Below are 48298 nucleotides of genomic sequence, written 5' to 3'. Positions count from 1 at the left end.
TAATCCAGTAAGGTCACGGGTAGAACACCCGTTGATAGGCTCTAAGTGGAAGCCCAGTAATGGGTGAAGCTGAGGAGTACTAACAGACCGAGGGCTTGACCTCTTCCATTGGTCTAACTAAAACAAAAATCTTCTTTTATTCGCTATGCAGCCTTCAGGGTTCCTGTCCTCGTACACACCCAACAAGTTTCCTGGTGCCTATGGCGCAATGGAACCACTCCGAACCCATCCCGAACTCGGTCGTGAAACATCGCTGCGGCAAAGATAGTTGAGGGGTTGCCCTCCGCAAAAATAGCTCGGCGCCAGGTTATTAATTAAAAAACCACGAATTCCTCCTTCGCTTTATTGAAGGAGGAATTCGTGGTTTTGTATGATTTTGTGCTAGCTCTATTCCTATTTAGGGAAGTTCTGTAAACACAAACACATTGGGAGGCATCTATGGCTAGTGCAGGGTTAAACAAGTGGATAGTTAGTGGAAACCCGGCTGCAAATGTTCAAGTTGAAAACGGTTGATCTTCGAAATGGTGAGAAGGCTAAGGTGGCTCAAGGAACAGTATATGTTCGTAAAGCTCGTAATCGCGAAGAATCGTTTACTGTATCTTCGAGTATCTGGGAACGTTCTGCCGCATGGCGTAAACTTCCTTATCTCAAGAAAGGATCTCTAATCATCTGTACCGGAAGTGTTTAACCAAGTCCTTTCATTTCTAGCAATGGTAATTCCCACGTGCAGGTCTAGAAATGACTGTGTTGGATATTGATCTTGATATTGTTCGTGATAGTGAAACTGACTATCACGGCTTACCAGATTCACGAGCGGAAGTCACTGAGTAGAGAATTTATAGTTCTACAAATAAACCTGAGGTTGAAACGCTTAACTTGCAACCTCAGGTTTATAGGTTAACTGCAACCTAAACTCTATAGCGTTAAAGATTGAGGGTCAGTTTCAATTAGTTTTGCTAAGTCTTGGAGGAACGCTGCTGCGTGAGCACCATAAATGATTCGATGGTCACAGGTAATGTTCACTTGCATTCGTTGTCGCACACCTAGTAGCCCATCTTTGGTGGCAACAACTTGCGGATGTGATGCTCCGATCGCTAAGATAGCGCCTTGTCCGGGCGGCAGTATTGCATCGAATCGATCAACTCCAAACATTCCCAAGTTTGAAAGCGTAAAGCTGCCGGAGGTGTATTCATCAGGCTGTAATTGCTTTGTCCTGGAGCGATTAACTAGGTCTTTCCAAGCACGTGATAGGGAATAGATATCAACTTGATCTGCATTCTTCAACACGGGGGTGATTAAACCGCCATCATCCATAGCAACGGCTACTGAAACGTTAATGTCAGGTTTGTATTGAGTGCCCTGTTCAGTATAGCTAGCGTTCAGTAATGGATGTTTTAGCAGTGTGACTGCGACTGCTTTTGCTAGCAGTGCAGTCATAGTTACACCCTTTGATTTGATCTGCTTGTAGATTTTATCTAGGCTATCGGTAGTGATTGTATAACCCACTCGATAGGTTGGAACCTGAAGGCTCGCAACCATGTTTCGCACTACTGCGTTTTGTAGAGTATTTAGCGGTACAACTTGACCTGGTGCAGTGGGAATCGCAGAAATAGCAGGAGTTGCAGATTTTGCAGAAGTGGGGGATACAGGGGTAGTCGTTTGGACTACTGGTGCAATAACTGAAGGTGTGGGTACAGCAGTTGGCTGGCTCGTTTTTCCAACTGCTGCTTCAACGTCCTCTGCTACGATTCGACCATGAGGACCACTGCCTTTGAGAATATCTAGATCAACTTTTAATTCTTTAGCTAGTTTGCGGGCACGAGGAGATGCAACAATTCGACCGTTACCAGCTTTAGAAGAGCCGTTTTGTTCAGTTTCAGGCTGAACCGCGATCGCCACTGGTGCCGCTTGTTCTGTTTGATCTTGAGTAGATGCTGATGTCGGGCTGCTTTTGGTTTTACCAGAAACTTGTTGTTTGGCAGTTTCAATTTCAGCTTCTGTTTCAGCTATTAGGGCGATCGCCTCTCCTACAGGAGCAACTTCACCTGCAGGCACAACAATTGTTGCAAGATAGCCTTCATAGAAGGACTCTACATCCATGTCTGCTTTATCAGACTCAACAACAACTACGGTTTCGCCCTTTTCAATCTTGTCTCCAGGTGATTTGATCCAGGAGACAATTTTGCCTTCTGTCATAGTGGAACTAAGGGCGGGCATGAAAACTTCGTGAATCATGAGTAGCTTTGCGACAATTAAAACAACATGGATAGCAGAATCGAATTGTATCGTGATCTGGGTCGTTCAAGGATCAGAAATTAGGATGCGAGTAGGCTATGCATCGCCTCGAATTTCTTGGACAACTCCATCGCGTAAAAGTATCTCTACGCGCATTTTGTCGAACAGATTGTCTCCAATTTCTACACGGAAAAAGCCTTCGACTTGGAGCTGCAACACTTCCTTGTCCAGTTCTGCAAGCTGTACTTGTTGAAGTTGTTGAAGGATTCGATTTTTCTGTTCTAAAAGCTCGCTCTTCTTTTGGTTAACTTGTACTTGAATGTTGCCAATTTGTTGAGCGATCGCTGGATCGGCGGGCTGAGAGGTTTGCTTTTGTAGCTCAGCCGTCATGCGCTGTCCCTGGTTCTCTAACTGTTGCAGTTGACCGTCTAACTGGTTAATTTGGGCCTGTAGCTGTTGCTGCATTCCCTCCTTCCACAAAGGAGTGACAAGGGCTTTTACGTTTACAACTCGTTTTAAGAGCAGATGGGATTTAGAAACATCCATGAGTTTTAGGTCAAGGAAACAATTTGAGGATTAGAGACAAAAATTATGTGAGCGAAGCCATGCTGTTCTTGAGCAGCACAACCAGTACAGTTTAGACAAACATCCCGTCAATCATATCGCGATAGCGTTCCATCACAACGGGTCTACGGATTTTGAGAGTTTGAGTCATGGTGCCATTTTCGATAGAGAAAGGCTCTAAGACAAGCCGGAATGGTCCGATGCGATCGTCGGGACGATATCCAGGTCGATTTTTGACCTCACGAGTTAACTCTTGCCGATACAAGTCCTGGACTTGTTTTCTTTCAAGGCTGATTTGAGTCGCAGCTAGAGATGCAGTGTTTTCCTGATCAGGAAGCTGAAGCTGTAGGTTTTGAGTGGCTGCCCATTTTTCTAGCGTTTCTAGATTAGGAACAATCAAGGCACCTAGCGATCGCTGATCTTGCCCGACCAGCATAATTTGGTCAATGTAGGGACTCCGTAAGCAAGCGTCTTCAATAGGCTGCGGCTCGATATTTTCGCCGTTTGTCAAAACGATTGTGTCTTTGGCTCGCCCTGTAATTACCAGATCATCCTCAGCCGTGACTAAACCTAGATCGCCCGTATCGAACCAACCTTCTGAGTCGATCGCCTTGGCTGTTGCCTGAGGATTTTTGTAATAGCCTCGCATTACTTGAGCACCTCGAATCAAAACAACGCCCTGTTGTCCAGCAGGAAGAGGTTGACGGGTTTCTAAATCAACGATGCGGGTTTCAGTTTGAGGAATTGGCTGACCGTCAGCACCTCTAATATTGCGCCAGGGACGACGAACATGGGTAATAGGAGCAGTCTCTGTTAGACCATAGCCGCCTAAAATCTGAATCCCGACAATTTCAAAGAAGTTCTCCAGGTGCATTGCGATCGAACCGCCACCACTCACAACAAACTTAATTTCGCCCCCTATGCCTGCCCGAACCTGTTGGTAGACGAGCTTGTCTCCTAAGCGATGCAATGATGCCAGGAAAGGTAGTTTTAGCCCTGCCCCAAACCGCTCTGCGGCAGAGGGATTCAGGTTTTCTAAGTCTAATTTCTGAACAATTCGGCGGTTATCTATGTAGCGTTGACTAATTTCTAAGAAGAAGTTGATAAGCCGCTGTTTGCTTGCAGGCTGCTCTCGAAACTGCTTCTGCACTCCTTCGTAAATCGATTCCCAGAGGCGAGGCACACCGACCATGTAGTGGGGGTGAAATTCTTTGAGGTCTCGCTTGACTTGACGAATGTTGGTATAGATCTGGGTGCAGCCAAAGGAGAAAATGAAATATTCAAAGGAGCGTTCGTAGCAGTGCCAAATCGGGAGAATGCTGAGGACACGTTCTCCAGGTTGAGGCTGGGCTACGGCTCCTGCATTTGTGACTTGGGACAGCAAATTGCCCTGGGTCAGCATCACTCCTTTAGGAGTTCCAGAAGTCCCAGAGGTATACATTAGGGTAGCTAGCGTGTCCCGATTCGTGCTGACTGCCTGAAGCGAGTGCTTGGCTCCTAACTCTAGAACTTGGGAAAAAGTTAGAGTTTTGAGGCGATCGCCCTCCTCCACAGCCTCATCAGATAGCACAATTGCTAGTCGAATCTGGTCGGGGTTGAGATCAGAGTAGAGTTTTTTAAGGGTAGCCTGGTCTTGAACTGCGATCGCCACACTATCGCTATCAGCAAGAATAAACAGTAGTTCCTCTCGATCTGCCTGAGCACTACGCACTACGTTGACAATGCCAGCCGTCATCATTCCCTGATCAGTGATTAGCCAACGAGGGCTATTGTCTGAGAACAGGGCAACGTGTTCCCCTTCCCGCAACCCCAGTGCCTGCAATCCGGCTGCAAACTGCTGAATCTGCTGCCACAGCTCTGCGTAGGTAATGCTTACCTCTGGTTTCACATGAGGATCATGAAGTGCAACCAGGCTAGACACCTCTTTCCGTTGAGCGGCGATCGCCCAAATTTCGGGAATTGACTGAGCCGCACTAAAGTCATTAGGGCGACTTTCGGAGATGCCAGCACCAGACGGTGTAGCGGTATTTAGAGCGGATGTAGAACCGGAGTTGGTGGGGCGATTCATCATGACTAGCTCCGTAAAGTGCCGTTAAAGTTGCGATTTTTCTAAACTACCCTACTTCTTGCAGCGCTAGAATAGTCAATTGGGAAGGACAGAACCCTATCCGTCTGTCTTGCAACTTCTCCATTTCGCAGATTGGGTCACGAACGCAGCCTGCCAACGAGGAGGGTTGCTCCTGAGAGTCGCTGTCCGAATAATCGGCTATGAAATGCTGATAGGTAGCGGAATTAGAATAGGATAGCAAAGCGTGTTATTAGGAGAATTTATATGCCTAAAGCAGTTTGGAATGGTGTCGTTTTAGCAGAAAGCGACAAATGCGAAGTAGTCGAGGGAAATCAGTACTTTCCTCCTGACTCGATCAATTCAGAATATTTTAAGCCTAGCAACACGCATACTACCTGTCCCTGGAAAGGGCTTGCAAGCTACTACAACATTGAGGTGAATGGGCAAATCAATAAGGATGCTGCATGGTACTACCCCAGTGCTAAAGATGCTGCAAAGAATATTGAAGGCTACGTAGCATTTTGGCGCGGTGTGCAGGTCGAAGCCTAACCCCAAATTAGTCCTTAAGTTGGTGTTGTAAAGCTGGCTTTTGGGTATCTTGATGTCTAACTTGCTGCGTGTGATGCTATCCAGCAAACTGAAATTCCCGGATAAAAAGTGTTACTGTCAAAAATTTGTGACCGGACTAACAGATCCCAGGTCTGAATCCAGGAATAGGTAGATCGTGGTTTGATAGAATTCTGCTGAACATCTCCGTGAGGGTAATGAAAGTATATAGTCCACCCGCCCAGTCACCTCCTATGATTCTGGATTCGTTACCCAACCCTCCTGTGTTGGATGAGGTTTGTCCTCGTCGGGCGCGGTTGCAAATTGATCTTATTATCCTGGCGATCGAAGCGCTAGACCTTGGTGGTTCTGAGGCTCTACTCATGGCTGCTAAAGAGCTTGAACTACAGGGAATTGTAAAAAATCGTGTTTCTCTGTGGCGACTACGCAGCACCAACCCACTAAGGCGCAATAGCCAGCGCCGTCCGCTTACGCTAACAGAAGCAAAAGCATTAGTTCTGATTGCTTGTCATTTGTCACGACGGCTAACCGTTCTAATTCGTCAGTTGCTTTTGGCTTATCAGCAGTTGCAAGAAAAACAGCTCTCTCTAGATCACCATTTCCGCCTGTCTGAATATCTGGAGCGATTTAGGGCGCATTTTCGCTCTCGAATGAACCCCAAACGGGCAGGTGTAATGGCATACAGTACCGATGAAAAGCTGAACGAACTCGCAATGAAGCTTTTGAGCCAACTTCTATTTTGCACAGGAACGGGTGGTACACAGCGGCTCTGGAGCAGCTTGTTTGATGGAGATGTGGCATGACGATTCAGCGTCAATATAGTTTACCGAACTGTAAGCTGGTCCTTGAAGGATGGCCAGATGAGGCGATCGCTAGCAGCACAACGGGTCGTCCACTAGTTTCTAAGTTGGTCAGTGCTGAGTGCCATTTTACTCACCTTGAGAAACCCCTTACAGGGGGTAGAGAATTCTTTGAGAGTCTAATCACAGCCGTTAGTAATTATGCTCAAGAATTTTTAAGTGGGGTGCCTCATCCTTCTCATGCAACGGGCAAGCCAAACCTGGTACATCTTCAGCGGATCAACCAGAATCAACACCGGCTAACGATTCAGGCTGAATCGAGAAATGGTAGTCAGGCTCAGAGTTCTGCGACTCCGATCCAGCTTGATTTGGTAACCGTTCAACTTTTTGATCTGGTTGAAGCGATTGATCAGTTTTTTGCGGATAGCCAAACACTACCGGATTTATCGCTTAATCTAACTCCTGTTTCTAAACGATATGTTGCATCGCAGGAACCGATAACAAAACGAGCAATGCCAGCTGCTTTGGGAGTTTCTGGGCTGGCAGTTGCAGCGATCGCCCTCTTCTTTGTGCCTGTGCCGCAAAGAGGACCAGTAGAGTCAGAGACAACGACAGAACAGTCTACAGAAGTTTCTCCGGCTGCGAATGCCAGTGTTGAAGAAGCAACCGAGTCACCCCCAACTGCAACAACTGCTTCACCAGAACCTGTAGTGGCTGATGACGCATCTGAACTTTCTGATTCTGAGCTGTCTGATTCTGGAGCAGAGCCACCTGATGATGTTTCTGAAACAACAGAAGTTGGAGAATCTTTAGCTGCTGCAGATTTAGAAGCACTGCTAGATGCTGCTCCTGAGATTTCTGACCCAGATCGGCTCGATGAAATGACCTTGCAGTTGCGAGATCAGCTTGATGCAGCCTGGACTGATCGAGATGCTGGACTGGATGAAGAACTCATTTATCGGGTTGGTGTTGCCGAGAATGGCGATATTCTCGGAGTAAAGCAAGTCAACGAAGCCGCTATCACCTACTTTGACCTAACTCCTCTTGCAGATCTGCGATACAACCCAATTGATGCAGATGCGCCAAACCAGGAACCCATTGGTCAGTTTCGAGTTGTGTTTAGACCTGACGGAGTCATTGAGGTCAGTCCCTGGAATGGACGACCTGCTGCCAATGCATCACCTCTAGAGAGCCTTGTTTCTCTGTTGATATAAATACATAAAGGGCGCAAGATTTTTGCGCCCTCAAAGATTCTCCAGTTTCTATCGATGTGCCTGAGGTCCCGCCCAGATGTTGTTTGCCACTCGTCCAAAAGTGACGGGCTGGTCTTCGATGGCGGCGGTGGTGCTTCCGCTAAAATCTACTGCCCATAGCATGGTTTGGGTGTCACCCAGGTTGCCTGCTTGAAAAAGAACCCGCCCAGGATGCGTCTGACTCCAGCCCAATAAAACAGCATTTGTGTACTGAACGCGAGTGGGAGCAACGGTGTAAGTGCGGTTTTGCTGCCGATCCCAAACGACAGCATAGTCGGAAGCAATATCAGAGCCAAACAACGACTCAAACTCTCTTGCCAGGATGCGATCGCCCGTCTCAGACCAGGCAACTGGAATCAAGATGGCAATCCCCCCCGCCTCAACTTCTACAGGAGTGAGATTTCCGTTTCCAAAGGGGTTATCTGCTAGGGGAGAAGATGCAGTAATCGTCTGCAAATCACCCGTCCTCAAATTCTCCAGAAACAAAACACTGCTAACTCGACTCTTAGTGAATTGAGGAGAAACCTGCATTTGAATGCGACTATAAGCCGCATATTCACCATCCGGAGAAATAAGCGACTGGCTGCGGTAATAACGCAGGATTGAAGTATTTGACCGACTTATTTCAGCCAGAGTTGCTAAAACCCAATTCCAGGGAACTGGATAGGGACTATTGAGTGGGTCAAGTTGTACTGACGGCTCCGCCATAGGACTTTCAGAGACAGAATTTTCAGGAACAATAGGGGAAGCTGGCGACTCAGCAGCCGGAACAGCTTCAGGACTAGCTAAGACGGAGCGGGAGCCTAATAGAAACACCAATAACAAGACGGTAGCCAATTGAGATGATGTTCGGGGGAACAACCATCCTAAGCAGAGTTTGATTTGGCGCATTAAGTTAAGTCTCTGGGCGACGGATTTGTGGTGAGATGCGACACCCGAACCAACATAAGGCTGTTCTCGTTCTATCTTTCCTTGATCTATGTATAGCAACTGTAAGGCTCGTGAATGCATGAATTCTCTAAACTCTTCAACAGATGTAATGTTGCTAATGTCAGTCTGTAGGCAGGTAGGTAACTAGTAGGAATCGTGCGATTTTGACCGCAAAGCCGGGAAAATTAACGCTCAGCTTTTGGACTTGTCCAAAGTTGAGGTAGCATCACAACAGGGAAATCTGTGCATGAGGTCGAAATATGACTAGATCCTCAACGGTTCAAGCAACGGAACGCCAATCTCCTCAGCGATCGCCCGGTGGGGGCAGGTCTTTCCTGGTGTTAATTTTTCGGCTGCTGCTGCTAACAGTGGGCGGCAGTTTTGCAGGACTGTTGGGCATAGCGGTTGCTCAGGTTCACCCCGCGCAAATCCAAGAAACGCCCATTCTCGAAAAAGTACTTCAGCGATCTGAAGCGTTAATCAGGGATATTCGAAGTTAATCTTTAGGATTTTCGGAATAAAGCAGTCTCAAACTCTGTTTTCCTGGCACCCATACTGTTGATCCCGGCTCATGCGAATTATTTTTTTTGGTACTCCTCAGTTTGCGGTGCCCAGTTTGGAGCGATTGCTGTCCCAGCCTGAATTTGAGTTGCTTGCGGTGGTGACTCAGCCTGACAAACGACGAGGACGTGGCAATGACCTCATTCCTTCTCCGATCAAAGCGTTAGCAGTTGAGCATCAGCTTCCAGTCTGGCAACCGCGCAGCGTCAAGCGAGATGCCGAAACTCTGGAGAAGTTGCGAACAAGTCAGGCAGATGCTTTTGTCGTTGTGGCCTATGGACAGATTCTTTCGCAAGAAATTTTGGACATGCCTCGGTTAGGCTGCATCAACGCACACGGTTCGCTGTTGCCTAGATATCGAGGCGCGGCTCCAATTCAGTGGAGTCTTTATCATGGCGAGACAGAGACGGGGATCACAACCATGCTGATGGATGTGGGCATGGATACTGGAGCAATGCTACTCAAAACGACTACACCAATTGGCTTGTTAGACACGGCTATAGATTTAGCAAAAACTCTATCGGCAGTGTCGGCTGACTTGCTAGTAGAGACACTGGTTGGACTAGAGCAGCGATCGCTTCAATCTATTCCTCAAGACACTGCTCAGGCTACCTATGCGCCGTTAATTCAAAAGCAGGACTATCAGCTAGATTGGTCACGTCCGGCGATCGCCCTGCACAATCAAGTTCGAGGATTCTTCCCAAACTGCGTTGCGACCTTTCGAGGAACAGTACTAAAAGTTACAGCTACCGTGCCACTGGTAGCAACGTATCACGCGTTGCTTCCGGCTGAGTTGCACGATATAAAACCCGAATGGGAAAGTCTGCTAGAGCAAGCCTCCCAGCAACACGATTCTCTTACTCCTGGAACTGTTGTGGGGTTGCTGAAGAATCAGGGAGCTTTGATTCAGACAGGGGAAGGATTGCTGCTCCTGCGCGAAGTGCAGATGGCAGGTAGGCGATCGCAGTCCGGATGGGACTTCATTAACGGCTCCCGCTTGCAAATCGGCGAAAAGCTAGGAAATGGTTAGTTACTGGTCATTCGCGCAACGACCAGTAACTCGTGAATCAAAAACCTCAATCACTCAAACCCCGTCCCTGAACCTGAGTAAGCAAAGTTGCATCCGGTATGTCGCCTTCGGTGTAATAGCCTGCTGCTTTTTTGGCCTCAATTTCTACTTTGGCATCAGCCGGAATCAGTTCTTCGGGAATGGGCACCCGCTCGATGATCTCGATGCCAGAATTGACGATCGCCCGGTATTTCATGTCACTCATGGAGATAAAGCGATCAATTCGGGTAATTCCGAGCCAATGCAGCACATCAGGCATGAGTTCTTGAAAGCGCATGTCTTGCACACCTGCAACACATTCGGTGCGGGCGAAGTAAGCATCGGCGCGATCGCCCCCTTCCTGACGTTTTCGGGCATTGTAGACCAAAAACTTGGTCACTTCACCCAAGGCTCTACCTTCCTTGCGAAAATAGACGATTATTCCAGCTCCGCCTGCTTGAGCCGTTTGAATGCAAGCCTCAATTCCATGTACCAAATAGGGTCGGCAGGTACAAATATCAGATCCAAATACATCTGACCCATTGCATTCATCATGTACCCGCACGGTCAGCGGCTTTTGCGGATCAGTAATTGCGTCCAGATCTCCCACCATGTAGACGGTAATGCCACCAATCGGAGGTAAGAAAACCAGCAAGTCCGGACGAGTTACCAGTTCTGGAAACATTCCACCTGTTTGCTCAAACAAGGTTTTACGCAAAACCCCTTCATCGACTTTGAGCCGTTTGGCAATTCCGGGTAGATACCAGACTGGCTCAAGGGCTGCCTTTGTGACAACTAAATCGCCACCTGTCTTCATAATTTTGCCATCTACCTGCAAGCGCCCCTTAGCAACCGCTTCTTGCAGTTCCGGCATATTGATGTGAGCTTTGGTGATGGCGATCGTTGGGCGAATATCGTAGCCCTGCTCGTAAAAAGGCTGAAACACTTCGCCTACAGAAGCGCCAAACGGGTCTAGAGCAACAATTTTGTCTGGATCAGCCCAACTAGGATGGGGTCCAATCCGCACTGTCGGAGAGGTATCAGTTAGATCAGCCCGATGACCAGATTGCAGCACGCCACTCGCGACTGCCAAGGCCCGATAGAGGGCATAAGAACCAGAGTGAGTCCCAATTACATTACGATGGGCAGAATTGGTTAAGGTCGCCACAACTGGTCCTCGTTTCAAGGGGTCTGCGTCTCCCCAAGAGATAGCTGTGGGTTTAGGACCAAATCGATTGGGGTGAGAGGTTAAAACGATGTGACTGGGTTTTGAAACGGCTGATTGTTCTGACATAGATCTCCTAAATGCTGCCCTGATAAGAATTTGCTGCTAAGAAATTGCGGTTCAAGAAATTTCAAGAACTGCTTCTGTGAACTTGTCGCTAAACCTCTCAGTTGCTTGCTAAAGCATTTCAAGTAGATCAGCTAGATCTGGTTTTAGGGCCGAGAGTTTTTTACTAGAAAAACTTCAGTGTCAAGAACAGGTGAAATCTACTTGGAGGTGCGCTGTACAGCGAATGAGGTGTGGTGCGGTCTAGCTGTGCGATTTACAGGAGAAAAATGCAACCTCCCAGTTAATTTTGAACTGCCCATACAAGTCAAAATCAAGGTCTTGAGCGGTTTCTAATTTTTGTCGTGTACTCAACTCGCAGAATAATTGCTGATCAAATTCCTGTGGAAGGTAGTATTCTAGCAGCCGTAGCTAAAGCTGGGAATGGCTTTGCTTATAGATTTCGATCGCTACAACAGCCAGTCTTTACGGTAAAAAGTGGCATTAAGAGCGAAGATTTTTGATTTCTCAATGAGCCTGGCTGAAACGGTTTGCTAACAGAGAAATGATGAATTCCTGAAATATTGCTGCTGATTGCGGGTGTTGCTGCCGCATTTTCTCTAGTGCTTGAGCAGAGAGGCGATGAGAATGTAAATCTGCTCACCCTTCTCCCTCAACAATTCTGCTTAGTGAGGGGGGCAACACTGCTGTGGTAATTTGCGCCTGAGAGCGAGTGTTTTGCCACGCCAATTTGGCTATAGCCCGTACCTGCAGCAAATCCACTCACGGGATGAAGAATAAAGCGAATCAACCCGCCTCCCGCAGCGCTCCTAACAACAGCAGAGATGCACCCGTGAGTGAAGAGGTTATGGCGATCGCGCCATTAGCATCACGCCTATCTAAACTAGTCTGCGAATTATGAGCGGTAGATGAAGAATGCAGTGAATTAGAGAAGCTTTGTGGAAAAGGCTTTTATCATAAGTTCTTACGAAATATTGCAGTTAAACTTCCACAGATACCAGAAGAGTTTAAACCTCAAAAGCCGCGATAAATAACCACTCATCGGGGCTGTTCATGGACATTCGCCTATTTCACGCTTGTTCTGCTCAAACTCAAAATAGCCAAGTGTTGCTGTCTAGAATTCAGGTGTTTTCGGGAATACTTGATTTTCTTCAAATCTTTAAAGACTTAACTCAGAGCCTAAAGATTCCCTGAAGCCAAGCTCCAGAAGTTCCCTTAGAAACTAATCATAGTTATGGTTTCTACTAGCAACATCAACAGTGTCTCAAGAATTTTTCTGAGATTTTACTGAATACGCGACTGTATAACTAATGCCTTAATGTCGGTGATACCCTCGCAACATCTCAGAGTCTACTTTCAGTTGCCCCAAAAGAAGACTGCTGAGCCGAGAGCCTCGTCAGTTTAATCTAGAGCCTACTAGAGCCTACATTTATGCGGATTCTAATCTACTCCTACAACTATCATCCTGAACCTATCGGTATTGCTCCTCTTATGACCGAGCTAGCCGAAGGGTTAGCAGCGAGGGGACATGAAGTCCGAGTTATCACAGGAATGCCCAATTATCCTGAGCGCCAAATCTACAAGGAATATCGGGGCAAGTGGTATCTCACGGAGAAAAAGAATGGGGTTACAATTCAGCGTAGTTATGTCTGGGTACGCCCTCAACCTGGTCTGGTAACGCGAGTCATGCTGGATGGCAGCTTCGTTCTTACCAGCATGATTCAGGCGTTCAGAGGTTGGCGACCCGACGTTATTTTGCTGACCGTTCCACCTTTGCCAGTCAGCGTTCCCGCTGCCTTGCTGGCTTGGTTTCACTCTTGCCCTGTCGTTCTTAATTTGCAAGACATTCTCCCCGAAGCGGCAGTGCATGTGGGTCTGCTAACCAATAAGGTTGCAATTCGCGTATTCGAAGCTCTAGAAAAGTTTGCTTACCGAACGGCTCATACGATTAGCGTTATCACGGACGGATTTACAGAGAACCTGGTTGGTAAAGGTGTACCTGCCGAAAAAATCACCTGCATTCCTAACTGGGTGGACGTTAATTTTATTCAACCTTTACCGAAGGAAAATAACCCCTTCCGGATAGCTCACCAGCTTGAGGGCAAATTTGTTGCTCTTTATTCTGGCAACATCGCTCTGACTCAAGGACTAGAGACAGTCATAGATGCAGCTAATCGGTTGAAACATATTCCCGAAATCGTCTTTGTCATTGTGGGGGAAGAAAAGGCTCTAAAGCAGTTGCAGAAATATTGCGAGTCGAAAGAAACAACCAATGTCAAACTGCTGCCTTTTCAACCGCGTAAGAAATTGCCAGAAATGCTAGCCGCAGCAGATGTAGGGTTAATTGTGCAAAAGCGGAATGTGATTTCGTTCAATATGCCCTCCAAAACTCAGGTCATATTGGCAAGCGGACGTCCAATTGTGGCTTCTGTGCCGCTAACCGGAACAGCAGCAAGATCCGTAGAGCAAAGTGGGGGCGGCGTTGTGGTAGCGCCTCAGCAACCTCAGCTTTTAGCTGATGCCGTTCTGGAGCTATATCAGAATCCACAGAAGGCAGAGCAGTTAGGGCAACAGGGTAGGCAGTACGCAATGGAGAATTATGAGTTTGAGCAGGCGTTAAGCCGCTACGAAGCTCTGTTTGCTCAAGTTGTGGCTCATCCGGCTGGAAATTCTGATGTGATCAAAGCGCTACCAGCTTTTGGTGTAAAGAAACCTGTCGTCGATGCTTAAAGACTGCAAGCTGCAAACCTGTTCGTGAGGATGATTATAATCATCCTCAATTACACAGCATACAGGAGTAACGCAGCGCGCTACTCCTGTATGCTGTGCTCTGTATTCCACTCAAGCAAGAACCGCTATATTTAAGCTGAAATCAAGGATTAAAGGATTAGGGGAATATAGGCGTTCTCCCTGATCCTTATGGCTGTTAACCTTTTTCCTCTACTTCACCCTTTTTTGGAATCACCTCTACATCAGGTAACCCATCCAGGTGTTCGACAGGAACTTCTACTGCGGTTTCTGGAACTAAAATTGTGAGCCCAGCGGGAATGCATTCGACTTCAACCGGAGTACTACCCACCAGTTCACCGTCCAGCACAACTTTTTGGGGAGGATCTGTGGTGATTTTGATTTTTCTAGCTCGTAGGTAGCCAATATCGGGGCGTTCCGCTGGATGCTCGTTAAGTGCAGACTGAAGCAGGTGATAGCTAGCGGCGATCGCCCCAGCCACATTCTGGGGAGCCACAACCGTCAAATCTAATAGTCCGTCATCTACGATAAGTCCAGCAGGACCTTGAGCCAAAATTGAGGTCGGTGGTGCAGCATTTGCTACCGTAACAGATGCAGCTGAAACACGAATCACTTTATCTTCGGTTTCAATTTCTGCATCAAACTTACTTAGGTCACGAAGCTGCTGTAGTCCTGCCAACACATATGCCAGCATACCAAACCGATTTTTTGCTTCACGGTTAGCACGTTCGACGGCTTCAGCCTCAAACCCAATGCCAACCAGTAAAACCATTGGTTTACCATTGCAGTAGGCAGCATCTACAGTTCGAGTAAAGCCTCCCAAAATGGTTTGGCATGCTGCTTCGATGGTGTTTGGAATGTCTAGAGCCGTTGCAAAAGCATTAGCTGTTCCACGTGAGATTACCCCAAAAGGAATCTTGGTGCCGACTAGTGCTGCTGCTGCTGCTGATAGCGTTCCATCACCGCCAGAGGCAATGATCATTTCTGCACCTCGCTCTACCGCTTCAGCAGCAAGCTGATCGGCATCAACATCCTCTGTTGTTTTGCGAATATCTAGATCAATTTCTGGCTCTAGAATCGCCAAAATTTTAGCCAGATCTTGATCTGGATTGCCCTGACCTGCAACAGGATTAAAAATTAGACATGCGGAACGAGACATACGACCTTCCTAAGCAAGGTACGACAGTTGTGCTTGAACAAGATTGACCCCAATGGACCTGTCGTTACAGCAACGGATTACTGTACGAGAGGACTACCGTGATGATGCACGAGATACCATTGCTGAGACATGCGCTCAAAAATATTAGTTGCCGTTGATTGCGCTTCAAGCCTTTTGCCTCGAACAATTTGAAGCAAGCTTTCAGTCAGCACAACGTAGGCAAGATTGCCGCTGATTTCAATAGTGATGACGTCCGTTTCAATCTCGAAGTAGCTTGTGTTTTTGAAAATTTGCTCCCAGGAAACGCTAATTTGATCCCAGCTTTTCAAGACCCCTCTTCCGGGATGAATGCAGAGACTACCTAAACCTTTTGACCAAACGCGGCTCATGGCTTCGATGTCCTTTTTTTCAAAAGCACGATAGAAAGCCTGATTTACAGCTAGCACAGCTTGTGTGTCGCTCATTAAAGGCCGCAGTTTAACTGGGAATCCGTTCAGTGTACTGCAAGAAAGTCTTGAGTTCTGTCCATCCAAGAGTAGAGAGCGAGGAAGAAGCGATCGCCCTTTTCTCACTCTCTGGCTAGATTTGTGGATTTATTCTTAAAAACTGATCGTTGACTAGAGTGCAGTTAGCGATCGCTCCACTGCCTGCAATGCCTGACTGACTTCAGCGGCGCTGACAATCAGCGGCGGCACAAATCGAACAACCTTTGGACCTGCCGGAACTAGCAACAATCCTTCAGCCATTGCAGCTTTCACAACGTCCGCTGAGGTTAAATCGATGTCTGATCTCAAGACCAGACCGTTGATCAAGCCCCAACCTCGGACCTCAGCGATCGCTTGCGGATAAGCTTGAGCGAGTGCACTCAGTCCCTGACGCAATTGCTTACCTCGCTCCTGCACATTTTCTAGCAAGTTTTCTTGCTCTAGGGTTTGGCAAACTGCGCGAGCTACGGCACAAGCAAATGGATTGCCGCCAAATGTGCTGGCATGATCACCCGGTTGGAAGACATCACAGAAGGACTTGCACAGCACAGCGCCGATTGGGATGCCACCACCTAAGCCTTTTGCCGAGGTGAAAATGTCAGGTTCAATTCCTAAATGTTCGTAACTCCAGTAGTGGCCAGTGCGGCCCATACCCACCTGGACTTCATCGAGAATTAGCAAAATGCCTTTTTCATCGCAAATCTGTCGCACCCGTTGGAAATAAGCTAGATCGCCAGGTCGAACGCCACCTTCACCTTGCAGCCCCTCCAGCATGATTGCAGCAACCTGCCGTTCTCTGCTGTCAAGTTGGGCGATCGCTTCTTCTAATGCCCGAATATCGTTGTAGGGGACATAGTAGAAACCTGGAACGAGCGGATTGAAATTCTTTTGATATTTTGGCTGCCCGGTAGCGGTGACGGTCGCCAGGGTGCGTCCATGAAAACTAGCGTGGGCGGTCAAAACAGTCGGATTGTCAATTCCTAGAACCGTGTGGGCATATTTGCGGGCGAGTTTGATTGCACCCTCATTTGCCTCTGCTCCAGAGTTGCAGAAAAAGGCGCGATCGGCGCAGGAGTGCTGCACTAGCCACTTCGCTAACTCACCCTGTTCTGGAATGTAGTAAAGATTGGAAACATGATGCAGCTTCTGAATCTGCTGCGTCACGGCTTCAACCAACACTGGGTGAGCGTGACCCAAGGTGCAGGTAGCAATGCCAGCGACAAAATCCAGATATTCTCGCCCATCAGCATCCCAAACGCGGCAGCCTGCACCTCGCTCTAAGGTAAGGGGAAAGCGCCCATAAGTTGACATGACATATTCGTCAAACTCGGCTGGGCTGGGGCTAGCGACAGCGACGGGAGATGAAACGAGGGTTTCTGCTGGACTCATCGGCTTTTCCTCTGCTGGGCAAACAATTCAAACAATGGTAACAACTGAGTTAGAAACACAACCTGGAAATACAAGGTTGGCTAAATCAAGAGTTTAGATTTAGGGCTAAGTCTGATTGTAAGTTACTTGTTTCTGCTGTAGAGTTAGCTGCGATCGCCATGAAACCTTTCAAAGCACTGATGTAGCGTCTTTAGGGCACTCTCCTGCTGATTGTGAAAATTCAATGACATTCAACGATATTTAAAGTCTTGTCGAAATCATGGCTTCACAGATACTTCTGCAAGAGCAAACTCAGCTTTTCTTTTGTAGCAGATGGGGCTTTGTCGAGTGGCGTGATGATGGCATATTTCAGCGCAGAATGGGCATCTGAGGAAGGGGGGTTTTGACTAAGGCGACGCACCGTTTCTTGAATCACACGCTGAGCGTTAACTGCATTTTTCATCAAGTTGCCGATGACCATTTCTACAGTCACGCTGTCGTGATCGGGGTGCCAGCAGTCGTAATCAGTTACTAGAGCCAAGGTTGCATAGGCGATTTCTGCTTCTCTGGCTAGCTTTGCTTCTGGCAAATTGGTCATGCCAATCACTGTTGCGCCCCAGCTGCGATAGAGATTGGATTCTGCTTTGGTTGAAAAAGCCGGCCCTTCCATGCAGACATAGGTGCCGCCGCGATGCAGCACAACGTCAGGGAAATTGAGGCTGGCGATCGCCTCTGACAGAACTTTCGCCAAGTTTTGACAAATTGGGTCACCAAAGGCAATGTGTGCCACAATCCCTTCACCAAAGAAGGTGGAAATTCGATTTTTGGTGCGATCGATAAATTGGTCGGGCACAACCATGTCCAGCGGCTTGGCTTCTTCCTTGAGAGAACCGACTGCCGAAGCGGAAATTAAGTATTCCACTCCCAGGCTTTTCATTGCATAGATATTTGCCCGAAAGGGTAGCTCTGAAGGGGAAAGGTGGTGATTGCGTCCGTGACGAGCCAAAAAAGCAACTCGCGTTCCATCTAGCGTCCCTAAGATCAAAGCATCAGACGGCGCACCAAAGGGCGTATCAATCTGCACTTCCTCGATGTCTCGCAGTGCCTCCATCTTGTAAAGACCGCTGCCACCCATGATCCCAATCTTTACGTCAGCCATAATTGCTTTTTTGCCCTTTGCTGCAATGCCAAGCCATTCTACCGGGAAAAGCTGCTAGTGTTCTGCCCTTAATAGCCAGAACCCGCTGTAGGTCATACCAGAATCATCGGGTTGAACTAGCAAAAAGTGCAGTCCTTGAGCCGTTTGCTGCCGCTGTTGAAAGGTTTGAGCGGCAGAAATTACGTCCTGATCATCAAAAGTAGTGACTACCCAGCGATCGACCAGTCCTGCTTCTAGAATTAGCCCATTGGGCTCGCCTGGAATGTAGTTGAGTGAGACTGGGCGAGTTTCTTGCAGCCACCGTGCTAGACGCATTGACTGTCTGCCGCCATCGATTACCACACCGGGTACCGAAACCGTGGAGGCAAGCTGTAAGTTGACTGGCAGAAGCGCTTCGGGCATTTGCAGGATGGGAATGGGTCTGTTTTTGAAGCTGGATTCCAGGTCAGAGGCGGCGATCGCCGCAAATCGCCACTGCTCTCCCCACAGATTTTCGGGCAGCGGCACGGGTGGCGGTTGTTCTAGTTTGACAGGCTCGTAGGGCTGTCCAGTGTAACCTTCCAGCTTGTGGTAGTCCTCAGCTCGCTGTTGAAGTAACTGTTTTAGAGCAGAAGTGCGGCGGGTTGGTTCTACAGCGATTTCTAAGGCTTGGCAAGCGGCTGCAATTAAGCTGACTGACTGAGGACGAAATACCTGAATCTGCTGAGGTAGGTCTTTGGAACCGCCTGCCATTTGCAATAGCTGATTTGCGATCCAGGTAGAATTTGCTTCTGACTGCGGACAAAATGCTTGAGCCGAAAAAGTTTGCTCAGGGTTACAGACCACTAGTTCCCACAGCGGCTGTTTTGCCTCATTCTGCAATGGACGACGATAAAAATCAGCTTGCCAAACCGTCATTTTGTCTGGCTCTCCTAACGCTTATTTATTTCCAATCTTTCTCTGCTTGTTCCAGCACATACGCTGAAACGTCTTCGATTTCTTCGAGGGTGAGGCGATCGCCATAAGCTGCCATCGGGCGCTTGCCGTTGGTGACAATTTGGGCGATCGCTTCCAGTGAATCCATCTGATTGCGCCGCAGCGCTTTCAACTTCAGGTTTTTGCCGCGCCGGATGATGTTGCCACCGTTAATGTGACAGCCTGCACAATGCGCTTCAAAAATTTGGGCACCGTTGGCAGTGTCGGCTGCCCAAACCGGAAGAGTAAGGGCAGTCCAGATCATCAGCATCAGGGCAATCGCCGTGACGAGTCGTTTCATTCGGCTTTGGGTTTAGGTTTGTAGGTTGAAGCAACGTGCAGCTCTTTGAGTTGCTTTTCGTCCACCCCAGAGGGAGCGTTGGTTAAGAGGCAACGGGCCTGCTGAGTTTTGGGGAAAGCGATCGCATCTCGAATCGACTCTTCGCCTGCCAACAGCATCACCAGTCGATCTAGCCCGTAAGCAATTCCTCCATGTGGCGGAGTGCCATATTCAAACGCTTCTAGCAAGAAACCAAACTTGCTGTATGCCTCTTCAGGCGACAATCCAATTGTTTCAAACACCTGTCGCTGCAAGTCGGGCTGATAAATCCGCAGGCTACCGCCGCCGACTTCAAAGCCGTTATAAACCAAGTCATATGCCTGGGCACGGGCAGTTTTCAGGTCGTGAGCATCGTCAGGATGGGGTGCGGTGAAGGGATGGTGCAGTGCTTCCAGCCGTTTTTCGTCGGCATTCCACTCAAACATGGGGAAGTCTGTCACCCAGAGCAGATTGATTTTGTCGGGGTCGACCAGCTTTAGTTCGCGCGCTACGACCTGACGCAGGCGATCGAGCGTTTTGTTCACCGTTGCGGTATCCCCTGCACCAAATAACAGCAGGTAACCAGGTGCGGCTCCAGTGCGGCTCAAAAGTTCTTGCTTTTGTGCGTCAGTGAGGTTGTCTTTGATAGCGCCGATTGTGTCAATCTCGCCGTCTTCACGTACTCGGATATAGGCAAGTCCCTTGGCTCCAGCTTCACTGGCTTCTTTGAACAAATCGCCACCGGGTTTGATTCGCACGTTAGAGATCACGGCATTTCCATTAGGAATCGGCAGAACTTTGACAATTCCGCCACCGCTAACGGCTGCTGAAAATACCTTAAAGCCAGAATCCTTAACCAGATCAGAAACATCTACCAGTTCTAGATCGTAGCGAGTGTCAGGTTTATCGCAGCCGTAGCGATTCATCGCCTCAGCATAGGTAAGGCGGGGAAACGGGCGCGGTAGGTCGATGTTTTTGACGGCTTTGAAAATGTGGCAGACCAGTTTTTCATTTAAGTCAAGAATTTCCTCCTGTGACATGAAGCTCATCTCCATGTCCAGCTGAGTGAATTCGGGCTGACGATCTGCTCTCAGGTCTTCATCACGAAAGCAGCGGGCGATCTGATAGTAGCGATCGCACCCTGACACCATCAGGATTTGCTTAAACAACTGCGGCGACTGCGGCAGCGCAAACCAATCTCCTGGATTGACCCGACTCGGCAACAGAAAATCTCGTGCGCCTTCTGGGGTGGAGCGTGTCAGCATCGGGGTTTCAACTTCGATGAAACCCTCTTGATCTTCCAAGTAACGGCGAATCGCTTTGACAACCTGGTGGCGCAGCTGCAGGTTTCGCGTCATGCGATCGCGCCGCAAATCGAGATAGCGATACTTCAACCGCAATTCTTCTCGCACCGGTTCCGTATCAGAGGTAGAAACCTGAAACGGCAACTGTTTTCGCACTGCATTCAGCAGTTCAATCTGGTCAGCGTATACCTCGACTTCGCCCGTAGGAATGCGAGGATTTAGCGACTCATCAGGACGGCGAGTAACGCGCCCTGTAATTTTGACCACATATTCATTTCGCAGATCGCCTGCGGTTTCGTAAGAAGCAGGCGTGCGTTCGGGATCGCTAACGATTTGAGCAATGCCGGTGCGATCGCGTAAATCTAAAAAAATTACTCCGCCATGATCGCGGCGACGGTCTACCCAACCAAATAGAGTAACCGTCTCTCCAATATGTTCAGGTCGGAGTTGACCGCAGTAATGGGTTCGCATGGCTATGAGTTGAAACTGAAAGGCCTAAGTAAAAACCCTTCCATTATCTAGCATTCGTTGCGATCCCGATCAGAAAAATCGGAGTCCTGTTTTTTCACTCCGGGAGGGACGCAGTCCCTCACATCTTTTGAAAAGAACTTCTCAACAGAATTTTTTCTAAATTTCTGTTCGCGAGGCGATGTCGGATGAAGGGCGAACGTTCGTTCGCCCCCATAGTTTAGGAAATTTTCTTGACTAACGCTTTTGGTCTGAATGCATCAACATGTTCCAGGCATCCCTGGCTGCATCAACCAACTGCACTCCTAACGATTCGATCTCAGAAACAATTACGCTCCAATTCATCTCTGCCTGTCGTTGAACTAATTCAACAGACTTTTCAACTTGCACCGGGTCAACCAGTGGCTTGTTTTGCTCTACTGCTTCTCTAGCTTGTCGAACTGCCGTCAGGTAAGAGTCAAGCGTGACATCCCTCGCCTCCTGCACTGATAACTGAGCACGCCTTTTGATCGCTTCAATCAAAGCCATCGTTTCACGCTGAGCCTCTTCCGGCTTGTTTGGCATTTCCTGCTTTACTAAGGCCTCCGTCTCAGGACTAATTTGCACAACCGCAGTTGTTTCAGGAGTCGTTGTAATTGCAGTAATTTCAGGGGTTTTAGTCTCAGAGTTCATCTGCCTCTCTCCTTTAGTCACATCAGTTCTGGGCAAACTTCATCTCAAGAGTGATGACGGCTGCACTTTCAAACTAACTTGCGACAGAATTGGCAGCATCGGGCTAAAGTAAGAACCTACAGACCTCAGTCCGGTTTACCAGATTGATGAGCGGTTGCTGTAGTCAGGCGGCGAGTGTTGTGAGAAATTATGGGTAGAGCCACTATAGGCAGAAACTCATAGAGGAAAAAGTTTAGAGCGTTGACTATTGACAACGACAATTCATCCATAGCTCTTCAAAGTTTTTCTCGTAGAGAACTGCGAGAATTGGTGCGATCGCAACTTCAGGCTCTTTTGGAGCAAGAAAACCTGATAGGGGCCAAAGCACTACTCGTACCCGTTCAACCTGCGGACATTGCTGAAGCGATTGAAGGTCTGCCCGAACCGATGCAGGCGATCGCTTTTCGCCTACTTTCCAAAAGTGAGGCGATCGAAGTCTACGAATACTTAGATTCCACCGTCCAGCAAACGCTAATCGAAGAATTTAAGCGGCAAGACGTACTCGATATCGTCGATAAAATGTCGCCCGATGATCGAGTGCGCCTGTTTGATGAATTGCCCGCCAAAGTTGTCACTCGCATTCTGGAACAACTCAGCCTAGAAGAACGACGCGCTACAGCCTTGCTATTAGGCTACGAATCGGGCACTGCCGGACGGATCATGACCCCAGAGTACGTCTCCCTTAAAGAAGGATGGACGGTCGCTCAAGCACTCGAACGTATCCGCAATCTAGCTAACGTGAGTGAAACCATTTACTACCTCTACGTTACTGATGCTGCTCGTCGTTTGATCGGTACCCTTTCCCTCCGTGCGTTGGTAACGGCTCAGCCAGACCAAAAAATTGGCGATGTTCTGACTCGCGAAATCGTCTACGTTCAGACCGATACTGATCAAGAAGAAGCCGCTCGAATCATTCAACGCTATGACTTCCTCGCAGTGCCCGTTGTCGATGCAGAACAGCGCCTTGTTGGAATCATTACCGTAGACGACGTGCTCGACATCCTGGAAGAGGAAACAACGGAAGATATCTATACCCTAGGTGGCGTGCAGTCCGGCGATGACAGCTATTTCCAAACAAATCTGCTAACTGTAGCCCGCAGGCGGGTTGTTTGGCTGTTTGTGCTACTGATTACTAATACTGCGACCAGTGCTGTAATTCGCAGCCAGCAAGAAATTTTGCAGCAGGTTGTGGCACTAGCAGCATTTATTCCTCTCCTAATCGGCACGGGTGGAAACGTCGGAGCGCAATCTTCCACGGTCGTGATTCGAGGCTTAAACACAGATGAGATTCAGGGGAAAAAAGCCCTGCAGGTGATTCGTCGAGAGGCGATCGCGGGGGCCTTCCTGGGTTTGATGTTGGGACTGGTCGTGCTGATCTGGGCTTATGTGCTTCAAGGCAGTTGGGTTGTGGCGATCGCCGTTGGAGTTAGCCTAGTTGCTATCTCAATTTTGGCTTCAGTTGCAGGATCAACCCTACCATTTCTCTTTCAAACTATTGGTCTTGATCCTGCACTAATGTCTGCTCCATTTATTACAACAGCCGTAGACGTACTGGGAGTTCTGATTTATCTAAACCTGGCGCGGCTAATCCTGCAGATTCAATAGCGTTAGATTCAGAATAGTCCAAAAGCTTTTTCCCACCCAAGGATAAGAAAGTAGGTAAAATCTAGTCCTGCTCGTCCACTTAGCTCATTGTCAAACCAGAAAGCCGTGTTAGTCGCACTCCTAATTCTCATTCTTGGCTTGACCCCCTCCCTGTTCTCAATCTGGGTAATGCGTCGCGTAGACACTCAAGCCCAAGAGAGACTTCGGTTAGCCCTTCCCTCAACCACCAATCGTGGTCTACCCAATTTCCATCTTGCCCCCGATCAGCACTACGTTGAAGGAATTGGTTACATCATTGGCGACATCACCTGCCAATTTAATGCCCGCTCCAGCTACATCCGCTGCGCTGTAAATCCAATCGGACCTTGCCAGGATTGTTTACACTATCGCCCCCAGGAATGGCACTGTTGAAAGGTTTGAGAGCGTACCCTTCCTTTAGCTTCTTTCCTCTTCTTCACACTTGGTTCTAAATCAAAGTTGGGTTGATAACCCTTTGATGTAACACAAGTCCTACCCACACCATACTGAATTCTCAGTTACCGTGCTAATACCTGTATCCGAAAACTAATCGCTACTGAATTAGACACTGAAGTTAGTTTCGCTATTAGCAAAGCAACCTATTTGTAACAAAAAGATTTACGAAAAGCATAGTGTCAAAAAAAGACACCTAACCTCAAATCATCGATCAGTACAAGTTCAAGTCAAGTGTAAAATGTAGCGACGAACGCTCTCTTGAGTCTGCATTAAAGAGACTAGAATCAAACGTATTTAACGTTTACTCCTGTATCATACTGGTCTGAACCAGGATATCTTTTTACCCGTAGTTTAAAAATGCCCTACCCATATACTCACCACGATTCAGGCACCTTGTGGAGTCTGGAGATATCCCGGTGCAGAGATATCTGATGTTACTAAACTTATTGAGAAGCAAGCATGGGTGGCAAATGGTACTTTCTAGGTAGTTAGATATCTAACTAAAAGCTGGTTTAAAGTCTCTGTAAAGACATTAGAGAGTTCTTACAGAGATTTCATGAATGCCCTGGTCTGAAAAGTAGAAAATAGTTTTAGTAAGCGCTTATTGCTAATTCGACGATACAGATCTACTTGTGTTAGGGAACGGTGAAGCTATCGCTGACTTATTATAAAAGCTTTAACAGTCCATTAATTTGAATTCAGCTAATTAGCGGATCTGATCATCTTCAAGGGAATGCTACTTTAAGTCTAAGCAACAAACACACAAGCCCTGCATAGCAAGAAATCCCTATCTTTAAGCAGTAAGTCTTTAAGGGCAGGTCAATTGCAAAAGCAAAATTGATGAAACTTTTGTTGAACCAGATCTGAAAACCACCCTCTTAATCGCAGCACAATAGGTGCTGTTTCTCAGATGAAATCTAGTTCTTTAGAGTATCAGCCTGTTAATTCTGAAGTTGGTGTCTACGATTGTGAAATTCGCCTCAAATTTAGGCTGATTGAGGAGAAGGGCGTTCTGCGCGATCGCGAAGAGCTTCTAGAAATGTTGCTAGATGCATTCACCTGTGGGGCTGATGATTATCTGGAACCAGTTCAGATTCATGTTGAGGCAAAAGAGCTGCCTGAGGTGGAAGCATCTCCCCAAATGCGCCGTCAGCTTATTCGTTTACGCAATTCTAGTGATTTAGCCTAGTCAACCTTTCGTATTGCTACATAGAACCTGTTCCGCTTGTGTTTTATTACTCTATTGGCATAGATGGGTTGACTGGTACAATCTGGGATCAGTCCTTTCGGGGTTAGATTTGCATGAAACCAGCCGAGTCTGTACCGCCAGAAATTGTGCAGCAAGTTGCTGAGTACTTCGGTGTATTGAGTGAACCGATGCGTCTGAAACTCTTGAACTCGCTGCGAGATGGTGAAAAGTGTGTTCAAGACTTGGTTGAGGCAACCGCAACCAGTCAGGCCAATGTTTCTAAACACTTGAAGGTCATGCTGCAAGCTGGCATTCTCAGCCGCCGCAGCGTTGGCACCTCAGCCTACTACAGTGTGGAAGACGATCTGATCTTTGAATTGTGCAGCTTGGTGTGCGATCGCCTTGCCACCCGCATTGAGCAGCAGGCCAGACACTTCCGGGCCTTTACCTTAACTAGCAGACAGCAGCCTGATACTATAGCAATCCAAAATAGGCTGTGAGAGTGTCCCCCTGGCAAGGGGTGTCTCTCACAACCCACCTATCTTCACAGCTAAATCTAGGATTGCTAGTGCTTCCGGCGAATTGCTCTAGAGGGCAAAGTTCTGCTCAAAGCCATCACGGGTCATTGGCTGGTCAACGACTAAACCCTCTCCACCTAGTACTTCTAGGGGTTCTCCTTCTACCGAGATCCAAACGTTGGCTTCTGGTTCCAGGCTAGTGGCGGTATAGACTATTTGTCCCAACCTGCCCGTCATAGATGCACTACCGCCGCCGACGGTAAAGTCCTCAGATAGGTCAACATGAACTCCGTCACTCTCAACGGTTACCTCGCGCAGTTCAGTGCCTTCAGGAATTTCGGAGAACGCTGCTGATTCGCTTGGTCCTTGGAGCAAATCTTCAAATACTACTTTCAGTGCCTCATCAGGCTGATCAGTTGGCAGTGAAACTGGACTAGCGACTAGTTCTAACTGTTCAGCATTGACACCCAGCCAGTAAACTTCAGCAGTTTGCTCTTTTACGGGACTGCTGGACTGGGGTTCAGGTGCTTGAGCAGCAGGTGATTCTATGGGAACGTTTGTCGCAGGCGATTCCACTGGGGAGGGCTGTATGGTAGCAGGAGCAGTTTTGCTAGGGTCAGCGTTCCTAGCCGCAAAGTTCCATGTCCACCAGGCTGTAGCGCTGCCTGTTAGCACAACGACGGCAGATATTCCTGCGAGTAATCCAAGTGGAATACGGCGAGAGAGCCGATTGCCTTCAGGAAACGATTCTGTCTCTGGCTGTGGGTAGTCCGATGATTCTAGTGACTGATGGGTTGGCTGATCTGATGGCTGATGATCACGCATAGCAGGTTCCTCCTGAATAACAGACAGCGTGAGAGTTGAGGAAGCCCTGATTTAACTCGAAAGGGGTTGAATTTATCTCAGCTCTCTAATTACAGCAGTGCTAACCCGGTTTCCGGAGTTCAAGGCCGACGAATTTGAACAAATGCAGCTAAATTCAGCGCTTCAGGGGTTAACTCTACCTGTAGAAGTCGAGCTGTGATGCCAAAAGTTTCTAAATTATTCAGGTTGAGCTGTTGGTTGATGCCGTCAATCAATGGCTGAATAAGCTGGCGCGGAACGGGTTCTCCATTGGCACGGACGATTGGCTCAACAATCTGAAGCTGTAGGGCTGAGGTTTTTTCTAATCCCAATTCTGCAAGAATTTGCAAATCTTCTTGAGTTTCCTGTTCGCGTAGAATGACTTGAATTCGTATGCGACCTAGAGCCGTGCTACCTGCGGAATCGTTGCCTATGAACTCTACCTGCGGGTCGATGAAGTCATAACGCTGTAATTCCTCAGCTCCTGAACGGCTAACTAGATTGACGCTAAAATCACGCAACTGTTCGGCAATTTCAGGAGATTGCAAAGCCTGGTTTAAGTCTGCTTGCTTTAATACCAGTCGGATTCCTGCCTGCAAGGGTTGCTCCAGCGCAGCCTGACCCTCCTGGAGGCGCTCAGGATCGATGGCGATCGCATCTGTCTCCACTTCCACCGTGTCGATTCGCAAAGCCTCTACAGGAAAGAGTCCACGTCCAGCAATTCTGACTCGCTGAACTTTACCCTGCAAGATTTGGTAGCTGGGTGCGTTATCCACCCGGACTTCTAGCTGCTCAACGTCCTCTAACTGATCGCGGATGGCATTTTCAGCTACGCTGTCGATAACCAAGCCAGCTGGGGAAAGAATACCCAGCAAGCCGGACAGAAGAATGGTGAAGAATTCCATATCGGGTTAAGAGAGAGCTTCAGCGATCCATTGCTTGAGGGTAGGCAGCACTTGATCCAGAGCAATTTCTTCAGATTCGCGGGTAGCACGTTTGACCACTTCGACTTTGCCATACTGGAGTGATCGCCCCGTCACAATCCGAAACGGAATACCGACCAGGTCAGCATCTTTAAATTTGACTCCGGCCCGTTCGTCGCGGTCGTCGAGCAAGGTTTCTACACCAGCCTGATTCAGTTCGGTATACAGCTTTTCAGCCGCTTCTACCTGGTTGGCATCGGCAATGTTGGGAATGACGACGATCGCATGATAGGGAGCGATCGCCACGGGCCAGATGATTCCATCCTTATCGTAGGATTGCTCAACGGCCGCCTGTGCCAGTCGAGACACACCCACCCCGTAGCAGCCCATGTACATGGGAGCGGGTTCACCCTGCTCAGTCGTGTAGGTTGCACCCATTGACTTGGAATATTTCAAGCCGAGTTGGAAAATGTGACCAACTTCAATGCCTCTGGCACTTTGGAGGGTTTGGCTGGAGTCATGTAGGGCGCGATCGCCTGCTTGGGCTTTTCTCAAATCTACAGCTAGCTTGGGAAGCTGAAACTGCTCACCCCAATTTGCCCCAACGACGTGATGCCCTGATTCATTTGCTCCTGTCGCAAAGTTTTTTAGCTCAACTGCGGTTGGGTCTACTATTCGCAAAAACTTTGGAGCTAAATTTTTGGATGACTGAATGTAATCATCACCCAAATCAGGAGCAATGTAACCTAGCGGCAAGGGTTTTGCCGCCCACTTTTGTTGGGCCTCAGCATCAGGAACGGTTAGCGCAATCACTGTGCTGCCACCGTACTGATCTGCCTGTTTTACCAGTTCATTTTGCAATTTCACTTCGTTGACATCCTGATCGCCCCGGATGCTGACTAACACCAGCACGTTCATGCCGTTGTTGTACGTCACCTGGTAAAGTACGTTTTTGACGATCTGCGTGGGTGAACACTTGAGGAAATCGCAGAGGGTAGCGATGGTTGGCGTTCCAGGGGTTTCTAATTTCTCGTATTTCTTGAAACCGGAAGGTTCAGCATCGAGCGGTAAGGAAACCGCTTTTTCGACGTTGGCAGAGTATTTGCCGTCCTCCGTGTAGAGAACTTCGTCTTCCCCTGCGTCCGCTAGAATCATGAACTCCTGGGAACCGGAACCACCGATCGCCCCCGAATCTGCCTCGACAGCCCGAAATGCCAATCCGGACCGCCGAAAGATGTTGTTGTAAGCGTGATACATCTTTTCGTAGGACTTTTTCATGCCTGCCTCATCCATATCAAAGGAGTAGGCATCTTTCATAATGAATTCTCGCCCACGCATCAGACCAAAGCGGGGGCGGATTTCATCTCGGAATTTGCTTTGAATCTGATAGAGGTTGACCGGCAACTGACGGTAGGAGCGGATCATGTCACGGGCGATCGCCGTCACGACTTCTTCATGGGTTGGACCTAGCCCCAATTCGCGATCCTGCCGATCTTTTAAGGCGAACATGATGCCTTCAGCTTTGGTGTAGGTATCCCACCGGCCCGATTCGCGCCATAACTCTGAGGGCTGCAACTGAGTTAGCAAGCATTCCTGCGCTCCGGCAGCGTCCATTTCTTCTCGCACAATTTGTGAGACTTTCTTGAGGACGCGCCACAGCAGCGGTAGGTAGGCATAAAGACCACTGCCAATTCGCCTCATGTATCCTGCCCGCAGCAGCAGTTTATGACTGGGAATTTCTGCCTCTGCTGGATCTTCCCGCAGGGTTAAAAAGAGCATCTGTGACAGCCGCATGGTTTGCCTTCCTACAAATTGTCTTCCTACAGAAGTCTAGACTACTAGCTCTTCGATCGCTCTGACGCAGATTTTTGAGCTGGGGTAGGGCGATTTGCAGAGGGGCTACTAGATTCCCGTGGCTTTTGTGGAGCAGGTGGCTCTGGGTGAAGCTGTTGACGACCATTGCGAATGACACGAATCATGTCACTAAGCTGTTGCTCCATGCCTTTGAGGACGCTATCGGCGTAGTCATCTGCGCCTTGCTGGATCTCCTCGGATTCGGCGATCGCCCGCTTCCTAATTTCCTCTAATTCCTGCTGAGCTTGGCGGCGCATTCGATCAATATCAGCCATCGTTTGCTCTTGTGCGGCTTCACATTCCTGCTGCACCCGCTGCCGAATTTGTTGTGCTTCTAGCTCAGCTTGCCGAATTAAACCCATCTCATCCAAGATTTGGGCGGCCCGTCGCTCTGCAGTTTCCAAAATTTCTTGAGCATACTGCTCTGCTTCTGACAACAAGTCTTCCTTGTGACGAACCACTTCTGCCGCTTCTTGGAATGCCGTTGGCAGGTTCAGTCGAATTAAGTCAAGTTGATCGAGCAACTGCTCTTCGTCCACCAAAGTCCGCTTGCTCAGAGGAATCCGGGGACTGTCGAGAATCATCTCTTCCAGCTTATTGAGCTCTCGCTGGATATCAAGGCCGCCTATTCGGGCTGCATCTCCGTAGGAACCTCCAGCGGAGACTCCGGCGTGTGGGGTACTTCCGCTACGGTCGGGGCTAATACGGTCGGAGTCTTGGCGTAACATTGATGGATATCCAGGGCAACGGGTTGAGGGACAAGATGATCTACAGGACCACCAAACCTAGCGATTTCTTTAACTAGGCTGCTACTCAGAAAGCTGTACTCGTTTGAAGTGGCTAGAAAAACGGTTTCAACATCGTCTGAGAGCGTTTTGTTTGTATGAGCCATCTGGAGTTCCTTCTCAAAATCAGAGAGGACTCGAAGACCCCGCAACAGCACTCCAGCTTTTCGCATTTTTGCATAGGTTACAGTCAAACCGTCAAAGCTATCAACTTCAACGTTGGGCAGATGACGGGTGGTCAAGCAAATTTGCTCTATCCGTTTCTGCGCTGAAAACAGCGGCGTTTTGTTAGGGTTCGTCGATACCAGCACAATCACCTGATCAAAGAGCTGACAGCCTCGCTCAATGATATCCAGATGACCCAGCGTAATCGGATCGAAACTACCAGGATACACTGCAATCACGATTTAGTTTCTCGACTCGCTGAAGCGATTTTACCGGATGCTGATACTGCCATCTTGGGAATATCAGGACATTATACAGATGGCAACGGAGGCGTTAACGGCGAAAACAAAGAAATTTCTATCGGGTGGAATTTATTGAATGACTTGCACTGAGTTGAACACTTTAGTCAAACCAACTCTGGAGCATATTTCTCTAAAGCATATTCGGAGAAGGCTGCCGTGGCAGAATTTGCCAGGTTGAGTAACGGCCCGTTTTGCTCTTGCCCGTTGGTGGCTAGTTCACTGTGGCACAAGTAGACTCGTTCACCCACTCGACCAAGAAGGTCTAAGATTTGGCGCTGGAGGCGTTGCTGATCGGCTTCCGTGGCTTCGGCCGCTGTCCAGGGGCGTCCTGACCAAGATTGCAAAAATAGAGGTGCGCCAAATAAAGGTCCACCCCCCGTTAGCCAAAGGGCTGAGCCTGCATCAAGCCAGAAGTGCCAGCGATGAAAACGACGGTTTGAGCGGTATTGAAAGATGGTCGCCAAGGTGACTGCCTGACTCGTTGGACCGATTGGACGAGCGGGAAAAGGGTCTGCTGTTATCGTCCCGTCGCGCAATAGCTGAATGAAGTGTCCGACGCTGGCAGAGACTGGAGATTCTGCCCGACTTGCTACGGAACCTGCTGCATCAGCTTGTCTTAGCCGATTATCTACCTCCCAGTAATGTTGGGCGGTTTCCATCAGTTCTCTGAGGGCGGCAAGTTGGTCGTAGGGTAAGTTGCTACCACCCGAGAGGAAGCGCTGAGTAGCACGATCGAGCAGAACAACAGGATTAGGGATTAGGCGTTGTTGCTGCTGAATTTGTTGCGTCTCGACCCATTGCAGTAGGTCGGTATAGAAGCTAGTTGCTTGGTAACCCAACCGATCCCAGCGAGGGAAGGCATTAGCGGGAAGGAGTTGGGGGTGCTCGGAGTCAGGAAGATAGCAGTGGTCGGTTAGTAACCCTGCCCGCACAGGATCAATTCTCGCTAGGTCGAGTCCCGATCGCCCCGCATCAAAGGCAGGAGTTTGGCTCAGCACGACCAACATTTCAGAAACGGCATCGCGGTTGATCAAATGCCCTAGCCCCGGATAGATAAATGCCATCAGGGTTAGCAAAGCGCGAATCATGGGGGAACTGTTGAGCGGCTGCTGATCGTTGAGTGATTCGACGGCGATCGCCCGACTGGTCAAAATTTCTCGCAGCGTGTATCGGGCGATCGCATCCAAACCGGGTCCAATCACCGCTACTTCCTGAGGCTGCACCTGCCCAGAGTGAATTGCCGATGTGATCACTTCTGCCGTCTGGCGCAGCAGTTGTGCTCTAGAAGTGGTTTGAATTGAATAGATAGAATCTGGCAGCTCGGGTAGCGATAGCGGTTCTTGAATCCAGTTCACTATCGTTTCACCCCAGGTTTCAGTCAAACTGTCTGGTTGGGGAGATAAGGTTTCAACCTGACACCGTGCAGCTAATCCAGCTAGATAGTCAGGATCAGCGCCCAAACCTAATCGAATTGAACCGTCTGGGTTATAGCTAAACACGCCGGGAATACCCTGATCGAGCAAAAACTCGAAGAGGAAACGGGCGATCGCCGGGTATTCATCCACATCATCAGCGGCGATCGCCCGATAGCGGCGTTTAAGCTGCTGTTGATAAGTGGGATGCGGCAACAAATATCGCCAGTAAAGCTGAGAAATAATCCCATAGGTCAGCAGTCCTCGCTCCAGACACCACGTCTGCCAGCGCAGCAACACTTCCTGCATGCAGTCCCAGAGGTCAGCCGACCCCTCCTGCCCCGCAAACCCATCCTTTAAGACGCTGGCAATGTCCTCCGTGGGGATGCCCCCACTTGCGGCTAGCTGCAGCAAATCGAGTGTTCGACGCACCAGATAATACTCACTGACTCCTTCCTGACTAAGCCGTCCGTCATCTAGCTCAGGTCGCCATAGCCGCGTCGCTAATTCCTGCTCAGTCTCCGGGCGCAGCCGCAGCGGAAATTGAGTCTTTAAGCCCAACTGTTGTGCCAGCAGAGGCCAAAACAGCACAACCTCACTCTGGAAAAAGCCAAGTGGAGTTGTGGAATCAAAGGGAAATTGAGCTTGAGTGGCTACTGCAATGCGGTCTGCCAGGTCAATCCGATTATCTCCATTGGCAGCAAAGACCAAGGTAGCAGGAGCAGGATGAGGATGAGGCTGTTCTGCAAAAAACTGAGCTAGAACCTGAAATTTCTCAATCAAGCGGCTCGTCTTACCACTCCGAGTTGAGCCGACGAGCCAAACAGAGGCAGTCACAACGGACGAGCTGGAGGACGGATTTGATATGATACTACGTACCTTAACCTTTAAATACTAGGAAGTTTTCTAGCCTTATTATAAGTTAGGCATTATCAAGGTTTATTGAGCTTGAAGTTTACTTGCCTGCCAAATCTACAGCGGTCCTAAATCAACAGTAAGACGAACAGTCCGTGAGAAAAGCACTTCGTCAGGGACCCCTTTCACAACTCCTTTAAGATTAGTATGAATAAATTGGATTGTTTAAACACAAAAGTTGAATATCTTTAGACATAAGCTGCTAGAAAACATGTTAGGCACCCGCTAAACCACATATGAAAACATCTCTTTTGGCAACGATTAAAGGGTATTTGCAGGGTGCTAATCAGTGGTTTCTGAGAACACCAGAGCGTGCCTTAGACGAGGCTTATGAAGCTGCTTTAAGAATCAAAGCGATCGAAGATGCCCATTTTGGTGGCAGTAAAATATCGACTGACTATGGAACTTATAGCAAGAGCGCACAGGATTACTTTCAATCAGAACTGACGAAGTACTTGAACATTGCAAAAGTGAGGCTGGCAGAGTTCAAAACCAGCAGCTCCATTTTGCAGATTTCCAATCAAAAAATTACCGAGATTCAGTTAGAAGAAAATGCTGATTTACGTGCAATCAGCATTATCGACAAACCCGGTCTTATTCTAAAGAAGCTCAGAATAGTAGATGAAGTTCTTGCTCGCTATAGTTCTGTCAGACAAAAGCCTTCCTCCTTAATTTCAATTTCAGAATCCACTCAGATTACTGATGTAAAAGTGCGGCAGCCAGGGCGTATTGAACCTCAAAATAATTCACCGGATCAGTCAGCCAAGAAGCAGCCTAAGCCAGATTTATCAACCGACGGTGATTCTATTGCTGATAAAACTGGAGTTTTGCCCAGGTCGATTCTAAGAACGGTAGATCGAATTAAACGAGAACTCGATCCTAAAGCGGAAGAGCAGGTTGTTGATAGTTTCCGTAGCTCCAAAGCTAGAACCGTTATTTCCTTAAGATTTGTTCTGTTGCTCATTATCATTCCGCTGCTAACTCAGCAAATCTCGAAGAACTTTCTAATCGGACCGCTGGTTGACTCTCTCCGAGATGAGGAGCAGTCCGAAGTTTTTCTAAATGCAGAAATGGAAGAAGAGGCACTGGATGAACTGCACCGATATGAGGAAAGAATTAGGTTTGAAAGTTTCATTGGTAAGGCTCCACCGGTTTCTGAAGAAGCGATCGCAGAAGTATTACGACGCAGGGCATCTGAGATCGAGGAGGAATATCGCCAGAGAAGCTCTAACGCAATTAAAAATGTTTTTTCTGACTTAATCTCTTTAATTGCATTTACAGGTGTTATTTACTTCAGCAAACGAGAGATTGAAGTTTTAAAGTCATTTTTTGATGAGTTGGTTTATGGACTTAGCGATAGCGCTAAAGCCTTTATTATTATTTTGTTGACTGATACCTTCGTCGGTTTTCACTCACCTCATGGATGGGAAGTCATCTTGGAGGGGGTTTCTAGACACTTAGGACTGCCTGCCAATCGAGATTTTATTTTCTTGTTTATTGCAACCTTTCCTGTAATTTTAGATACAGTATTCAAGTATTGGATCTTTCGATATTTGAATCGGATCTCGCCTTCGGCTGTCGCGACTTACAAGACGATGAACGAGTAAGGCGATCAGAAATGCCAGATTTCAGAGCGCTTCGAGATACCATAGAAGTATGGTCAAAACCGTTGATGTCCTGGGAGTCCCTCACGCCTATGAGCTAACTCCTCCCAGAGATAGCTCTGTCGTTCTGGTTTTTGTTCACGGCTGGCTGCTGAGCCGTGAATATTGGCGGCCTACCATTCAGCAGCTATCGCCTCACTATCAATGCTTATCCTATGACTTGCGAGGATTTGGTCGCTCGCAAGCTGCAACCCCTAAGCCTTCCAGTCAAGCTTCATCGCCACAAATGTCTGCTGCTGAGCAGAACAGCTCATCCGAGCGCTCAACTCAGTTCGACCGAGTTCAGTCAGGCAGCACTAGTTCAGTTGCTCAATCGAGTGTTCTAAAGCAAAACGCTACTTTAACGGTTCCTTCTCGATATGCTCCAGCTGCTTATGCACAAGACTTGACTGTTTTGCTGGAGCAGCTTGAAATTTCAACTGCCTGGTTGGTAGGTCATTCTCTGGGAGGCAGTATTTCTCTATGGGCTGCCGATCAGCTACCCCAGAAAATTAGAGGGGTTGTGTGTGTAAATTCGGGTGGTGGTATTTACCTCAAAGAGGAGTTTGAGCGGTTTCGGGCAGCAGGGCAGCAGTTGGTCAAGCTGCGTCCACGCTGGCTCTGTCGTTTGCCGCTGCTCGATCTGCCGATGTCGCGGATGAATGTGGCGCGTCCACTAACGCGGCAGTGGGGTAAGCAGCGGTTAGTAGATTGGGTCGCGGCACATCCAGAAGCCGCTCTGGGAACACTACTGGACTCAACGACAGAGACAGAGGTTCACAGTCTGCCCCAGGTTGTTTCCCGACTGCAGCAGCCTGTGTACTTTATTGCTGGGGCAGAAGACACGATCATGGAACCTCAGTACGTTCGTCACTTGGCCAGTTTTCACCCTTCGTTTGAATGCTGCGGCAACAATGTGGTTGAAATTCCTGACTGTGGACACCTAGCGATGGTTGAGCAGCCAGAGGAAGTGGCAGCTCAAATTCAAAGGATTGTCGCGAAGCATGAGTTCTGATTGAGTTAAATCAGGTTTTGGTGATAGCAAGCAGTCGTTTGCCCCTTGAGGACAAAACCTGGCTCACAAATTTCCTAAGTCGCATAAAGCTGCATGACGTTGGCGATCGCCATTCGAGATTGTGTCCCCAAGGTCAGCGGTGATCTGTGTCCCCGGTTGAAATGATCGGCAGCTGCACAGCCAATCATCGCAGCATTATCAGTGCAAAACTGCATGGGCGGAAACAGCACGCGCAGATTGCGCTCTGCGGCGGCAGCTTGGAGGCGACGACGCAACCCTTTGTTAGCCGCAACACCACCGCCAACCGCAATGGTGTCTAGCCCATAGTCGAGGGCACAAGCGATCGCCCGTTTGGTGAGCGATCGCGCCACCGTATCCTGAAAACTGGCAGCCAGATCCGCCACAGGCAAAGCTCCCTCGGACTGCTGCAGCTTTTGGGACAACCGCAGCACAGCAGTTTTTAAGCCACTGAAGCTAGAGTCATAGCGATGGTAGCCGCCTTCTGGAAGGGAAACCTGACCTTCAGGCAAGGAAAAAGCCTGGGGATTGCCCTCAGCTGCCAGTCGATCGATCACGGGTCCACCCGGATAGCCCAAGTTCATCAGCCTTGCTACTTTGTCAAAAGCTTCTCCAGCAGCATCGTCGCGGGTTTGACCCAGCGTCTCATAGTGACCGCAATCTTTGACGTAGATCAGGCTGGTGTGCCCACCAGAGACGAGCAAACAGAGAAACGGGGGTTCCAGCGCTGGTTCACTCAAGTAGGAAGCGTAGATGTGCCCTTCCAGGTGATGCACACCTAGAAATGGCTTTTGGTGCAGCATTGCCAGCGTTTTTGCAGCCGTTAAACCAACCAATAGCGCTCCAACTAACCCTGGTGCAGCAGTTGCAGCAATGCCATCAATTCCAGACCAGTCGAGTTGAGCCTGCTCCAAGGAATGGGCGATCGCCCAATTAATGATCTCTACGTGCTGACGAGATGCCACCTCTGGCACCACGCCGCCATACTGCTGGTGAATGGCAATTTGAGACGAAACCACATTGCTCAACACCTGGCGATCGCGCACCACCGCAACGCTCGTTTCATCACAACTCGTTTCAATTGCCAAAATCGTTGCCATACGTTGCTAAAAAGCCCAAACTTCTATTCAATCAATTTCTTTTAAAAGCTTAACTTTACTGGGTTTCCCTGTGAGAGTATGATTGCTCTGAAGTTCAACTTTGTTTGTACAAATAACTTAATTTTTTTGTACAAAAGACTTTGCTTTTTGTAATAAAGGGAAACAATTCCATGCAACGATTGTTTGCTCTAGTGCTAGTTCTTTTTCTATGGGCAGGTTTTGCACCTCCTGCCTCTGCTGATGTCTCCGGGTTAACCCCCTGCGCTGACACCCCCGCTTTTCAACAGCGTGCCTCTAACGCTAAGACAGAACAAGCTAAAAAGCGATTTGATTTCTACGGTGATAATCTGCTTTGTGGTCCCGAAGGTTTGCCCCATTTGGTTGTAGATGGTCGTCTGAATCATGCAGGCGAGTTTCTTATTCCTGGCATTCTCTTCCTTTACATTGCCGGATTGATTGGCTGGTCTGGTCGCTCTTACCTAATCTCGGTACGCGGTGAAAAAGACCCTGAAATGAATGAAGTCGTTATCGATGTGCCTCGTGCCATTGGTATCATCCTCTCTTCTCTCCTTTGGCCCCTAGCAGCCATTAAAGAGTTATTGAGTGGCGAATTAGTCGCGAAAGAAGAAGAAATTCCAATTTCACCTCGATAATTCTGTTAACTTCTAGCTGACAAACTTGCTGAATTGGGTTGGATCGAACTCTCGTGAAATCCAGCATTAATTTCAGTTTTGTTGGGTTACGCTAGCGCTAACCCAACCTACGCAACCGACAACTTAATTCATCTTCTGAATGTTTGGAGCATATTCATGCAATCGCAGTATCTCCTGAAATATCTATCGACCGCTCCGGTGTTCGCGACAGCTTGCCTGTTTGTTATTGCTGGAGCTTTGATTGAATTTAACCGCTTTTTCCCTGACCTGCTGTTCCACCCGCTGCCGTAGGTTTTGACAAGATTTCGTTAGTTTTGAAATCAACGCCATAGATAAAAAGCACATTGCTTAAGCTGTGATGTGTTTTAGTCTATGGCGTTGCTGTAAGCGACTACGGAATGGGCAAAGAGTGCAGACTCGTGCCCATTTTTTCATGGAATACGAATCAGTATTCCGGTCTACTTCACCCGCTGAGGTTGCCCCCAAATGACCCGTTCGTTTTTGTAGATGGCGATTCCAGGCTTTGCGCCTTTGGGTTTGTAGACGTGTTTAGGTTCAGTGTAAATAATGGGAACTTGTTCGCTTTGACGAGCGCGGCTGTAGTAGGCGGTCAGGTCAGCCGTGAATTGGAGGTCTGCTTCATCAGGAACGTCACCTGCCTGAAGCCTGAGCAGCACATGGCTACCGGGAATTTCCTGAGCGTGAAACCAGAGGTCATAGTCTCCCGCCAAACGGAAAGTTAGCTGATCGTTTTGGCGGTTGTTGCGTCCAATTAGAACTTCGTGCCCCCCGGGCGTTTGCTGCCGACGAAAATCGGTGCTGGGAGGGGCAGAACTACGGCGGTCAGGGGCTTCAAGATATTTTTGCTGGATCAGTTCATCGCGAATTTCTGCGAGGGAAAGCAGATCATCGGGAGTTTGGTATTGCTCTGGCTGGGAAATGGCGACTTCGACTTGCTCCAAATAGGCGATTTCTGCCTGGACTTCATCTAACAAGGGAATTAGCGCAGCTCGCGATCGCTTCAACTTCTGATGTCGTTTGTAAAGCGCTTGAGCATTTTGGACGGCGTTTTTTTCTGGATTGAGCGGAATGGTAATCGGTCTTTCGGTGGTGAAATCAGCCAGGGCGATCGCCTTCATACCTGGTTGCCATTCGTGCAGATGCGCCATCAGCAGATCTGCCTGTTCTCGATAGTCATCTGCCTGGTCAGACTGCTGGAGACGAGTTCGAAAGTCCTGCGCTTTAACGTTTAACTTTTTCAGAATGTTGCTTAATTTTTGTCCAATTTGGTGGCGCAGCTGTGAAAATTCTTGCTGATTGAGCTGGTCAGTGTAGTAACGGTTGAGCAAATCCTGCACAGACTTGACAGGTTCAACAGTGCCCCAGCCCATAACGGTATAGCCCTGCGTCAACCAACCCGGTTGAAACTGCTGTTGCTCTAGTGCTCGTAGCCAGGTTTGCCAGCAGTCAAATAGCTGTTGCCAGTGGCGATCGCTTAAGCTATCCGTCGGTTGATCGGGCTCCAGTTCAACAGCCTGTGCCATTGAAGCAATCAGAGTAGAACTGAGTCCCCGATAGCTTTTCAGGATATTGCGCTTTAACGAGCCAGGAACAAGACTAATTCGCTCACGCCAGCGGGATTGAGCCTCACTCAAGCTGGGAGCAGGATCAGTCAGCGCGGGCGGAACTTCGTAAGGTTGCCCCGTTTGAATTGGGCGTACGCTCGACTGTTGGGAACTGACCTGATGCGCCGCCGTGACGATGAGAGCTTCCTGGTTAGTCAAAATCACGTTGCTGTATTTGCCCATGATCTCGACGTAGAGATGCCAAAGTGCGTCTTCACCTGGGCGACGGGCAAACTGCAGGTCGAGAACGCGTTCCCAGGGAGCGATCGCCTTAATCGTCACCAGCGCCAACCCCTTTAGCTGATGCTGAAGCTGTTGGCTAAAGGTAAAGGTATCTGGTACACGCGGCGGTGGGTCGCCAATGCAAACGCGAGCAGCTTGCGGATGCCAGGATAGCGTTAGCCAGGCTCGCTGATCTAAGGTTCGCAGAGCCAACGCGATGGTGTGGCGATCGCGTTGATAGACCTGCTCTAGTCGAGCAGGCAACCAATCTGTCTGCAATTCCGCGCAGGCAGCCATGAGAGTCGTAAAGTCAACGGGTTGCAAAGCAGAACATCTTTTCAATCACAACAAAATTGAGTCAGTCGCTTCATTCAACTTGAGAAATTTCAATTAGAATGGCTAGCCGATCATAGGCTCTTAAGTCAAAGAATTTATGCCAAAAGGTAGAAAAAACGGAGAATAAAAGCAAAGAACGGGGATTTTCGGGAATTTAAGCTTGTTGGTCATTTTTTTTGTCGATAGTATTGAGATTAAGACTTTTTAAACCTTTACTCGGCTAGGTCATTCTATTTATTATGGACATTAAGCTGATCAATATCGGTTTTGGTAACATCGTATCCGCCAACCGAGTGATAGCTATTGTGAGTCCAGAATCCGCCCCTATTAAACGTATCATTACTGACGCTCGCGATCGCGGACAGCTTGTTGATGCTACATACGGTCGTCGTACTCGGGCAGTGATTATTACTGATTCTGGTCACATTATTCTTTCTGCAATTCAACCCGAAACCGTTGCTAATCGTTTTGTGGTTAGTAAAGACGGTGCAAGCGATGATTAAAACTGATTTTTTTGAGCGGTTGCTACTTCCTAAATCGCTCATAAAACATTCAAGGTGAGGGCATAAGTTTGACCCAGAATTTGAGGCAGGTATTAACTAACTTAGTGCAGTAAAACTATATTTCTATTTAAATGCAGCGTTGCTTACCAAAGCATTTTAGGTCGTGCTGAAATAGACTAGCGATCGCACTCAACCTATTAAATCACCTACTCCTAACTCAACTTTAGGAAAAGCCGAACCCGAAAAACATTCCCTTGGTTGAAACGTTTTGATAGTTTAATATCTATCAAACGGACACCTCAGATGGACATTTTGGTAGTTCAAGCACTATTCCTTAAGAGCATGTTGCCTGAATAAAATGCGTTTTGAGCAGGCTACGAAATTTTAACAGCAGCATTGGTACTGAGATTAATGTCGCAGTGTTCCCACACTTGCCCATCCATTGCCATTTGTTCAATTTGGCTAGCCAGGCGCAAAGCTTTAAGGGCTTGTTCCCCTCCTACCGAAGGTTGGTTTCCCCCTCGAACACAGTGGACAAAATGCTCTAGCTCAGCATGAAGCGGTTCAATATTGCTGGTGTAAACTTTTTCAATTAACCCATCCTGCCGATAAAGCACCTGCCCATAGTCCGTCAGGCAATTTGCGGTCGTTTGGCGGTGGATCAGGATCTCATTGTTGAGAAAATCTGCCTCAGTCAAAGAATTTTTGCAGTGAGCGGCAATGCGGCGAATCTTTCGATGCGTTACCTTGCTAGCCGTTAGGGTTGCAACGATGCCATTAGCAAAGCCCAAGGTAGCAGTCACATAATCTAGATAGCCTGAATCTGCTGCTCGACTGCCACTAGCTGTCAGCTTGGCGATGGGCGCACCTGCTAGCTCTAGCAGCAGATCAATATCATGAATCATCAGATCTAGCACGACCGAAACATCGTTGGCTCGGTCAGAATAAGGGCTCATGCGATGAGCCTCTAATGCCAGCAATTCTTCAGTATTCAGCACTTTGCTGAGTTCCTGAAAAGCAGGGTTAAAGCGCTCTATGTGACCGACCTGCAAAATACAGTGTGATTCCGCAGCAGCGTTGACGAGTGATTCGGCTTCAGCAATGCTGGCGGCGATCGGTTTTTCGATGAGTACATGCACGCCTGCATGAAGGCAGGTCAGTCCTACGACGTGGTGCAACAGCGTTGGAACGGCAATGCAAACCGCATCAACATGTTTGAGTAACTCGCGATAGTCTTCAAAAAAGCGGGCGCGATATTTGCTAGCAGTATCTAGACCTCGCTCAACGTTTACATCTGAGACACCTACAAGCTCGACATCTTTTAGCAGACTGAGAACTCTAGTATGCTTTTGTCCCATGCTGCCGACTCCGATCACACCAACCCGAATGGGCTCAGGTTGGCTGCGCTGTAAGTGGGAACTGGCACACCCCACAGAGGTACTCTCTTGCACTCCTGTTGTCTCCTACACCATGAAATCACGCCGAAAAAGTGACTGCTGTGCAGTCGTCAGACCAACCAGATAGTATCACGATGGTCTTTATATAAAGAATTCCGAAGTTTGGTTTAAATCGAATACGGTGCTTCCATTTATTGTGCAACGTGACTGACTTTGCTTTACTAAAAATGTGTCAGTTTTCTTCCTGGCTACGCTTTTCTGTTTGTGACGCAATTGAGATTGAGGGGATGCGTTACTCTGAAGAGGTAGATAGCGATCCTCTTGACGTCATATTCTGCTTGATCCGGTGTAATGATTTAGAAAAGTCGTCCCTCTGGCAATCGCGTAGGACGATCTTGGCTTAGGCTAAGAGTGATTATGTATTTGTCTGCACCTCATGCCCCTGACCATCCTTGTTGCTGATGATGATCCTGGCACTCGTTTGTCAATCAGTGACTACCTCGAACTTTCTGGATATTTAGTTGTTTCGGCTGAGGATGGTCGAAAGGCTTTGGCTATGGTCGATCAATATCAGCCCCATCTGATTGTGACAGATATCACAATGCCGCAGATGGATGGCTATGAATTAGTAAGACAGGTGCGCCGACAGCCAGCGTTTCGGCTATTGCCTGTGATTTTTTTGACCGCTCGCACCAATACTCAAGAGCGAATTCTAGGCTATCAGCTTGGCTGTGATGCCTATTTGCCGAAGCCTTTTGATTTAGAAGAATTGGGAGCCGTAATTCGTAACTTGCTGGAGCGGGTGCAGATGATTCAGCTAGATTGGCGAATGCGACCGCCCACCACAGAAGCCGAAAGTCCACATCTACCAAACGAACAACCTAAGTCAAGTGCGATCGCCATTGCCCTCGATCTCACTCCTCGCGAATGGGAAGTGCTAGATCTGCTAACGGATGGGCTTTCTAACTCTCAAATTGGCGATCGCCTTCACCTAAGTTCGCGCACTGTCGAAAAATATGTGAGTAGCCTGCTCCGCAAAACCGAAACTAACAATCGAGCCGAGCTAGTACGGTTTGCGATGGAGCATCACTTGGTGGAGTAGAGATGAAGGACGAATGAAGGACGGGAAATGAACCGCTTCATATCTCATCCTTTACCTTCTCCAGTAGCCCCTCACAGGCATCCAGCAGCAAATTGATCACATAATTGAAACCTTCAGTGCCGCCGTAGTAAGGATCGGGAACTTCCTGATCGGGATGATGGCGGCAAAAGTCGCACATCAGCTTAACCTTGTCGCCATATTGTTCTTTGAGGTCGAGCGTTAAGATGTCGCGACGATTTTCTTTGTCCATCGCCAAGATCAGGTCAAATTTCTCGAAATCTTCAGGATGAAATTGACGAGCTTGACCGGTGAGGGTGATACCGCGTTTGTTGGCAGCAGCGGACATGCGGCGATCGGGTGGGCTGCCAATGTGGTAGCTAGAGGTGCCAGCCGAGTCGCAGACAATCTGGTCACTCAATCCTTCCTGCTGAATCAGATGATCCATGATGTTTTCCGCAGAAGGAGAGCGGCAAATATTTCCCAGGCAAACAAATAGTAACTTGTAAGGCATGAAAATCCTATAAATGCTATACTCGCTTCAGGTTTAAGGGCATGTAGCTCAGTGGATAGAGCATCAGGTTCCGGTCCTGAGGGTCGGGGGTTCGAATCCCTCCATGCTCGTACTTTACAAGAGATTCGCACGTAGAAAGTCAATGAACTGGCGGGCAGTGCGACCCGATCGCCCATTGTGACGGGTTGCCCATTGCAGCGCCTGATATTCCAGTTCCTGGGCTGTCAAGGGAATTTCTGCCAAACTTGCCAGGTGATGCACGATCGCCAAATAGGTTTTTTGATCTGCAGGTTCAAAAGTAAGCGTTAAGCCAAAGCGATCGCTAAACGAGAGCTTTTCTTGCACCGTATCCCAGTTATGAATTTCGTCTGCGTCGCTGGGACGGGGGCGATCGCCAAAAAACTCACGAATCAAATGCCGTCGATTAGAAGTGGCGTAAACCACCATGTTCTGCGGTCGAGCCGTTAGGTTTCCTTCGAGAACGACTTTAAGCGCTTTATAAGCGTCTTCATCTTCCTCAAAGGACAAATCGTCTACAAAGATAATGAATTTTTGTGGCACTCCTCGCAACTGATCCACAATGGCAGGCAAATCTTGAAGGTCAGCCTTTGCTACCTCAATTAGCCGCAAGCCCTGCTCTGCATAGCGAGTCAGCATCGCCTTCACCAGTGACGATTTGCCCGAGCCGCGACTGCCATAAAGCAACACATGCAGCGCTGGATAGCCCGCCAGTAGCGCTTCTGTGTTCTTAATTAATGCTTCCTGCTGCGCCTCGTAGCCCGTCAATTCCTTGAGTCGCACCAGGTCGGGACAGGGAATTCCTGTGAGCTTGCCAAACTGCCAACGCGCGGCGCGATATTCAGAAAACAGTCCGGCTCCAGCTTTGCGGTAATAGGCAGCTAAATCTTCCAGCACGCCTGACCAATCTTCAATGCCTTCTAGCTTGACCCACAGCGGTAACTTGCGAATGCCTCCTAACCCCGCCTGAGGATGTCCCGTGCGAGTTTGATTCCAGGCTGTTGGGGCAACGGGCAGTGCTGCTGCTGCCTGTACCCACTGGCTAAGTTGCTGACCACTACAGGCATAGAGATGTTGCAAAACCTGTAAATCGTGCTGGGCAGCCGCCAGTAAGGGTGGCGGCAAGCTAGCTAAATCGGTTCGCTGAGCCTGCTGGCTAAAGGGATTTTCAGCCCGGAGGAGCTGCGTCAACAGGTGATCTTGCCAGCTTTGCCGCTGAATTGCCAGAGCATTAAACCAATCGCCATAGGCTCGAAGACAGTTTATGCCGTCGGAGTCAGGTTGCCGCAAAGCTTGCAGCAGGTTAAGAAAAGCTACTCCAACTTCGCTGCTAAGGACAGACTGGTAAATTAGCAAAGAAGCGGCTTGCCGCTGAAGAAATTGAATTGGGTGAGTGACTTGGGCATCCATTTCATTACTGTAAATGGGCGCGTGTTACTCCGCTAGAATTTAATCCCTAAATCCTTAAAATCCAAAAAATCCAAGAACCTATGAATTTAGCTATTGTGGCGGCGATCGCTTACGGCATCCTTTCTATCGTGGGCGGCATCATCGGCTACGTTCAGGCGCAGAGCAAAACTTCTCTTATTTCGGGTAGCGTCAGCGGCGCACTGCTGATTTTGGCTGGCATCTTGTCCTTAGCTGGAATTAGTGGAGGGCTATGGCTAGCGGCGCTCGTGACGGTTGCACTCATCATCGTTTTTGCAGTGCGGCTATCCAAAACGCGTAAATTCATGCCTGCTGGACTCATGATCATTGCTGGAGCCGTAGCATTCATTCCCATTCTGCAAAACTTGTAGGGAGTGATGGCCGTCTGGTCATAGCTCTTCATCTCTTACTTTCTCATCCTCCATCCTTCCTCTCTATTGGCCGATATTCCCTTATCCCTGTGGGCCGATGAAGATCTAGAGCACAGTGAGAACAATAGAGCTGTACGCAAAAGCACGAAACACAGCTTACTGAATGCAGGTTAAAACCTGCTAGGCAGAAGGAGAAAGTTATGACTATTGGTCAATACGGACGTGCTATTGGAGTCTTCTCCAGTCGTCAAGATGCAGAAATGGCTCTACAAGAGCTAAGAGATGCAGGTTTCAACATGGATCGGGTTTCGATCATTGCTCGTAATGCAAAGGGCAAAGATCAAATATCTGATGCTGACATGAATCCGAAGGAAGAGCAGGTGAAAGGCGGCGCTGGAGCCGGAGCCGTTGCAGGTTCTGCCACTGGTGGACTGCTGGGCTTAATTGGTGGATTGGGAGTTTTGGCAATTCCCGGAGTTGGACCTGCTGCTGAAGTCGGTATTGTGCTAGCTAATACTCTGCTGGGCAGTGGAATTGGTGCCGCAGGGGGCAGTTTGGTCGGTGCGTTGATTGGTTGGGGAGTTCCCGAAGATCGGGCGCAGTACTACGGCGATCGCCTCGAACAGGGAGACTACGTTTTAGTTCTGGAAGGTTCGTCAGACGATGTCCGCACTGCCGAAGCGATTTTGAACAATCGAGGAATTCGGGATTGGGACTTCTATGGCATTCCAGGAGCTGTTGGGAACCCCGCTGCGGGTATCAGTAGCCCAACGCCAGGACGGTTCTAGTATTGGGTGCGTCGGATAATAGCCAATAGGCTGGGGCACCTTTTGTCGGTGCCCTTATCTGCTTTTGTTTTCCCGCTCCTGCTCCTTCTAATGATCTCTAGTTGGAAGACTGCAGCGCTTCTACAAGTTGCTGAATCTGAGAAGGCTGATGTGTTGCCATGACGGTGATGCGAATGCGGCTAGTCGGTACAGTGGGCGGGCGGATAGCGGCGGCAAAAATGCCCTGCTCTTGAAGATGCTGACCAATAGCGATCGCCTTTTCTGCATCGGATACCTGTAGACAAAGAATGGGTGACTCACTGGGAATCAGTTTGAAGCGATTGGAGAAAGCGTTATCTGAACAACCGTGGATCTGTTGCTGAAGCTGGTGAACGTTTTGCCAAAGCTGCTGACGGCGTACTGGCTCTTGCTGAATGATAGCGATCGCCTCTAGCGCAGCAGCAGTATCAGCGGGAGACAGCCCAGTAGTGTAGATCCATCCGGGCGATCGGTTTCGCAAAAAGTCAATCAGTTCTGCACTGCCCGTCACATACCCGCCCAGGCTCCCCAACGCCTTGCTCAAGGTGCCTACCTGAATCAGCGATCGCCCAGTGCAACCAAAATGCTCAACACAACCTGCCCCCGTTTTGCCCAAAACGCCCGTTGCGTGAGCCTCATCAGCCAGTACCATGCAACCAAACTGGTCTGCCAGACTTAATAACTCTGGCAGCGGACAGAGATCGCCATCCATGCTAAAAACGCTATCGGTGATGATCAGGCAACGTCGAAAGCGATCGCGCTGCTGAGCCAGCTTCGTCTGCAAATCTGCCAGGTCACAGTGAGCATATTCCAGTACCGTTGCCTTGCTGAGAACTGCCCCGTTTTTCAAGCTAGAGTGGTTGTATTCGTCCGATAAAATCAAGTCCCGTTGCCCTACTAGAGCAGCGATTGTCCCCAGGTTTGCCAGGTAGCCAGAGCTCAACACCAACGCGTCTTCGGTTTGCTTTAGCTTGGCGATCGCTCCTTCTAACTGTCGATGCAACGATCGATGTCCGGTGATTAAGCGAGAACCTGTACTGCCCGTGCCAAACTCCTGAGTCGCAGCGATCGCTGCTCGGATCAGCCGCTCATCTGCCGCCAGCCCCAGGTAGTCGTTACTGGCAAAATTCAAGACCTTGCGTCCATCTAGCTTGACCACTGCACCCGATCGCCCCTCTACCGTCCTGACAGCGCGATACCAATTTGCCCGTCGGATCGTCTGCATCGCTTGCCCAATCCAAGCATAAGGACTTGCCTCATCCCTCATCCTTTATCCCTCATCTTCTCATCTCTCATCCTGCCAAACCTGCTTGCCTCAATACATTAGCAGTCCAAGAGTTTTGTTTATGATGAGAAGGATTTCACCCCATCGCCCTACCACCGCTCGCCTATTATGCTGCTTGACTCTACCCAATCTGAGCAACTGAAGCCCAACTCCCCCCCTGAACCGATCGCCTTGCCGTCTCGATTTTCGCCACAACATCGAACGATCAGGCCCATTGGGGTTTATGCCCTGCATGGTCTAGCTGCAATGGGAGATGACCTGATTGCGGTTGATGCAGTGCGAGGCTATTTGGTCAAGGTCGATCCCACCAGCGACAATACCACAGTCCTTAACCCCCACAATGTGCAAGATTTTCTTGATGCGGCGGGTCTGGCGGTGTGGGAGGACACAATCTGGTTTACCCGAGATCACGATGTCTTTTCGTGTACGTTAGCTGACCCTACGCCCAAGCATTTTGCCACCTTGCCTTATCCAGCGGATGGTGTAGCGGTGTGGCAGTCTACGGTGTATGTCGCTTGTCAAAAGTCCGGCTACATTCTCATTTTTGACCGTCGAACCGGACAGCAAATCACACGGTTTGCTGCCCCCGGTGTGGGAGCTGAAAACCTGTCCGTGCGGGATGAAGAACTGTGGGTGTGCGATCGCACCGAGCAAACGGTTTACTGCATGGATCGAGCCACTGGAGAAGTCAACTTCAGCATTCTCACCCCGTTTGACTCCCCTTCTGGAATTGCCTTTTACACCGATTCCCAAACCCAGGAAACAATTCTCTACGTTGCCTACGCTGGGGAAGAAGCATACATTCGGGATGATCCTAACTCCGAAGATCCTTATCAGCTTAGCTTTCGCGATCGCACCTTTATTCACCCGCTGCATTTCCACGTTGACAAAGACAAGCATTACGCTCTGTCAAACGGCTACCTGATCGAAATGTCTTATATCGAAGAACTGCTGCCGCTAGAGGAAGTGCAGGTTAACGGTTTAGAGTGGCGGATTGCCCTGCCCGCAGACACACCACGCCAGACCGTAAAGCGGGTTGAACCGATTGGAATGCCCTTTCAGGAAGAAATCCAGGAAGGACAGCGTGTTGCTGTGTTCAAATTCGACTCGTTGCAACCTGACGAGGGGCGACTATTTGGCTGGAAAGCGCTGCTAGAAGTCCGTGGAATCAAATATCGCTTTACCTTTGATGACGTTGACCGGACTCCGGCGCTATCGGCTGAGTTTCAGTCGCGCTATCTGGTGGATGATGATGAGTTGGCGATGGATACGCCCGTCATTCAAGCCG

General features: G+C 48.8%; 45 protein-coding genes, 1 tRNA gene and 2 rRNA genes (1 of these 48 only partly in view). 23 read left to right on the top strand and 25 right to left on the bottom strand.

The window, feature by feature from the left end:
- Positions 1 to 103: ribosomal RNA gene (locus H6F88_RS10495) — 23S ribosomal RNA — on the top strand; the annotation flags it as partial.
- 87 nt (positions 104 to 190) lie between these two features.
- Positions 191 to 308: ribosomal RNA gene (gene rrf, locus H6F88_RS10490) — 5S ribosomal RNA — on the top strand.
- Between the two features lie 607 nt (positions 309 to 915).
- Here rrf and H6F88_RS10480 read toward each other — a convergent pair.
- The 3 genes from H6F88_RS10480 to H6F88_RS10470 all read right to left on the bottom strand — a co-directional run bounded on the left by H6F88_RS10480 (position 916) and on the right by H6F88_RS10470 (position 4870).
- Positions 916 to 2235 (bottom strand): dihydrolipoamide acetyltransferase family protein, encoded by a 1320-nt coding sequence (locus H6F88_RS10480; RefSeq protein ID WP_190642691.1) that lies wholly within the window; start codon positions 2233 to 2235, stop codon positions 916 to 918.
- A 96-nt stretch (positions 2236 to 2331) separates the two neighbouring features.
- Positions 2332 to 2781, bottom strand: coding sequence for a YlqD family protein (locus H6F88_RS10475; RefSeq protein WP_190642690.1), 450 nt, complete (start codon positions 2779 to 2781; stop codon positions 2332 to 2334).
- 91 nt (positions 2782 to 2872) lie between these two features.
- Positions 2873 to 4870, bottom strand: a complete 1998-nt coding sequence (locus H6F88_RS10470) for an AMP-binding protein (protein ID WP_190642689.1) — start codon at positions 4868 to 4870, stop codon at positions 2873 to 2875.
- A 261-nt stretch (positions 4871 to 5131) separates the two neighbouring features.
- On the opposite strand from H6F88_RS10470, the gene H6F88_RS10465 reads away from it, so the two are divergent.
- The 3 genes from H6F88_RS10465 to H6F88_RS10455 all read left to right on the top strand — a co-directional run bounded on the left by H6F88_RS10465 (position 5132) and on the right by H6F88_RS10455 (position 7448).
- Positions 5132 to 5416: a DUF427 domain-containing protein gene (locus H6F88_RS10465; RefSeq protein ID WP_190642688.1), complete on the top strand. Its 285-nt coding sequence runs from the start codon at positions 5132 to 5134 to the stop codon at positions 5414 to 5416.
- A gap of 215 nt (positions 5417 to 5631) precedes the next feature.
- Positions 5632 to 6237 carry a DUF3038 domain-containing protein gene (locus H6F88_RS10460; protein ID WP_190642687.1) on the top strand — a complete coding sequence of 202 codons (606 nt, stop codon included), beginning with the start codon at positions 5632 to 5634 and terminating at the stop codon, positions 6235 to 6237.
- Positions 6234 to 7448, top strand: a complete 1215-nt coding sequence (locus H6F88_RS10455) for a DUF4335 domain-containing protein (protein WP_190642686.1) — start codon at positions 6234 to 6236, stop codon at positions 7446 to 7448. Before H6F88_RS10460 ends, H6F88_RS10455 begins: the two co-directional genes overlap by 4 nt.
- A 48-nt stretch (positions 7449 to 7496) precedes the next feature.
- On the opposite strand, the gene H6F88_RS10450 is transcribed toward H6F88_RS10455, so the two are convergent.
- Positions 7497 to 8324 (bottom strand): hypothetical protein, encoded by an 828-nt coding sequence (locus tag H6F88_RS10450; RefSeq protein ID WP_242050493.1) that lies wholly within the window; start codon positions 8322 to 8324, stop codon positions 7497 to 7499.
- Positions 8325 to 8677: 353 nt separating this feature from the next.
- Between H6F88_RS10450 and H6F88_RS10445 the strand changes: the two genes are divergently transcribed.
- Entirely contained in the window at positions 8678 to 8917 is a 240-nt protein-coding gene (locus tag H6F88_RS10445; RefSeq protein WP_190642685.1) for a hypothetical protein, read from the top strand.
- 71 nt (positions 8918 to 8988) lie between these two features.
- Positions 8989 to 10008, top strand: coding sequence for a methionyl-tRNA formyltransferase (fmt, locus tag H6F88_RS10440; RefSeq protein WP_190642684.1), 1020 nt, complete (start codon positions 8989 to 8991; stop codon positions 10006 to 10008).
- 46 nt (positions 10009 to 10054) lie between these two features.
- Here the strand turns inward: fmt and H6F88_RS10435 are convergent, their stop codons facing one another.
- The gene (locus tag H6F88_RS10435; RefSeq protein WP_190642683.1) at positions 10055 to 11320 is read right to left on the bottom strand and encodes a GTP cyclohydrolase II; all 1266 of its coding nucleotides are present in this window, start codon (positions 11318 to 11320) and stop codon (positions 10055 to 10057) included.
- A gap of 766 nt (positions 11321 to 12086) precedes the next feature.
- Here H6F88_RS10435 and H6F88_RS33945 point away from each other — a divergent pair.
- Together H6F88_RS33945 and H6F88_RS10430 are read left to right on the top strand one after the other, a co-directional pair.
- A complete protein-coding gene (locus tag H6F88_RS33945) occupies positions 12087 to 12218 on the top strand; it encodes a hypothetical protein (protein ID WP_277882018.1) in 132 nt (43 codons plus the stop codon).
- A gap of 530 nt (positions 12219 to 12748) precedes the next feature.
- Positions 12749 to 14047, top strand: a complete 1299-nt coding sequence (locus H6F88_RS10430; RefSeq protein WP_190642682.1) for a glycosyltransferase family 4 protein — start codon at positions 12749 to 12751, stop codon at positions 14045 to 14047.
- A 196-nt stretch (positions 14048 to 14243) separates the two neighbouring features.
- Here H6F88_RS10430 and H6F88_RS10425 read toward each other — a convergent pair whose 3' ends face one another.
- From H6F88_RS10425 to H6F88_RS10390, 8 genes are all read right to left on the bottom strand, one after another.
- Positions 14244 to 15224: a YegS/Rv2252/BmrU family lipid kinase gene (locus H6F88_RS10425; protein WP_190642681.1), complete on the bottom strand. Its 981-nt coding sequence runs from the start codon at positions 15222 to 15224 to the stop codon at positions 14244 to 14246.
- A 77-nt stretch (positions 15225 to 15301) separates the two neighbouring features.
- Entirely contained in the window at positions 15302 to 15688 is a 387-nt protein-coding gene (locus H6F88_RS10420; RefSeq protein ID WP_190642680.1) for a nuclear transport factor 2 family protein, read from the bottom strand.
- 153 nt (positions 15689 to 15841) lie between these two features.
- Positions 15842 to 17098 carry an aspartate aminotransferase family protein gene (locus H6F88_RS10415; protein WP_190642679.1) on the bottom strand — a complete coding sequence of 419 codons (1257 nt, stop codon included), beginning with the start codon at positions 17096 to 17098 and terminating at the stop codon, positions 15842 to 15844.
- 265 nt (positions 17099 to 17363) lie between these two features.
- Positions 17364 to 18236 carry an S-methyl-5'-thioadenosine phosphorylase gene (locus tag H6F88_RS10410; protein ID WP_190642678.1) on the bottom strand — a complete coding sequence of 291 codons (873 nt, stop codon included), beginning with the start codon at positions 18234 to 18236 and terminating at the stop codon, positions 17364 to 17366.
- A gap of 54 nt (positions 18237 to 18290) precedes the next feature.
- Positions 18291 to 19133 carry a Tab2/Atab2 family RNA-binding protein gene (locus H6F88_RS10405; protein ID WP_190642677.1) on the bottom strand — a complete coding sequence of 281 codons (843 nt, stop codon included), beginning with the start codon at positions 19131 to 19133 and terminating at the stop codon, positions 18291 to 18293.
- 25 nt (positions 19134 to 19158) lie between these two features.
- Positions 19159 to 19491, bottom strand: coding sequence for a cytochrome c6 PetJ (gene petJ, locus H6F88_RS10400; protein WP_190642676.1), 333 nt, complete (start codon positions 19489 to 19491; stop codon positions 19159 to 19161).
- Positions 19488 to 21284: an aspartate--tRNA ligase gene (aspS, locus tag H6F88_RS10395; RefSeq protein WP_190642675.1), complete on the bottom strand. Its 1797-nt coding sequence runs from the start codon at positions 21282 to 21284 to the stop codon at positions 19488 to 19490. The genes petJ and aspS overlap by 4 nt, the downstream gene beginning before the upstream one ends.
- Positions 21285 to 21518: 234 nt before the next feature.
- Positions 21519 to 21953 carry a hypothetical protein gene (locus H6F88_RS10390; RefSeq protein ID WP_190642674.1) on the bottom strand — a complete coding sequence of 145 codons (435 nt, stop codon included), beginning with the start codon at positions 21951 to 21953 and terminating at the stop codon, positions 21519 to 21521.
- Between the two features lie 240 nt (positions 21954 to 22193).
- Between H6F88_RS10390 and mgtE the strand changes: the two genes are divergently transcribed.
- The 4 genes from mgtE (at position 22194) to H6F88_RS10370 (ending at position 25760) form a co-directional block, all read left to right on the top strand.
- A complete protein-coding gene (mgtE, locus tag H6F88_RS10385; RefSeq protein ID WP_242050492.1) occupies positions 22194 to 23597 on the top strand; it encodes a magnesium transporter in 1404 nt (467 codons plus the stop codon).
- A gap of 87 nt (positions 23598 to 23684) precedes the next feature.
- Complete coding sequence (locus tag H6F88_RS10380) at positions 23685 to 24008, top strand: DUF6464 family protein (RefSeq protein WP_199333536.1); 324 nt, start codon at positions 23685 to 23687, stop codon at positions 24006 to 24008.
- Positions 24009 to 24981: 973 nt separating this feature from the next.
- A complete protein-coding gene (locus H6F88_RS10375) occupies positions 24982 to 25260 on the top strand; it encodes an Npun_R1517 family heterocyst differentiation transcriptional regulator (protein ID WP_190642673.1) in 279 nt (92 codons plus the stop codon).
- A gap of 113 nt (positions 25261 to 25373) precedes the next feature.
- Entirely contained in the window at positions 25374 to 25760 is a 387-nt protein-coding gene (locus H6F88_RS10370) for a metalloregulator ArsR/SmtB family transcription factor (protein WP_190642672.1), read from the top strand.
- Between the two features lie 87 nt (positions 25761 to 25847).
- On the opposite strand, the gene H6F88_RS10365 is transcribed toward H6F88_RS10370, so the two are convergent.
- The 6 genes from H6F88_RS10365 to H6F88_RS10340 all read right to left on the bottom strand — a co-directional run bounded on the left by H6F88_RS10365 (position 25848) and on the right by H6F88_RS10340 (position 32899).
- The gene (locus H6F88_RS10365) at positions 25848 to 26603 is read right to left on the bottom strand and encodes a GerMN domain-containing protein (protein ID WP_190642671.1); all 756 of its coding nucleotides are present in this window, start codon (positions 26601 to 26603) and stop codon (positions 25848 to 25850) included.
- A 119-nt stretch (positions 26604 to 26722) separates the two neighbouring features.
- Complete coding sequence (locus H6F88_RS10360; RefSeq protein ID WP_190642670.1) at positions 26723 to 27526, bottom strand: DUF2993 domain-containing protein; 804 nt, start codon at positions 27524 to 27526, stop codon at positions 26723 to 26725.
- 6 nt (positions 27527 to 27532) lie between these two features.
- On the bottom strand, positions 27533 to 29338 hold the full coding sequence (locus H6F88_RS10355) for a proline--tRNA ligase (RefSeq protein ID WP_190642669.1): 1806 nt from the start codon (positions 29336 to 29338) through the stop codon (positions 27533 to 27535).
- A 44-nt stretch (positions 29339 to 29382) separates the two neighbouring features.
- Positions 29383 to 30126 (bottom strand): DivIVA domain-containing protein, encoded by a 744-nt coding sequence (locus H6F88_RS10350; protein ID WP_190642668.1) that lies wholly within the window; start codon positions 30124 to 30126, stop codon positions 29383 to 29385.
- On the bottom strand, positions 30024 to 30587 hold the full coding sequence (gene coaD, locus H6F88_RS10345; RefSeq protein WP_190642667.1) for a pantetheine-phosphate adenylyltransferase: 564 nt from the start codon (positions 30585 to 30587) through the stop codon (positions 30024 to 30026). Before coaD ends, H6F88_RS10350 begins: the two co-directional genes overlap by 103 nt.
- Positions 30588 to 30754: 167 nt before the next feature.
- On the bottom strand, positions 30755 to 32899 hold the full coding sequence (locus H6F88_RS10340; protein WP_347277688.1) for a recombinase family protein: 2145 nt from the start codon (positions 32897 to 32899) through the stop codon (positions 30755 to 30757).
- Positions 32900 to 33213: 314 nt separating this feature from the next.
- Here H6F88_RS10340 and H6F88_RS10335 point away from each other — a divergent pair, with 314 nt between their 5' ends.
- Positions 33214 to 34584, top strand: a complete 1371-nt coding sequence (locus H6F88_RS10335) for a proton extrusion protein PcxA (RefSeq protein WP_190642666.1) — start codon at positions 33214 to 33216, stop codon at positions 34582 to 34584.
- Between the two features lie 49 nt (positions 34585 to 34633).
- A complete protein-coding gene (locus H6F88_RS10330; protein WP_190642665.1) occupies positions 34634 to 35635 on the top strand; it encodes an alpha/beta hydrolase in 1002 nt (333 codons plus the stop codon).
- Between the two features lie 74 nt (positions 35636 to 35709).
- Here H6F88_RS10330 and tsaD read toward each other — a convergent pair whose 3' ends face one another.
- Positions 35710 to 36753 (bottom strand): tRNA (adenosine(37)-N6)-threonylcarbamoyltransferase complex transferase subunit TsaD, encoded by a 1044-nt coding sequence (gene tsaD / locus H6F88_RS10325; RefSeq protein ID WP_190642664.1) that lies wholly within the window; start codon positions 36751 to 36753, stop codon positions 35710 to 35712.
- Between the two features lie 170 nt (positions 36754 to 36923).
- On the opposite strand from tsaD, the gene H6F88_RS10320 reads away from it, so the two are divergent.
- A complete protein-coding gene (locus H6F88_RS10320; protein ID WP_190642663.1) occupies positions 36924 to 37406 on the top strand; it encodes a Photosystem I reaction center subunit III in 483 nt (160 codons plus the stop codon).
- 156 nt (positions 37407 to 37562) lie between these two features.
- On the top strand, positions 37563 to 37697 hold the full coding sequence (gene psaJ, locus H6F88_RS10315) for a photosystem I reaction center subunit IX (RefSeq protein ID WP_190642662.1): 135 nt from the start codon (positions 37563 to 37565) through the stop codon (positions 37695 to 37697).
- Positions 37698 to 37864: 167 nt separating this feature from the next.
- On the opposite strand, the gene H6F88_RS10310 is transcribed toward psaJ, so the two are convergent.
- Complete coding sequence (locus H6F88_RS10310) at positions 37865 to 39577, bottom strand: NFACT RNA binding domain-containing protein (RefSeq protein WP_190642698.1); 1713 nt, start codon at positions 39575 to 39577, stop codon at positions 37865 to 37867.
- 251 nt (positions 39578 to 39828) lie between these two features.
- On the opposite strand from H6F88_RS10310, the gene H6F88_RS10305 reads away from it, so the two are divergent.
- Complete coding sequence (locus H6F88_RS10305) at positions 39829 to 40092, top strand: DUF370 domain-containing protein (RefSeq protein WP_190642661.1); 264 nt, start codon at positions 39829 to 39831, stop codon at positions 40090 to 40092.
- 374 nt (positions 40093 to 40466) lie between these two features.
- Here H6F88_RS10305 and H6F88_RS10300 read toward each other — a convergent pair whose 3' ends face one another.
- Complete coding sequence (locus H6F88_RS10300) at positions 40467 to 41543, bottom strand: Gfo/Idh/MocA family oxidoreductase (RefSeq protein ID WP_190642660.1); 1077 nt, start codon at positions 41541 to 41543, stop codon at positions 40467 to 40469.
- 382 nt (positions 41544 to 41925) lie between these two features.
- Between H6F88_RS10300 and H6F88_RS10295 the strand changes: the two genes are divergently transcribed.
- A complete protein-coding gene (locus tag H6F88_RS10295; protein ID WP_190642659.1) occupies positions 41926 to 42591 on the top strand; it encodes a response regulator transcription factor in 666 nt (221 codons plus the stop codon).
- Positions 42592 to 42628: 37 nt separating this feature from the next.
- Here H6F88_RS10295 and H6F88_RS10290 read toward each other — a convergent pair whose 3' ends face one another.
- On the bottom strand, positions 42629 to 43102 hold the full coding sequence (locus tag H6F88_RS10290; RefSeq protein WP_190642658.1) for a low molecular weight protein-tyrosine-phosphatase: 474 nt from the start codon (positions 43100 to 43102) through the stop codon (positions 42629 to 42631).
- Positions 43103 to 43139: 37 nt separating this feature from the next.
- Between H6F88_RS10290 and H6F88_RS10285 the strand changes: the two genes are divergently transcribed.
- A tRNA-Arg gene (locus H6F88_RS10285) sits at positions 43140 to 43212 on the top strand.
- 4 nt (positions 43213 to 43216) lie between these two features.
- On the opposite strand, the gene H6F88_RS10280 is transcribed toward H6F88_RS10285, so the two are convergent.
- Entirely contained in the window at positions 43217 to 44530 is a 1314-nt protein-coding gene (locus H6F88_RS10280; RefSeq protein ID WP_190642657.1) for an ATP-binding protein, read from the bottom strand.
- Between the two features lie 80 nt (positions 44531 to 44610).
- Between H6F88_RS10280 and H6F88_RS10275 the strand changes: the two genes are divergently transcribed.
- Both H6F88_RS10275 and H6F88_RS10270 read left to right on the top strand, forming a co-directional pair.
- A complete protein-coding gene (locus H6F88_RS10275) occupies positions 44611 to 44919 on the top strand; it encodes a TMEM14 family protein (protein WP_190642656.1) in 309 nt (102 codons plus the stop codon).
- A 200-nt stretch (positions 44920 to 45119) separates the two neighbouring features.
- A complete protein-coding gene (locus tag H6F88_RS10270) occupies positions 45120 to 45707 on the top strand; it encodes a general stress protein (protein ID WP_190642655.1) in 588 nt (195 codons plus the stop codon).
- A 97-nt stretch (positions 45708 to 45804) separates the two neighbouring features.
- Here the strand turns inward: H6F88_RS10270 and bioF are convergent, their stop codons facing one another.
- Positions 45805 to 46992, bottom strand: a complete 1188-nt coding sequence (bioF, locus tag H6F88_RS10265) for an 8-amino-7-oxononanoate synthase (RefSeq protein ID WP_190642654.1) — start codon at positions 46990 to 46992, stop codon at positions 45805 to 45807.
- A 126-nt stretch (positions 46993 to 47118) separates the two neighbouring features.
- Between bioF and H6F88_RS10260 the strand changes: the two genes are divergently transcribed.
- Positions 47119 to 48298, top strand: partial view of a transglutaminase domain-containing protein gene (locus H6F88_RS10260; protein ID WP_190642653.1) — the 5' portion only. 527 nt of this gene lie beyond the right edge of the window; only the first 1180 of its 1707 coding nucleotides appear in the window; it begins with the start codon at positions 47119 to 47121; the stop codon falls past the right edge of the window.

Source organism: Oculatella sp. FACHB-28, from assembly GCF_014696015.1.
In the GTDB taxonomy this organism is placed as follows: domain Bacteria; phylum Cyanobacteriota; class Cyanobacteriia; order Elainellales; family Elainellaceae; genus JAAUTN01.
Note: the sequence above shows the minus strand (reverse complement) of the source record. Positions and strands in the feature narration are given on the sequence as shown.

Coding starts and splice junctions, on each gene's coding strand:
- H6F88_RS10480 (WP_190642691.1), bottom strand. CDS start 2,235: ATGATTCACGAAGTTTTCATGCCCGCCCTTAGTTCCACTATGACAGAA.
- H6F88_RS10475 (WP_190642690.1), bottom strand. CDS start 2,781: ATGGATGTTTCTAAATCCCATCTGCTCTTAAAACGAGTTGTAAACGTA.
- H6F88_RS10470 (WP_190642689.1), bottom strand. CDS start 4,870: ATGATGAATCGCCCCACCAACTCCGGTTCTACATCCGCTCTAAATACC.
- H6F88_RS10465 (WP_190642688.1), top strand. CDS start 5,132: ATGCCTAAAGCAGTTTGGAATGGTGTCGTTTTAGCAGAAAGCGACAAA.
- H6F88_RS10460 (WP_190642687.1), top strand. CDS start 5,632: ATGAAAGTATATAGTCCACCCGCCCAGTCACCTCCTATGATTCTGGAT.
- H6F88_RS10455 (WP_190642686.1), top strand. CDS start 6,234: ATGACGATTCAGCGTCAATATAGTTTACCGAACTGTAAGCTGGTCCTT.
- H6F88_RS10445 (WP_190642685.1), top strand. CDS start 8,678: ATGACTAGATCCTCAACGGTTCAAGCAACGGAACGCCAATCTCCTCAG.
- fmt (WP_190642684.1), top strand. CDS start 8,989: ATGCGAATTATTTTTTTTGGTACTCCTCAGTTTGCGGTGCCCAGTTTG.
- H6F88_RS10435 (WP_190642683.1), bottom strand. CDS start 11,320: ATGTCAGAACAATCAGCCGTTTCAAAACCCAGTCACATCGTTTTAACC.
- H6F88_RS33945 (WP_277882018.1), top strand. CDS start 12,087: ATGAAGAATAAAGCGAATCAACCCGCCTCCCGCAGCGCTCCTAACAAC.
- H6F88_RS10430 (WP_190642682.1), top strand. CDS start 12,749: ATGCGGATTCTAATCTACTCCTACAACTATCATCCTGAACCTATCGGT.
- H6F88_RS10425 (WP_190642681.1), bottom strand. CDS start 15,224: ATGTCTCGTTCCGCATGTCTAATTTTTAATCCTGTTGCAGGTCAGGGC.
- H6F88_RS10420 (WP_190642680.1), bottom strand. CDS start 15,688: ATGAGCGACACACAAGCTGTGCTAGCTGTAAATCAGGCTTTCTATCGT.
- H6F88_RS10415 (WP_190642679.1), bottom strand. CDS start 17,098: ATGAGTCCAGCAGAAACCCTCGTTTCATCTCCCGTCGCTGTCGCTAGC.
- H6F88_RS10410 (WP_190642678.1), bottom strand. CDS start 18,236: ATGGCTGACGTAAAGATTGGGATCATGGGTGGCAGCGGTCTTTACAAG.
- H6F88_RS10405 (WP_190642677.1), bottom strand. CDS start 19,133: ATGACGGTTTGGCAAGCTGATTTTTATCGTCGTCCATTGCAGAATGAG.
- petJ (WP_190642676.1), bottom strand. CDS start 19,491: ATGAAACGACTCGTCACGGCGATTGCCCTGATGCTGATGATCTGGACT.
- aspS (WP_190642675.1), bottom strand. CDS start 21,284: ATGCGAACCCATTACTGCGGTCAACTCCGACCTGAACATATTGGAGAG.
- H6F88_RS10390 (WP_190642674.1), bottom strand. CDS start 21,953: ATGAACTCTGAGACTAAAACCCCTGAAATTACTGCAATTACAACGACT.
- H6F88_RS10375 (WP_190642673.1), top strand. CDS start 24,982: ATGAAATCTAGTTCTTTAGAGTATCAGCCTGTTAATTCTGAAGTTGGT.
- H6F88_RS10370 (WP_190642672.1), top strand. CDS start 25,374: ATGAAACCAGCCGAGTCTGTACCGCCAGAAATTGTGCAGCAAGTTGCT.
- H6F88_RS10365 (WP_190642671.1), bottom strand. CDS start 26,603: ATGCGTGATCATCAGCCATCAGATCAGCCAACCCATCAGTCACTAGAA.
- H6F88_RS10360 (WP_190642670.1), bottom strand. CDS start 27,526: ATGGAATTCTTCACCATTCTTCTGTCCGGCTTGCTGGGTATTCTTTCC.
- H6F88_RS10355 (WP_190642669.1), bottom strand. CDS start 29,338: ATGCGGCTGTCACAGATGCTCTTTTTAACCCTGCGGGAAGATCCAGCA.
- H6F88_RS10350 (WP_190642668.1), bottom strand. CDS start 30,126: ATGTTACGCCAAGACTCCGACCGTATTAGCCCCGACCGTAGCGGAAGT.
- H6F88_RS10335 (WP_190642666.1), top strand. CDS start 33,214: ATGAAAACATCTCTTTTGGCAACGATTAAAGGGTATTTGCAGGGTGCT.
- H6F88_RS10330 (WP_190642665.1), top strand. CDS start 34,634: ATGGTCAAAACCGTTGATGTCCTGGGAGTCCCTCACGCCTATGAGCTA.
- tsaD (WP_190642664.1), bottom strand. CDS start 36,753: ATGGCAACGATTTTGGCAATTGAAACGAGTTGTGATGAAACGAGCGTT.
- H6F88_RS10320 (WP_190642663.1), top strand. CDS start 36,924: ATGCAACGATTGTTTGCTCTAGTGCTAGTTCTTTTTCTATGGGCAGGT.
- psaJ (WP_190642662.1), top strand. CDS start 37,563: ATGCAATCGCAGTATCTCCTGAAATATCTATCGACCGCTCCGGTGTTC.
- H6F88_RS10305 (WP_190642661.1), top strand. CDS start 39,829: ATGGACATTAAGCTGATCAATATCGGTTTTGGTAACATCGTATCCGCC.
- H6F88_RS10295 (WP_190642659.1), top strand. CDS start 41,926: ATGCCCCTGACCATCCTTGTTGCTGATGATGATCCTGGCACTCGTTTG.
- H6F88_RS10290 (WP_190642658.1), bottom strand. CDS start 43,102: ATGCCTTACAAGTTACTATTTGTTTGCCTGGGAAATATTTGCCGCTCT.
- H6F88_RS10280 (WP_190642657.1), bottom strand. CDS start 44,530: ATGGATGCCCAAGTCACTCACCCAATTCAATTTCTTCAGCGGCAAGCC.
- H6F88_RS10275 (WP_190642656.1), top strand. CDS start 44,611: ATGAATTTAGCTATTGTGGCGGCGATCGCTTACGGCATCCTTTCTATC.
- H6F88_RS10270 (WP_190642655.1), top strand. CDS start 45,120: ATGACTATTGGTCAATACGGACGTGCTATTGGAGTCTTCTCCAGTCGT.
- bioF (WP_190642654.1), bottom strand. CDS start 46,992: ATGAGGGATGAGGCAAGTCCTTATGCTTGGATTGGGCAAGCGATGCAG.